This window comes from Amycolatopsis sp. VS8301801F10, from assembly GCF_046195355.1.
Taxonomy (GTDB): Bacteria; Actinomycetota; Actinomycetes; order Mycobacteriales; family Pseudonocardiaceae; genus Amycolatopsis.
This window is the reverse complement of record NZ_CP176065.1, coordinates 6,062,266-6,119,140: the sequence shown is the minus strand read 5'-3', so window position 1 is coordinate 6,119,140 and position 56,875 is coordinate 6,062,266. Positions and strand designations below refer to the sequence as shown.

Here is a 56,875-nt window from a genome sequence, read left to right as displayed (position 1 = left end):
CGAACTGCTGTGGATGTGCGGCCTGCCCGGCTACGGCCCCGGCGACCTCATCGACCTGTCCTTCGAAGGCGACACGATCGTCGTCACCCACGACGCCGGGATGAGCCGCCCGCTGCGCCTCACCGGCGGCGAGGCCACCGCGCTGCTGGTCGCCCTGCGCGCCCTCGCCGAAACCCCGGGAGTGGCCGACGGCGACGCCGTCCGCCGCGCCATCGCCAAAATCGAGGACGCCGCCGGGCAGGCCCGCCCGGCCGGGGTCGTCGTCGGGGGAGGAGTGCGCGAAGGAGCCCGCGCCGCCCGCACCCGCGAAACCGTGGCCGGCGCGCTGCAGGACGGCCGCGCGCTGCGGATGCGCTACTACACCGCCTCCCGCGACCAGATCACCGAGCGCACCGTCGACCCGATGCGGCTCGTCATCGTCCAAGGCGTCGGCTACCTCGAAGCGTGGTGCCGACGCGTCGAAGGCGTCCGGCTCTTCCGCCTCGATCGGGTGGATGCGCTCACCGTATTGGACGAACCCGCCGCCCCGCCCGCCCACGCGCGGCCCACCGACCTGTCCGACGGCGTCTTCTCCGCCCGTCCCGATCAGCGGGTCGCCCATCTCGTGCTCGACCCCGACGCCCGCTGGGTCGCCGAGTACTACCCGTGCGAGGAACTCGACGAACTCGACGGCGGACGGCTGCGCATCGCCATGCGGTACAGCGACGAGCCCTGGATGGTCCGCCTCGTGCTCAGCCTCGGCGGGGAAGCCCAGGTGGAGAGCCCCGCCACACTCGCGCACGCAGTCGGTCGCCGGGCCGCCGACGCCGTGGCGCGTGCCCGTCACCTCACGTCCATCTCCGACCGATAAGGTGGTTTCAGTGCCGTACCTGCCCGTCTACGTGCTGCTCGCGGCCGGCCTGCTCGTCCTGGCCCTGCTGCTGGTACGGACCGCCGGAGTCTTGCGCCGCTTCCGCCGCACCATGAGCATGGTCAGTGCGGACACCCACGACCGGACCGGACTGCTCCGGGCCCGGTCCGCGGCACTCCGTGTGGCCGTGGCCGAACAACGCCCGGCGCCCGGCAACAAGTAACATCGGCACAGACCCCAGACAAGGAGGGCAGGCGACCATGAACGCGCTGCAGCCGTGGCACATCATCGTTCTGGTGCTCGTGGTGGTTCTGCTGTTCGGAGCGAAGCGGCTCCCGGACGCGGCCCGGTCCATCGGCAAGTCCATGAAGATCTTCAAGGCCGAGACCAAGGACCTGACCGGCGAGCAGAAGGCCGAAGCCGAGGCCGAGTCCGCCGACACCCGGCACATCGCCGCGCCCGCGCAGACCGCGCAGGACAAGCAGGTCGCCGACCTCCAGCGCCAGCTCGACGAACTGAAGAAGCAGCAGGCGGCCTCGGCCGACCAGCCGCAGAAGAACGCGAGCTGACCCTCCGCGCGCACCACCCGGTCCCCGGTCCACGGCGGCGCGCCGGAGCGGCGCGCCCCGGCGGGCTCTGACGAGAACGGAACGACCAGTGGCGGAAGCCGCCCACGGCAACGGCAGCCGGTCCAGCAAGCGGAGCCGGCGCAGCCGTCGGAAAAACCCCGACGGCACGATGACGCTCATCGAGCACATCTACGAGTTCCGCCGCCGGCTCGGCTGGGCGGTCGTTTTCGTCGTCATCGGCGCGATCTTCGGGTTCATCTGGTTCGGCCAGCGGTTCGGGCCGATCCCGTCGCTCGGCGACATCATGACCCACCCGTACTGCGCCATCCCGAAGGAACAGCGGTTCGGCGGCGAGAACGGCTGCCGCCTGCTGCAGACCGTGCCGTTCGAAGTCTTCATGCTCCGCCTGAAGGTCGGCGTCGCCGCGGGCGCGGTCCTGCTGTCCCCGGCCTGGCTGTACCAGCTGTGGGCGTTCATCGCGCCCGGCCTCTACGCCAAGGAACGCAAGTACGCGCTGACCTTCGTCGGCTTCGCCTCGGTGCTGTTCGCCGCCGGCGCGGTGCTGGCCTACCTGCTCGTCCCGCACGCGCTCGCGCTGCTCGCCGGATTCGGCCAGGACCAGTTCGTCACCGCGCTCACCGGCGACAAGTACATCTCCTTCATCCTGTCGCTGCTGGTGATCTTCGGCGTCAGCTTCGAGCTCCCGCTGCTCGTCGTGATGCTCAACCGCGTCGGCGTGCTCAAGTACCAGCAGCTCAAGAAGTGGCGCCGCGGCATCGTGTTCGCGCTGTTCGTGTTCGCCGCGTTCGCCACCCCCGGCTCGGACCCGTTCTCGATGCTCGGCCTCGCCGGCGCGCTCACCCTGCTGTTCGAGATCTCCATCCAGATCGCCCGCTTCCACGACCGCAAGCTCGACCGCGTGCGCCAGGACGAGGGCTGGGACCAGCTCGCCGACGACGAGGCCGCGCCGTTCCACTACACGCCGACCACCGCCGACGGCGAGGAACCGGCCGCGCAGAAGCCGCCTGCCGGCCGCTCCGGCCCGACCGACGACATCACCTGACCGTGGGCCTGAACGCGGCACTGGCCGTGCACCCGGCCTCCGGGCGCGGCGCGGCCGCCCGCGCCGCCGAAGCGGTCGCCGCACGGCTGCGGCCCGCCGTCGACCGGCTCGACCTCCTCGTCGCCACCAGCGTCGAGGAATCCCGCGCCCTCATGCGGTCCTCGCACGCCGAAGGCCTCGACGTGCTGATCGTCCTTGGCGGCGACGGCGCGGCCCACCAGGGCGTCCAGTTCTGCGCCGACCACGGCGTCGCGCTCGGCCTCGTCCCCTCCGGCACCGGCAACGACTTCGCCCGCGCCCTCGGCGTCCCGCCCGACCCGCGCGCCGCCGCCGACGCCCTCGCGAGAGCACTGCGGGCCGGCCGCCGCCGCAGCCTTGACCTCGGCCGGCTCGGCGACACCTGGTTCGCGACCGTGCTGTGCGCCGGATTCGACGCCGCCGTCAACGCCCGCGCGAACGCGATGCGCTGGCCCGCCGGACCCCGCCGCTACGACCTCGCGATCCTCGCCGAACTCGCCGCGTTCACCCCCCGTCCGATTGTCCTGCACACCGACGACGGCGTCCTCGAACTCGACGCCACCCTCGTCGCGGCAGGCAACACCCCGTACTACGGCGGCGGAATCCCCGTCTGCCCCGCCGCGACCCCGGACGACGGGCTGTTCGACGTGACCGTCATCGGTGCGCCCGGCCGCGCCCGCCTGCTGCGGATGCTCCCGCACCTGCGCACCGGCGAGCACGTCGGACGGCCCAGCGTCCAGACCTTCCGCACCCGCACGCTGCGGATCGAAGCGCCCGGCTGGCCCGTCTACGCCGACGGCGAGGACCAGGGCGGAGCCCCGGCCGAAGCGGTCTGCGTGCCCTCCGGGCTGACCGTCGTCGCGTGAGCGCGGGCGTTGTGCACGCCGCGTGCGGAATGTCGGTGGCGTATGAAACCCTGACGGGGTGGCCACTAGCCCTTCACCATCGCCGGCCGAGGCCTACGCTGCCTCCCGTCGCCGCGCCAAGCACCCCCAGCTGACCCGGTTTTCCGCCGAATCGGCCTTCGAATTCGACGATTTCCAGATCCGCGGCTGCGAAGCGCTCGAAGAGGGCCACGGCGTCCTGGTCTGCGCCCCCACCGGGGCCGGCAAGACCGTGGTCGGCGAGTTCGCCGTCCACCTCGCCCTCGCCGAGGGCCGCAAATGCTTCTACACCACCCCGATCAAGGCGCTGTCGAACCAGAAGTACGCCGACCTCGTCGAGCGCTACGGCAACGACGCCGTCGGCCTGCTCACCGGCGACACCTCGATCAACGGCAACGCCCAGGTGGTCGTCATGACCACCGAGGTGCTCCGCAACATGCTTTACGCGGGCAGCTCCGCCATCCCCGAACTCGGCTACGTCGTCATGGACGAGGTCCACTACCTCGCCGACCGCTTCCGCGGCGCGGTCTGGGAGGAAGTGATCCTCCACCTGCCCGAACACGTCCGCGTCGTCGGACTGTCCGCCACCGTCAGCAACGCCGAGGAATTCGGCGAATGGCTCGTCGAGATCCGCGGCGACACCGCCGTCGTCGTCGACGAGCACCGGCCGGTCCCGCTGTGGCAGCACATGCTGGTCGGCAACCAGCTGCTCGACCTGTTCGCCGGCCAGAACGAGGCCGACCCGGGGGAGCAGCTGCGGATCAACCCCACGCTGCTGCGCAAAACCGACGACCTCGGCCGGTTCGCGCCGACCTTCCGCGGCCCGCGCGGCGGCCGCCGGGGAGCCCCGCCGCGCGGCCCGAGGTTCCGGCCGCCGTCGCGCGTGGACGTCGTCGAACGGCTCGACCACGCCGGCCTGCTGCCCGCGATCGTGTTCATCTTTTCCCGCGCCGGCTGTGACGCGGCGGTCGCCCAGTGCGTCCGCTCCGGCCTGCGGCTCAACGGACCCGAGCAGGTCGAGGAGATCCGCCGGATCGTCGACGAGCGCACCGCGGAGCTGCCCGAGGGCGACCTCGGCGTCCTCGGCTACTGGGAATGGCGCGAGGCCCTCGAACGCGGCTTCGCCGGCCACCACGCCGGGCTGCTGCCCGCGTTCAAGGAAACCGTCGAGGAACTGTTCGTCCGCGGCCTGGTCAAGGTCGTGTTCGCGACCGAGACCCTCGCCCTCGGCATCAACATGCCTGCCCGCACCGTCGTGCTCGAACGGCTCGTGAAATACAACGGCGAGGCGCACGTCGACCTCACCCCGGGCGAATACACCCAGCTCACCGGCCGCGCCGGGCGCCGGGGCATCGACATCGAGGGCCACGCCGTCGTCGCCTGGCAGCCCGGCGTCGACCCGAAGGCGGTCGCCGGGCTCGCCTCCACCCGCACCTACCCGCTGCGCTCGTCGTTCCGTCCCGGCTACAACATGGCGGTCAACCTGGTCTCCCAGGTCGGCGCGGACGCCGCCCGCGACCTGCTGGAACAGTCGTTCGCGCAGTTCCAGGCCGACCGGTCGGTGGTCGGCACCGCGCGAAGGATCGAACGCAACAAGGAAGCCCTCAAGGGCTACACCGCCGCGATCACCGGCGACTTCGACCAGATGCTGGAGTACGTCGAACTCCGCGCCAAGATCTCCGCCCGCGAGAAGACCCTGTCGCGGCAGAACACCTCCTCCCGCCGCGCCGAGACCGCCCAATCGCTGGAGAAACTGCGCAAGGGCGACGTCATCGCGGTCCCGGCCGGCCGCCGCGCCGGGCTCGCCGTGGTCGTCGACCCCGGCCTCGACCCGATCCGCGAACCCCGCCCGGTCGTGGTCACCGAGGACCGCTGGTCCGGACCGCTGTCGGCGGCCGACTTCCCGGCCCCGGTCGAAACGCTCGGCCGGATCCGGCTGCCCAAGCACCTCGAACTGCGCTCGCCGAAAACCCGCCGCGACATCGCCTCGTCGCTGCGCGACTCCGGGATCGCCCTGCCCGGCCGCCAGCGCCGCCGCACCGCGGCCGCCGACGACGCCGAACTCGCCTCGCTGCGCCGCGCCCTGCGCGCCCACCCCTGCCACGGCCTCGCCGAACGCGAAGCGAACCTCCGCTGGGTCGAGCGCTACCAGCGCCTTTCCGCCGAAACCGAACAGCTCGAACGCAAAGTCGCGGCCACCACGCACTCGCTGGCCCGCGCGTTCGACCGGATCCTGCGGCTGCTCGGCGAACGCGGCTACGTCCGCCCCGGCGACGGCGAGGACCGCGTCACCGAACACGGCCGCCGCCTCACCCGGCTCTACAGCGAATCCGACCTGCTCGCCGCCGAATGCATCCGGCACGGCGTCTGGAACGGCCTCGGCCCGGCCGAGCTCGCCGCCGTCGTCTCCACGCTCGTGTTCGAGGCCCGCCGCGACACCGCGGGCGAACCCCGCCTGCCCGGCGGCGCGGTCCCCGGCGCGTGGCAGGAAACCAGCAGGCTGTGGGTCGAACTCACCGAGGACGAACGCCGCCACCGCCTCGACCGCACCCGCGAGCCCGACGCCGGGTTCGCGTGGCCGGTCTACCGCTGGGCGCGCGGCGAATCCCTGGAAAAGGTCCTCACCGCGGCCGAGACCAACGGGCAGGAACTGTCCGCCGGCGACTTCGTCCGCTGGTGCCGCCAGGTGATCGACCTGCTCGACCAGATCCGCGACGTCCTCGGCAAGGAGGACCCGGTCGGCTCGGCGGCCGCGCAGGCGGTCCGGGCGCTGCGCCGCGGCGTGGTGGCCGCGGGCGCGGCGTGACCGCGAGGGCACACCTTGGCAGCGACTGCGCGCGGACACGTGTGCTAGGTCCAGACCTGTGGTTGGATCGCGCACGACACCCGCAGCCCGGCCTGCGGATGCGGACACACGAAGGCGGAGGCTAACGATGAGCACGCCGTATGGCGGCAACGACCCGCGGCAGCAGCCCCAGTACGGGCAACAGCCCTACGGCCAGGACCCCCACTACGGGCAGCAGCCGGGGGGCGCGTACCCGCAGAGCGGGCCGCAGCAGCAGCCGTACCCGCCCCAGCAGTACGGCCAGCAGCCCTACGGTCAGGACCCGCAGTACGGCCAGCAGCCCGGCGGCTACCCGCAACAGCAGCAGCCGCCGCAGCAGCCCCAGTGGGGCCAGCAGCCGCCGCAGTACGGGCAGCAGCAGCCCTCCTACGGCCAGCAGCAGCAATACGGCGAGCCGCAGCAGCAATACGGCGGCCAGCAGCCCGGCCAGTACGACTACGGGCAGCCCGGCGGGGCCGCGCCGGAATCCTCGGGCGGGTCGAAGAAGGGCCTGTTCATCGGGATCGGCGCGCTCGTCGTCGTGGTGGCCGTCGTGGCGATCCTCGGCTTCGTCGCGCCCGGCTTCTTCAAGACCCAGGTCTTCAACAACAACCAGATGCAGACCGACGTCGCGAAGCTGCTCACCGACACCTACAAGATCCAGGGCGTCAGCGGAGTCACGTGCCCGGCCGAGCAGAAGGTCGAGGACGGCGCGAAATTCGAGTGCACCGCCACCATCAACGGCAAACCGCAGCAGGTGCCGATCACCGTCAAGGGCACCGACGGCAACTACGAGGTCTCGCCGCCCGCGGCCAAGTGACGCCCGGCAATTCGGTGGCGATCCCGCGGCCGCCCCGGGAATGATCGGGGCATGAGCGACCACACCGTCCGGACCCTCCGCCCCGACGAGCACCGCGCGGCCTGGGACCTGTTCCGGGCCGCGCTGCACGTCCAGCCCGGCACCGACGAGGAATGGGAACGCGCCTCCGCGGCGCACCAGGACGGCCGCGTCCTGGGCGTGTTCGGACCCGACCTGATCGGCACCGCCCGCTCGTTCGACTCCGAAATGGTCGTCCCCGGCGGAAAGCGGCTCCCGCTGGCCGCGGTCACCGGCGTCGGCGTCCGCGCCGGACGCACCCGCCGCGGCGTGCTCAGCGCACTGCAGGCCGCGCAGCTGGCGGACTTCGCCGAACGAGGCGTCGCGCTCGCGCTGCTGTACGCGTCGGAAGGCGCGATCTACGGCCGCTACGGCTACGGAATCGCGACGCTCGCCAAGAAGGTCGTGGTGGACCGGCACCGGGCTCAGCTGCGCCCGGACGTGCCGGCCGGGGGAGAGGTCACCGTCCTCGGCGTCGACGAGGCCGCCCCGCAATGGCCGGAACTCTACGCCGCGACCGCGATGGGCCGCGTCGCCGCGATGACCCGCCCCGAGGTCTACTGGCCGGGCTACGAAGCCCAGGTGCGCCGCCGGGCGAAACTGGTCCAGACCGCCGTGCACCGCGGACCGGACGGCGTCGACGGCTACCTGACCTACCACGTCGAGAGCGCCGACGACCGCGCCAAACTGGAAGTGCTGGCGTTCCACTACGCCAGCCCGGACGCGTTCGCCGGGCTCTGGCGGTTCCTGCTGTCGGTCGACCTGGTCGACGAGATCGTGCTCGCGATGCGCCCGCTCGACGAACCGCACGCGCTGCTGTTCACCGACCCGCGGATGGCGAAAACCGAGAGCACCGACGACGAAAGCTGGCTCCGGCTGGTCGACGTGCCTGCCGCGCTCGCCGCCCGCGCTTACGGCCCGGCCGAACCCGTCGTGCTCGAAGTCTCCGACCGGTCGCTGCCGGCCAACGAAGGCCGCTACCTCGTCGGCCCCGACGGCGCTTCCCGCACCGACGCGGAACCCGCGCTGCGGCTCTCGGCGGACACCCTGTCGATGCTCTACTTCGGAACGTGGCGCGCGTCCGCGCTCGCCGCCACCGGCCGCGTCGAAGTGCTCGACCCGGCCGCGCCCGAAGCCGCCGACGTTCTCTTCGGCACGCGCGAATCCGTGTGGTGCGGTACGTTCTTCTGACCGTTGACCAGACGTTTTCGCGCAGAGGAGCGGGTTTGATGCGCGCCGTGCGGGTGCTGCTGTTGTGCGGCCTGGGAATGCTCGCCGCCGCGGGCTGCGACAGCGGGACGCCCCCGGCCCCGGTGCACACGGTCACCGTCACGCCGAACAGTCCCGCGCAGCCGGGCGTCGCGTCGTCGTCCGCGCCCAGTTCGTCCTCGGCGATGCGCGTGTTCGACTCCCGGGTGATGGCCTCGGCCGTCACCCGGCTCCTCGCCGACGACTACAAGCTGGCGAACGTCGGCACGGTGTCCTGCCCGGACCGGCAGCCCGTCGCCGACGGCTCGCGCTTCCAGTGCACTGTGGACATCGCGGGCACGACGAAACACGTCCCCATCACGGTGACCGGCGCGGACGGCAAGTACCGGGTCGATCCGCCGCAGTAAATCCGTTGGCCGCGCGGCCGTCGCGATTGGTTCAATCGGGACATGAGCGACTACGTGGTACGCCAGATCACCGACTCCGAAAGCCGCGCGACTCTCGACCTTCTGGTGCGGTCCCTGCACGGGAACCCGGTCTCGGACGAGCGCTGGGCGAAGATCGGCGGCTCCTGGACGGCGGACGGCCGGACCGGGGCGTTCCACGACGGCGAACCCATCGGCATCGCCAGCTCCTTCGCCACGAAGCTCACCGTCCCCGGCGGCGCCGCCGTGCCGATGGCCGCGGTCGACGGCGTCGGCGTCCGCGCGGACTGGACCCGCCGCGGCGTGCTCACCGCGATGATGGACCGGCAACTGCACGACTTCGCCCAGCGCGGCCACGTCGTCGCCGCGCTCCACGCGAGCGAAGCGCTGATCTACGGCCGCTTCGGCTACGGCGTCGCGACCCGCATGGCCACCCTGCAGGTGAAGAAACCGGCTCCGCTGCGCGAAACCGTCGTCGCCCCCGGCCGCGTCCGGCTGCTCTCCGCCGACGAGGCGGTCGCGACGATTCCTTCGCTGTACCAACGGATCGACACCGGCAGGCCCGGCACGATCGCCCGCCCGGAGCCGTGGTGGCCGATCGCGTTCAACTGGCACCTCTACCCGGACGGCGGCAACCACCGCGTCGCTGTCCACACTGGACCGGACGGCGACGACGGCTACGCGGTCTTCCACGTCGTGCCGCAGAGCAGCTACCTCGACCCGGAACGCGGCGCCGCGCTCGAAGTCCACGACCTGCACGCGGCGAACCCGGAAGCGCTGGCCGGGCTGTGGCGGTTCCTGCTGTCGGTGGACCTGGTCGAGGTCGTGAACGTGCGCGGCCGCCCCGTGGACGAGCCGGTCGGCCTGCTGCTCGTCGACCCGCGCCGGGCGCAGACGGTCGGCGTGGACGACGAACTGTGGCTGCGGCTGATCGACGTGCCGGCGGCGCTCGCAGCCCGCACGTACGGCTCGGCGGAACCGGTGGTGTTCGAAGTGAACGACCGCATGCTGCCGGACAACCGCGGCCGCTACCGGGTCGGCAGCGGCGGCGTCGAGCGCACCGAGGCCGAGGCCGATCTGCGGCTCGACGTCGACACGTTGGCGATGCTGTACCTCGGCGCCTGGGAAGCCGGCCCGCTCGCGCTGTCCGGCCGGATCACCGGCGCGAGCGCGGAAACGCTGTCCCGCGTCGACGCGCTGTTCCGGACCGGCGTCCAGCCCTGGACCGGCACGCACTTCTGACCGGCGGGGAGGGTTCCACCACGCGGGGGAACCCTCCCGAGCGGGTCACGCTCCGGGCAGCGCCGCCAGCAGCCGCTCCACCGAACGGCCCAGGTTCCACCGCTCGGCCAGCTCCGCCACCCGGTCCGGATCGGCGGGCGCGGCCGGCACCGCGTCCGGCCCGGACTGCACGACCGGCGCGTCCACCGCGACCCGCACCACGGTCGGCGCGACGGCCAGATAGTCCGCGGCCTCGGAAAGCCGCAGCCGGGTCTTCAGCGGCACCCGCGCATCCCCGGCCGAGGCCGCGGCGACGAGTTCCTCCAGCGAACCGAACTGGGTGATCAGCTTCGCCGCGGTCTTCTCGCCGATCCCCGCCACGCCGGGCAGCCCGTCCGACGGGTCGCCGCGCAACGCGGCCATGTCCGCGTAAGCGGGCCCGGCGGACTCGGCCGGAACGCCGTACTTCTCGGCGATTTCCCGCTGCCCCAGCACTTCCGCCTTCGCCCAGCCCTTCCCGACGTACACCACCGACGTCGGCGTCGGCTCCTCGCGCACGAGCTGGAACAGGTCGCGGTCGCCGGTGATCACCTCGACCGGCGCGTCCTTCTCCCGCGTCGCGAGCGCGCCGATCACGTCGTCCGCCTCGTAGCCGTCGGCCTCCGCGACGGCGAACCCGAACGCCTCCAGCACTTCCAGGATGATCGGCACCTGCGGGGTCAGCGTGTCGGGCACCTCTTCGACGTCCGCCCCGCCGTCGCCGGGCACCGCGACCCGGTGCGCCTTGTAGCTCGGCAGCAGATCGGTGCGGAACTTAGGCCGCCAGTCCGCGTCGAGACAAGCGACCAGCCGCGACGGACGCCGGTCGGTCAGGATGCGCGCGATCGTGTCGGTGAACCCGCGCACGGCGTTGACCGGCGTCCCGTCGGGCGCGGTCATCGAATCGGGCAGCGCGTAGAACGAGCGGAAGTAGAGGCTCGCGGAATCGAGGAGAGCGAGTGGTCCGGTCACCCGCACAGCCTGCCACGTCCGGCCCGCGCGGGCCCGAAAGTCGCGCCGGGCGCGTCCGGCGCGCCTTCCCGCGCAAACCCGGGCGGCACGCCGGATCGGGGAGCACGGGCGGCTGCGCGGGGACGCCGGTACTAGGCTCGGCGTCATGTCGAGCCGATCCCTCCATTCGCCCGCCCCCGACGCCGCCGCGCTCCGCGCCCGTCTCGACCGCGCCGCGAAAGCCGCTGCCGCCGCCGGCGCCGACGCGCTGCTCGTCGCGCCCGGATCCGACCTGCGGTACCTGCTCGGCCAGGCGGGCGGTTCGTTCGAGCGGCTGACCACTCTCGTCGTTCCCGCCGACGGCACTCCCGCGCTCGTGGTGCCGAAGCTCGAGGCCCCCGGCTACGCCGGCGTGCCCACCGACGAACTCGGCGTCGAGGTGCTCACCTGGGTCGACGGCGACGACCCCTACCGGCTCGTCGCCGACCGGCTCGGCAAGCCCGGCCGGATCGCGGTCAGCGACTTCACCCCGGCGCTGCACGTGCTGTCCCTGCGCGCCGCGTTCGGCGACGCCGAGCAGACGCTCGCCGGGCCGATCGTGCGCGAACTGCGGATGCGCAAGGACGCCGCCGAGATCGACGCCCTGCGCAAGGCGGGCGCGGCGATCGACCGCGTGCACGCGCGGATGGGCGAATGGCTGCGCGCCGGCCGCACCGAGGCCGAGGTCGGCGCGGACATCACCGCCGCCATCGTCGAAGAGGGCCACACGCACGCCGACTTTGTCATCGTCGGCTCCGGCCCCAACGGGGCCAGCCCGCACCACGACGTGTCCGAGCGCGTCATCGAACGCGGCGACGTCGTCGTGATCGACATCGGCGGCCCGGTGCCCGAGGGCTACAACTCCGACTCCACCCGCACCTACTCGATCGGCGAACCCCGCGACGCCGACGTCGCCGAGACCTACGCCGTCCTGCAGCGCGCGCAGCAGGCCGCCGTCGACGCGGTCCGCCCCGGCGCCACCGCCGAGAGCATCGACAAGGCCGCGCGCGACGTCATCGCCGCCGCCGGGTTCGGCGAGTACTTCATCCACCGCACCGGCCACGGCATCGGCCTCGACGTGCACGAGGAGCCCTACATCATCGCGGGCAACGCGCTGCCGCTCGAGGCGGGCATGGCCTTCAGCGTCGAGCCGGGCATCTATCAGCCGGGCCGCTGGGGCGCCCGGATCGAGGACATCGTGCTCGTCACCGACTCGGGCGTCGAGCCGGTGAACACGCGGCCGCACGAACTGGTCGTGCTGGACGCATGAGCGCGGCCGGCAACCGAAGCACCGCCGTCCGCCCCGGCGCCGAGGCGACGGCATGAGCGGGCCGCTGGAGCCGCTCGACCAGGCGATCGTGCAGGAGCTGGCCGCCGACGGCCGGCGCAGCTTCACCGACCTCGCCGAACGGGTCGGGCTGTCGGTGTCGGCGGTGCACCAGCGGGTGCGCCGCCTCGAGCAGCGCGGCGTCATCCTCGGCTACACCGCCCGGCTCGACGGCGAGCAGATCGGCCTCCCGCTCACCGCGCTGATCTCGCTCACCCCGAACGACCCGGCCGCGCCCGACGACTACCCGCAGCGGATCCAGCACATCAAAGAGATCGAGTCCTGCTATTCGGTGGCCGGCGACGAGTCCTACATCCTGCTGGTGCGGGTCGCGTCGCCGCTCGGCCTCGAAGACCTGCTCCGCCGGATCCGCGAGGCGGCGAAGGTCTCCACCCGGACCACCGTCGTGCTGTCCACCCCGTTCGAGGGGCGGTCGCCGACGTTGTGAAGGCCGCTGGAGCGGTGAGAGTGGTACGGTAAAAGGTATGGCGACACGTAAGGTGACACTCTCGCTCGACACCGGTGCGCTCGAGTACGCCGAGCGGGCCGCGAAAGCACACGGGATTTCGGTCTCGTCCTGGCTGTCCAAGGCGGCTCGGCGCGAGGCGGTCCGGACCGGGTATACCCCGCAGCGGGCTCCCGCCACGCCTGCCGCCGAGGCGGACGAGGCGGAGCGGGCGGCTGCGGAGAAGGAGATGCGTGCGCAGGGGTGAGGTCTGGACCTACCACCCGCCTACGGATCCCGCGCGGCAGCGGACTGTGGTGCTGCTGTCTTCGGACGGGGTGAACGAGTCCGAGCGGCCTTGGCTGCTCGGGACGGAACTGCTGGATCGGGATCCGCAGGACATTCTCGGGGTGGCGGTGGATGCTCGGTATTGGGTGTCCACGTTGAATCTGACGCGGCTTTACCGGCCTTGGCTGGCGGAGCGGGTCGCGGAGGTTGATTCGGATGTTCAGGAGCAGATCGATGTGGCTTTGAGGGCTGCGTTGGATTTGTGAGTCTTCCTTGGGGGGCGGCTCGTCGCCCTGGCGGGCGACATTGCGCCTCGGGTGGTTGCGTGGGGCACCCCGAAGCTTGATTGTGCTGACGGTCTGGGGGTGCTTGTCAAGGCGGGAAAGATGCCTTGACAAGCACTCCCAGACCGCAGGGAGGCTTCGTATCGGGGTGCGGGGGAGGGGCTGGGTGCCTCGCTTTTTGGGTGCAGCGGTGGCGGTTTGTTGCGCGGGTTGGGTGCGTTAGGGCTTGGGGTTCGCGGCGTGCGGGTAGTGCCCTGATGCGGTATTGGGGCGCATTCCGGCGGCGGCGGGTGCTGGTGGTGAGGGGAAACGCTGAGGGGCTCCGGGGGCGGTGAAGGTGGCCCTCGCGGAATTGGCCTCGGGGTGCGTTGCGGGCGGCTAGCTGACTGGTTCTGGGACTGCGTGGAGTTTTCCGTCTGGGCCTGCCAGGCAGGATGCGTTGCCTTGCTGGGTCGTGAGGAAGTCGGTGAGGCAGTCGGCGATCGCGGCGTGTCCGGCGGCGTTCGGGTGGAAGGATTCCTGCAGTGCGTGCGTCGCTCGTTCTACCTGCGTTAGGTCGTTCAGGTGCAGGGTCAGGCGCGTGAACCATTCCGTGGCCAGGTTCGGGCCGCCGGAGCAGGCTTCGTGTTTTTCTCCTGCTCGGGCCAGATCCAGGAAACGCGCGCCGGATTGGGCGGCCGCTTGTTTGATTCCCGCGGAAAGGGTGCTGATTCCCGTCGTCGAGATCCACTGCAGGTCGTCTGTGCGGAAGGGGCAGCCGTTGAGGCTTTGCAGATCCGCGGGGATGTCCGGGCCTACTGGGGCGGCGTAGGACTGAAGCACCAGTTGGTAATCGGCGGGGACGTAGCCGGCGTCGGCCAGTACTTTTTTCACGTCGCCTACCGCGTTCGCCACCTTCGGGACCATGGCGTCCACTTTGGACTTCCAGGATTGCTTCAGCGCGACGCTGCAGGACGGGCCGTCGGAGGAGAACCAGGCCTTGAAGCATTCGCTGACCTGTGCGGAGAACTTCGGGTCGTCGTTCGCGCCCACGGCGATCACCACCGCGGCCACCCGGTGGTCCTTGACGACGTCGGCCAGTTGCGCGGCTTGCGAGCGTTCGCCCCACTGTTTGGCGTCGCCTAGGGCGACCTGGGCCGCGGGCGCGCCCGAGCAGGCCAGGTTGACCCGGGCGGTGATGCCGGGGATCCGGACCTTCTGCACGAACGCCGCCGACGAGCGGTGGCACCAGTCGCCGTTCTTGCCGTCGGTGTCGGGGCTGTAGGCGCCGGCGCCTTCGCCGGAAACGGTGCTGTCGCCGATCGAGACGATGGTCAGCGGGCCGCGGCCGGGCGGGCCCTGGCGAGGAAAGGGCTGGCCCGGCCGGCTTTCGGTGCCGAAAAAGACGAAGAAACCCACCAGAACAGCTACGCAGGCGAGGACCAGCGCCCCCCACCACCACCGGAATCGTCGCATCGCTCGCCAAGTCTAGCGAGAACCCCGGCCCCGCCGGCAGGGCTTGAGGGGGCTGGGACGCGGGTCACCGCCCGGCAACTGTCTACTGTGGACTCAAGCTGTCATTCGCCTGCCCAGACCGGCGGGCGGCGGTGGGTCCACGGGGCGGCCTGTTCGAGCTGCCCGGCCAGGCGGAACAGCAGGTCTTCGCGGCCGAAAGCGGCGGTGAACTGCATGCCGACGGGCAGTCCGGCAGCCTCGGCCAGCGGGACGGACATCGACGGAACCCCTGAAACGTTCGCGGCCGCGGTGTAGGGGGAGCGGTCCAGGACGCGGTTCAGCCAGCCCAGGCCGTCCAAGTGCTCGGCGCCCTCGCCGTAGACGCCGAGCGGGACCGGCGGCTCGGGCAGGGTCGGGGAGAGGAACAGGTCGTAGTGCTCGAAGTGCCGGGCGAAGGTCCGGGAAACGCTGTTGCGGATCGTCAGGGCTCGGACGAACTCGTCGGCGGTGACCTGGTGGCCGTAGCGGTAGCTGGCGAGGGTGACCGGTTCCAGCGTGGTCTCGTCGACCGGGCGGCCGGTCGCGGCGGCGACGCTGTCGATCCACGGGGCCAGGTTCGCGGCCCACATCCGGGCGTTGCCGAGGACGAATTCCTCCCAGGAGACGCCCAGCGCCAGTGAGGTTTCCTCGACCTCGTGGCCCAGGGATTCCAGCAGGCGCATCGTTTCGGACAGCGCCGCGGAGACCGGTTCGGTCGGCTGCTGTCCGCCCCACGGCTGCCGCAGCACCGCGATTCGCAGACGGCCGGGATCCGTCTTCGCCTCGGTGGCGTAGGGGCGGTCCGGGCGCGGCGCGAAGTACGGGTCGCCGGGTTCCGGGCCTTCGATCAGGTCCAGCAGGACGGCGCTGTCGCGTACGGTCCGGCTCAAGCTGCCCTGCACGGCCAGGCCGTTGAAGACCTCGTCGGCGCCCGGTCCCTGCGAAACCCGGCCGCGGGAGGGTTTCAGGCCGAACAATCCGTTGCAGGAAGCGGGAACGCGAATGGAACCCGCGGCGTCGGTGGCGTGCGCGAGGGGGACGATCCCGGCCGCGACCGCCGCGCCGGAACCGCCGCTGGAGCCGCCCGCGCTCCGGTCCGGGGACCACGGGTTGCGGGTCGCGCCGTAGAACTCCGGTTCGGTGGTGGTGCTGTAGGCCATTTCCGGCGTGGCGGCGCGGCCGATGGTGACCAGACCGGCCCGGCGGAAGCGGCGCATCAGGAACGAGTCCTCGGCCGCGACGAACCCCGCGGCCAACCGGCTGCCCAGTTCGCTCCGCTTGCCCGCCATCGCGACGCCGAGGTCCTTGATCAGGAACGGCACGCCCGCCAAGGGCGCGGAACCCGGGGCGTTCTCCGGCGGCCAGGTTTCGACGACCGCGTTGATCCGCGGATTCACCGCTTCGACCGCTCGTGCGGCCGCGTCGGCGACCTCCGCCGCCGTCACCTCGCCCCGGGAGATCAGGTCTGCCAGGCCGACCGCGTCGTGGCTTGCGTATTCGGAGAGTTTCACCGACACGTCCTTCGCGATACTTGTGCGTATTGAGTGATACCGAGTGGTATCACGGGGAACGGTTGTGTACCGTAGCTCGTGACGCACCGCACTGCCAGCCCCGAGGACGAACCGATGACGAGCACCTCCGCCCGGCGGCCGACGAGGGTCGCGACCCTGCCGCCTCGCGAGCGCATCCTCGACGCGGCCGAGGAACTGTTCCTCAACGAGGGCGTCGTCCGCGTCGGCGTGCAGGCGATCGCGGACCGCGCCGGGACCACGAAGATGGCGATCTACCGGCACTTCGGCACCAAGGACGCGCTCATCGCGGAATGGCTGCGGATCGTCGTGCACGACTACTCGGCCGCGTTCGACGCGGCCGAACAGACGCATCCGGGCGATTACGCGGAGCAGATCCGCGCAGTGGGACGGTTCATCGTCGACGGCCTGCCCGGCTTCTCCCACCGCGGCTGCCCGTTCACGAACTCCGTCGCGGAACTGCCCGACCCGGACCATCCCGCGCGGCGGCTGATCCGCGAACACAAGACCCGCCAGTTCGGCAGGCTTCGCGCGATGTGCGAGGGGCTCGGCCTGCCGGACCCGGAGCTGGGCGCGGCGGAGCTGACGTTCGCGATGGAGGGGGCGCAGATCGCGGTGCAGAACGGCGGCGTCGAGAACGTCGGCGCGCACCTGACGAGGATTGTCGAGGGCGTGATCAGCCGGGGGAAGTCCGGCTGAGAGCTGACGTGCGCGTCGGGAGTGGTCAGCCGGGCGGAGCGCGGCGTGTTTTCGTTGGAGCAGCACGCGTTCGGCCTCGTTGGCGCGATTCGGTGAGCAGGTGCGGCGCGAGCAAGCCCAGCACCTCGGGTTCGCCGGGCAGCAGGGCGGCCAGGACGCGGGACTCGGCGGAAGTCCTTCCGCACGCCATTTCCCGGTGGCGCTCGCGCACGCTTCCTGGACCGCGTCCTCGGCGAGGTCGAGGTCGCCGAAGAACCCGGGCCAGCATCGCGACCGCACGGCCGTGCTCGGCGCGGAAGACCCGCTCGAGCACGGCCGCCGAGATCGGTCACCGCTTCGAGGCGCGCCGCGATGTCCGCCAGCACCTCGGGGCCAGGGTTCCGCAGGCGGATCCCGAGCAGGTACTGCGGCGCGGCTTCCTCCTTCGCTCAGCGTTGCCGGGCCGGGCGCACGATCATCTCGCTGACGTCCACGTCGGCCGGCTGGTCGAGGGCGTATGCGATGGCGTCGCCGATCGCGTTCGGTTCGATGGCGTCCTTCCGGTAGCTCCGCATGAACTCCTGCGTTGCCGGATCGCTGATCGTGTCCGCGAGTTCGGAGGTGACGACGCCGGGGGAGACCGTGGTGACGCGGATCGACGGGTCGCATTCCAGCCGCAGGCCCTCGGTGATCGCCCACGCCGCGTACTTCGTGCCGCAGTACACCGCAGCGGTCGGCGTGACCTGGTGCGCACCGATCGACGCGACCGTGACGAAGTGGCCGCGACGCTGGCGGGTGAAGTGCGGCAGCGCGGCGGCGATGCCGTGCAGCAGGCCCCGGACGTTGACGTCGATCATCCGGTCCCACTCCTCGACCAGCCCGGCGTCCAAGCGGGACAACGGCATCACGCCGGCGTTCGCGATGAACGCGTCGATCTCGCCGTGGTCGCGCACCGCGCGGTCGACGAACTCGGTGACGTCGGCACGGTCGGTCACGTCGAGGCGGTGGACCTCGATGCCGTCCGCGCCGGCGGCGAGTTCGGCGAGGCGGTCTTCGCGGCGCGCGCCGGCGATCACGTGCCAGCCGTCCGCGGCGAGGCGGCGGGCGGTGGCTTCGCCGATGCCGCTGCTGGCACCGGTGATCAGGGCGGTCTTGCTCATGCGGATTCCTTCGGGAAATCGGCGGACAGGGTGACGTCGCGCCAGTCGTCGAACGTCTTGCGGAGGGCGTCGAGGCGGGCGGTGGCGATGTCGTAGGCGGCTCGGCCGAGCAGCAGGCGCAGCGGCGGTTCGGCGGAGGTGACGGCGTCGATGACCGCAGTCGCGGCGCGGTCCGGGTCGCCCGGCTGCTTGCCGTAGGTGGCGAGCGTGGAGGTGCGGCGCGCGCCCGCGGTGTCGGCGTAGTCGTCGATGCGGATCGCGGATTCCCGCATGGACGGACCCGACCAGTTGGTGCGGAACGCGGCCGGTTCGACGATCGTGACGCCGATCCCGAGCGGCCCGACCTCGGCGGCCAGCGATTCGCTGAAGCCTTCGACGGCGAACTTGGTCGCGTGGTAGTAGCCGGTCGCGCCGAAGGCGGCCAGCCCGCCGAGCGACGAGACCGAAACGACGTGGCCGCTGCGTCGGGCTCGCATTCCCGGCAGGACGGCGCGGGTCATCGCCATCAAGCCGAATACGTTGGCCTCGAACAGCGCGCGGATCTCGGCGTCCTCGCCTTCTTCCGCGGCGGCCAGGTAGCCGTAGCCCGCGTTGTTGACGAGGACGTCGATCTGGCCGAAGACGCGGTGTGCTTCGGCGACCGCGGCGCTGATCTGCTGCTGGTCGGTCACGTCGAGCGCGACGGCAAGCGCGCATCCGGGATGCGCGGCGACGAGATCCGCGACCCGTTCGGGATCGCGGGCCGTCACGACCGCACGCAGGCCGCGTTCGAGAACGGCGGTGGCGAGTGCGCGGCCGAGCCCGGTGGAACATCCGGTGATAAACCAGACGGGTGCGTTGTTTTCAGACATGGAGATACCCCTGAAGGAATTCGGAAATCGCGGAAAAAGCGGAGGTTAGGACGGTTCGCCGGCGGCGAGACTGCCGAGCAGCCCCAGCGCGGCCTCCGACGGACTGCCCGGATCCGCCTGGTACACCACGAGTTGCTGGCCGGGAGCGCTGTTCACGGTCATGGTTTCGTAGTGCAGGGTGAGCATTCCGACGAGCGGGTGCCGGAACCGTTTCGTTTCGTGCGTTTTCTGCCGGAGTTCGTGGCGTGCCCACAAACGGCGGAAATCGGCGCTCTTGAGCGACAATTCGCCGACCGCCTCGATCAGCAGCGGATCGTCCAGATCGGTGCCCGCCGCCGACCGCAGCCCGCCGACGGTGTTGACCGCGACCCGTTCCCAATCCGGGTAGAACTCCCGGGCGTCGGGGTCGAGGAAGACCAGCCGCAGCAGGTCGCCGCTGTGCTCGTGCCCGGCGAACAGCGCTTCGCCGAGCAGATTCGCCGCGAGCACGGTCATGCACCGGCCGAGCACGACCGCGGGCGTCTGCGGCCACGCGTCCATCAGCTGCACCAGCCGCGGACTGACGCGCTCCTTCGCCGGCCGCCGCCTCGGCCGCTTGGGCCGGGCCAGCGAGTGCAGGTGGGCGAGCGCCTCGTCGTCGAGCCGCAGCGCCCGGCCGAGCGCCTCCACGACCTGGGCCGACGGCGTGCGCTCCCGGCCCTGCTCGAGCCGCACGTAGTAGTCGGTGCTCACCCCGGCGAGCCGCGCGACCTCCTCCCGGCGCAGCCCGCTGACCCGGCGCCGGGTGTCGGCGAGGTCAGCGTCCGCCGGGACGGTGGTTCCGCGCCGGGCCCGCAGGAACTCGCCGAGGAGGTTGCTGTCGCTCATGAACCCAGGCTAGATCGCGTCCGGCGGCGGTGGGGTGCGCAGAGGGGGTGTGGTTCTCCCACCCTCGCGGTGCCCCCCTCGGGGCGCGGCGCACGAGTCCGGGGGGATGAGCATCGACTCGTTTTCGGTGAAGGTCAGCGAAAGCTGATCCTCGGCAGCGGGTCGATCCGGACGCGGGGGCGGTGCGGTGCCGACCGTTCGACACGCTCAGCCGCGACGGGATCGGCGAAGACGACGACGTCCTCGACCGGGCCGGTGGGGCCGCCGTCCGGGCAGTGCTCCCGTACCGCCATCTCCCCCCGGCCGCGACTCGATGCGCCTGCCGCGCAGCGAGTCGAAATCCCGCGCCCGCTCGATCGTCCACTCGTCGTCTGCCACCGCGGAAGCATGTCGGAACGTCAGCCCGCGCCGGAAAGATCCGTTGTCTCCGCCAGCCGGGTCACCACGTCCAGCAGGGCGGACGGGCGCGGGCCGTCGGACCGCCACACCACCACCGTGCGTGCGGACTCTCCTTCCAGCGGCACGAAAACCACCCCGGTGCGGCGCAGGCTGTGGGCGGATCGGGCCAGCCGCGTGACGCCGACCCCGGCCGCGACCAAGCCCAGCAAGCCTTGCACCGTCGCGGTGCGCTGGACGACCTCCGGAGTGAATCCGGCCGCGGCGAAATCCGCGTCGTACTTGCGGTGCCAGGGAGCCCACGACGTGCGCGGCGTCAGCACCCACGGCTCGCCCGCGAGGTCGGCCAGGCGAACGGCGGAACAGTCGGCGAGGCGGTGGCCGGACGGCAGGACCGCGCAGACTTCCTCGGTCAGCAGGAGGTGCGTCGCCAGGCCGTCGACCAGCGGCGGGCGGGTGAAGCCAGCGTCGAAGCGGCCGTGCAGGACGCCGTCGACGAGTTCCGCGATCGAGACCTCCGCAGTGGTCACGGTCAGTTCCGGGAGCTGCTCCCGCACCGCGCGCACGACTGGCGGGAGCAGGTAATTCGCAGTGCTGGCAAGGAAAGCCAGCCGCAGGGCGCCGATCTCGCCGCGGACTGCGCGGGCGAGCGTCGCGACCGCGGCGTCGGCGCGGGCGAGTACGGCGCGAGCTTCCGGAAGGAAGAGTTCGCCGATCGCGGTCAGCCGGGTGCCGAGAGGGTCGCGGGTGAAGAGTTTCGCGCCGAGTTGGCGTTCCAGCACGGTGATCTGCTGCGACAGCGACTGCTGCGCGATGTGCAGGGCCGCGGCGGCGCGCGTGAAGCTCGTCGTTTCGGCGACGGCGACGAAGTAGCGCAGCTGCCGCAGCTCAGGGGTCACAGGCGGAGACTGTAGCCCGCCAGCGAACCGGTGTTGGCGGACCCCGGGCGGGGCGCGCCACGATCGGAGGCGGAAGAAACCACGGGAGGGACTGCTCAATGACCGAGGAAACCGACGGCCGCGTCTGGCTGATCACCGGGTGCTCGAGCGGCTTCGGCCGCGAACTCGCCCAGGCCGCGCTGGCCGCGGGGGACCGGGTCCTCGCGACCGCCCGCAAACCGGAGGCGCTCGCCGGCCTTGTCGCGGAAGGCGGGGACCGGGTGCGCGCGGTCGCGCTGGACGTCACCGATCCGGCGCAGATCGACGCCGCCGTCCGGACCGCGCTGGAGGAGTTCGGCCGGATCGACGTGCTCGTCAACAACGCCGGCCACGGCTCGGTCGGCGCGGTCGAGGAACTGGCGATGGCCGACCTGCGCGCGGTGCTGGAGGTGATGTTCTTCGGCGCGGTCGCGATGACCAAGGCCGTCGTGCCGCTGCTGCGGGAACAGGGGAGCGGCACGATCGTGCAGATGAGTTCGATGGGCGGGCTCCTCGCGCCGCCCGCCTTCGGGGCCTACTGCGCGGCGAAATTCGCCCTCGAAGGCATTTCCGAGGCGCTCGCGGCCGAGGTCGCGCCGTTCGGGGTGAAGGTGCTGATCGTGGAGCCGGGCGCGTTCCGGACGTCGTTCGGCGGCGCGGCGATGCACCGCTCCCGGACCATCGACGCCTACGCCCAATCCACCGCGGCCACGCGGGCCGCGGTGGATGGCATGGACGGGACCCAGCCCGGCGATCCGGCGAAAGCGGCGGCGGCGATCCTGCGCGCGGTCGACGCGCCGGACGCGCCGCTGCGGCTCGCGCTCGGCGGCGACGCGGTGGACGCGATCCGCGGCAAGATCGCCGCGCTGGCCAAGGACCTCGACTCCTGGGAGACGGTCAGCCGGGCGACCGCGCTGGACTGAACCGCTGGTGGCCGCCCGCGCGGGCGGCCACCAGACGGGATCACGGGTAATTCGGGACGTTGACCGGCTTGGTGCCGTCCGGCGTCACGTCGCCGGTGTCGTTCACGACATGGGTGATCGTGCCGCGGTGGTTCAGCGAAACCGTGAGCAGGCTGTGCAGCTTCACCCCGCCGTTCTGCGGCACCTCGAACGCGTGATAGCTCGAAACCGCCGGGTTGGTGTCGAAGAAGCAATAGCTGCCCAGCCCCCACGCCTCGTGGGCCGTCACGTCCGGGCCGACCTTGTACGCGGCGTATCCCGCGGTGCCGGGCGCGGAATTCCACGAAGCCTGATCCGGGACGTCGTAAGGCATTTCGTTCTGGAAGAAGATCGTCTTCCCGTTCTGCCCGTTCCACACCACCTGGAACTTCTGGTAATGCTCCACGAACAGCCCGGTCGCGATCACGTTGTCGCCGTTGACGAGCACCCCGGTGTCCGCGGTGTTCGTCGTCCAGCCGACCGTGCCGCTCTTGCCGTGGTCGGCACGCCACGCCCAGACGTGGTCGACGATCGTGTCGTCGCTGTTCACCACCAGGCTGGTGGTCGCCTTCCCGGCCAGGTCGCCGCCGACCCGGAAGAACACGTCCTGCAGCGACGTCGGGTTCGCCGCGTGGCTCGTGTGCTTGCCGCTTTCGCCGACGGTCAGCAGGGCCGCCGAGTTCTGGGCGCCCGCGTCGAACAGCAGGCCCTTCACCCGCACACCGTCCACATCGGACACGTGCATCGCGTCGACGCCGTTGTCCGGGATCAGCGTCGGATAGCCGATGCCGAGCACGGTCGTGCCCGGGCGGGTCACGTTCAGCGTCTGGTCGAGGTGGTAGGTGCCGGGGGTGAAGAACAGGTTGCAGCCGGAGTCGAGGGAGCTGTTGATGCTCGCGGCGGTGTCGCCGGGCTTCACGACGCGGAACTGGCTCATCGGGACGGATTCGCCGGGCGTGCCGCCGTTCGCCCAGCTCGGTCCGGACGCGTTCGTGCGCAGCGACGGCAGGAAGACGCGGTAGTCGCCGCCCTCGTCCACATACAGGTACGGCACGTCGCGCGAAACCGGCGTGGTCGCGAGCGTGGTTTCCGGCGGGTTCGGGAACGAGGTGGCCGGCGCGCCGGTGGTCCCGGAGAAGACCATGTTCCACACGCCGCCGTCCCAGCTGCCCAGCGCCGAATCCCGCGTGTACCACTGCTGTTGCGAAACCGACGCGGCCTGACCGGACACGCGGGTGTCGGCGACGTACCCGCCGCTCGCGTAGCCGTAGCTGGCCGGGAACAGCTGCAGCCCGCCCTTGATGTCCATCCGGCGGAACGGCGCGGCCTGCGACACCGCCCACCGGTCGCTGCCGCTGGACGGCGTGACGGCCAGGTTCTCCGCCGACCGCCAGAAGTTCTGCAGTGCCGAACCCTGGTCGGACTCGTTGAAGGCGTCCACGGTGATGTCGCCGTTGATCTGCACGTCGTCCGGATTGCGGCCGAGGCCGGCGACCGAGGTGTAGAAGCCGACGTTGTCGTGCACCGCGTAGGCGCCCGGTTTGAACAGGTGCGCGACGCGGCCCGGGCCGAACTGCGCGGTCTGCGTGTCCTTCTGCGCCTCGAAGTCCTTGTCCAGCTGGGCCTGGATCGTCGCGGAAGGCATTCCCGGGTCGAAAACGTGCACGTTCGGCCCGAAATCCGGCTGGTCGGGCTGGCCGGTGCAGTCCGCCTGCGCGGACGCTGGGGCCGCCGCGGCGGGGACGGCGAGCCCGGCCGCGGCGAGCAGCGCCAGCGCGAGCAACGCGGGTCCGCGGGGTCGATGAGTCCTGTTCACGGGGGGACACCTCCGCCGGTAGGGAATTTGCCAACCAGTTTGTGGTAGGCCACAACAAATTAAACGCCCCGCTCGGCGCCGCCGGTCACAACTCGGTCACAGTTGTCTGGACCACTGGCGCGAATTCCGGCTATCGGAATCTCGTTCACGTCCGGGTGACGCAGCCAGCCCCGCGCCGCGTCGTGCCCCAAGATGACCTTGGACCTGCTGCCGTGAAGATCGGAGTCTCGGTGACCCGGACAGCGACGGACAAGACCTGGCGGCTGGCCTTCGCCGCCGCCGCGTCGGCCCTGGCGATGGCGTGCGGCGTCGCGACCGCCGCACCGGCCGAGGCCGCGGACTACTCGAAGGCCGGCGAAAACGTTGCCGGTTCACAAATTCTGCGCCACGAGGGCGTGCGGAGCGGGAGCCCGCGGCTCGACCCGGCGGCCGGGCAGACCCTCGGCCACGACGTCAGCGGCCATCAGGGGGCGGTCGACTGGGGCCAGGCCGCCGGAGCGGGCGCCCGGTTCGCCTACGTCAAGGCGACCGAGGGCACCGGATTCGTGAGCCCGCAGTTCGACCAGCAGTACAACGGCGCGCACAACGCGGGCCTGATCCGCGGCGCGTACCACTTCGCCCGCCCGGACGTCTCCAGCGGCGCCCAGCAAGCCGACTACTTCATCGCCCACGGCGGCGCGTGGCGCGGCGACGGCACGACGCTGCCGGGCGCGCTGGACATCGAATACAACCCCTACGGCGACGCCTGCTACGGCAAAAGCCAGGCCGACATGACCGCGTGGATCGCCGACTTCACCCGCCGGCACCTGGCGAAACAGCGGCGCAGCGCGATCATCTACACCTCGACGTCGTGGTGGAAGCTCTGCACCGGCAACGCGGGCGGATTCGGCGACACCAACCCGCTGTGGCTGGCCCGGTACGCCCCGGAGATCGGCGAACTCCCGGCGGGCTGGGACAAGCAGAGCATCTGGCAGTTCTCCCGCACCGGCAGCCTCCCCGGCGACCAGAACTACTACAACGGCCCGATGAACCGCGTGCAGGCGCTCGCCAGGGGAGGCGGTTCGTCGGCCTGATCGCCGGAAAGCCGTGCCGGGAGGGGCCCGGTCGTAGTTGGATCGCCGGGTGACTTTCGCGATCGGACTCTTCGACATCTTCACCTACGCGATCCCGGGCGCCCTGCATCTGGCGGTCCTGGCCTACGTCGCCGGACGGCTGCACTGGGTCGACCTGGCCGCTGTCGCCCGAGGACCGGGCGTGGTCGTGGTGATCGGGATCGTGGTGGCCAGCTACCTGCTCGGGTACCTGGCGTACCCGCTGGGCGCGCGGGTGTCGAGGTGGCTGCCCCGGCGGCGGAAGCGGAACGCGCGGGAGGAGTTCCTGCGCCGCAATCCCGCCGCGCGCGGATGCGCGTTCGTCGAGGCGGATTCGTTTCTGCTGCTCTCGGCGCTGCAACTGCACGACGCCGACGCGGCGATGGAGGCGACGCGCGTGCGCACCACCGGCCTGATGCTGCGCAATTCCAGCCCGGCGATGGCGTTCGGGTTCGTGGCGTCGGCGGTGGAGCTGATCGCCGGGCCGCATCGGGTGTTCGCGGCGTGCGCGGCGGCGCTGTTCGCGGTGGCGTGCCCGGTGCTGGTCGCGCAGAGCCGGATGCTGACGCACTGGGCGAACGTGAAGACGCTGGAGCTGAGCTTCTGGGTGCCCGAGGTGGAGGAGACTCTGGCGGCTCGGCGGAAAACGGAGTGATCGGATCTCTTGCCCGGTCAAGGAAAATCGCTCGGCAGGGCGCCGGTCAGCTGCTGGCGGCTTCGGGCCAGGCGAGGGCGGCGGGTCGGCGGGCCACGCGGTGGACCTGGCTGGCGGCGAGGGCGGGGTCTAGGTCGCGAGCGCGACGCTCGGGCCGAGGAGGAGATCGCCGGATTGCCCGACAATCCGGCAACGCACGCATCGGCCGCGACGCGCGAAGCCCCGGCCGCGACGGGAATCGCGGCCGGGGCTTCGAAAACAGAACTCGCTCAGCGGCCCCGGAACCGGGCAGCCAGCGCCGCGATCGGCGAGCGCCGTCCCCGCAGCGGAACCGCGCCGGAGGTGATGTCCGCCAGCAGCGTCGCCACCGTTTCCCGTGCGCACGTCCGGTTCGCGCCGATGCCGCCCGACGGGCCGCGCTTGATCCAGCCCACCACGTACGCGCCGGTCCGGCCTTCGACCCGGCCCGCGGTGTTCGGGATGGTTCCGGCCGCGTCGTCGAACGGGAGCCCGGGCACCGGGCGGCCGCGGTAGCCGACGGCGCGCACGACCTGGCCGGCCGCGATCTCGACCGGACCGGAAGGCCCGTCGGCCCGCAGGCCGCGCACGTGGCGGTCGCCGGTGATCTCCAGCGGAGCCGAGTGGAAGCGCAGCACGATCCGGCGCGGGCCGTCCGCGGGAGGGGCGGTCCAGTCGATCGGCTCGCGGTCCAAGTCCTTCAGCAGCGCGGCTTTTCCGGCGCCCGCGTCGATCGCCGCGGCGGTGCGCGGGTCTTCGGCGTCGACCACCAGCGGCACGTTCGCCCGCTGGGCCAGCGCGATCAGCTCCGGCGAGGTGTAGGCGGCGTCCTCCGGGCCGCGGCGGGCGAGCAGCACCACCTCGCGGACCTTGCTGGAGCGCAAGCGTTCCAGGGCGTGCGGGGCGATGGTGGTGCCGTCGAGCTCGTCCGGGTCGGCGGTGAGGATCCGGGCGACGTCCAGCGCGACGTTGCCGGTGCCGATCAGCACCACTCGCTCCGCGGACAGGTCGACCGCGTCGGCGGGGACGTCCGGATGGCCGTTGTACCAGGCCACGACCGTCGTCGCGGCGAGGCTGCCGGGCAGGTCCTCGCCGGCGAGGCCGAGCGTGCGCGCGGACGACGCACCGACCGCGTAGATCACCGCGTCGTGCCGTTCGGCCAGCTCGTCCACCGTCACGTGGCGGCCGACCTCGACGCCGAGCTTCAGCTTCAGCCGCGGGTGCTGGTGGAACCGCGAGAAAGCCTCGCCGATCCGCTTGGTGTCCGGGTGGTCCGGGGCGACGCCGAAGCGCACCAGCCCGCCCGCGACCGGCAGCCGGTCGATCAGCGTGACCCGCGCGTTGGTGTGCAGCAACAGGTCTTCCACCGCGTACATCCCGGCCGGGCCGGTGCCGACGACGGCCACGTCCGCGGGCTCCAGGTCGCTCGGGATCTCGCGGTCGAACGTCGGCGGGCCCCACCGGTGGAAGTTCGGCGCCGGGTTCGCGGCGGCCGCCGGGCGGTCGGCGAAGAAGTCCGCATTGATGCCCGCGTATACCTTCAGCGAGTCGGTCAGCAGATCCACCGGGAAGATCGCGTCGACCGGGCACGCGTCGGCGCACGCGCCGCAGTCGATGCAGGACGCCGGGTCGACGTAGAGCATCTCGGTGGTGCCGAAGTCCGGCTCGTCCGGCGTCGGGTGGATGCAGTTGACCGGGCACACCGACACGCACGTCGCGTCGTTGCAGCAGGTCTGGGTGATCGCGAAGGCCATGTCAGATCAGATTCGCCCGCTTGTAGAACACCAGCGCCGGCTTGGTGAGCAGCCCGCACGAGCCGAGGAACTCCATCAGCCCGGCACAGCTCGAGCGCATCATCGACTTGTGGTGCTCGTTGGCCTTCGCCTCGCGCACCGCGCGCTCGGTGTCCAGCCCGGCGTTCTTGTACACGTCGCGGTTGACCATGCTGCTGACGATGAAGTACGACGCGATCGCGATGACCAGCGCGTTGACCTGGCGGCGCACGGCTCCCGCGCCCTCCAGCTGCTGGCGGGTCTCCTCGCGGGCGAACTTCATGTGCCGCGACTCTTCGACGACGTGGATGTTGTTGATGGTGCGCACGAACGGGACCACGCGCTCGTCGCGCATCCAGTCGCGCTGCATCACGTCGAGGACCTCTTCGGCGACCAGGATCGCCGCGTACGCCGCTTCGCCGCTGGCGACCGCCTTGAAGACGCGGCCCAGTTCGACGGCGAGCCGGCGCGGCCGGTACGGGGGAGCGCCGAGCTTCTGCGCGCCGCGGGCGAACATGATCGAGTGGCGGCATTCGTCGGCGATCTCGGTGAGCGCCCACTGGAACGCCGGGTCGGTCGGGTCCTTGGCGTAGAAATCGCGCAGCACCATCTGCTGCAGGATCATCTCGAACCAGATCCCGGTGCTCGCGACCGACGCCGCCTCCTGGCGGGTCAGCTCCTTCTGCTGCTCCGGGGTCATCTCGGCCCAGTAGCTCGTGCCGTAGAGGGTGCTCCACTCCGGGCTGGCCCCGTGGAAGTCCTTGTCCAGCGGGGTTTCCCAGTCGACCTCGGTGGCCGGGTCGTACGACAGGGTCGCGGAGGAGTCGAGCAGCCGCTGCGCGGTCTCGTGCCGGCCGGACAAGGCTGCCTCCGGTGCTCGCTGCACGTCTGCGCTGGTCATACGGTCCTCCCTGAGCGACATTGATTAGGCGTTACCGCGATTCACTGTTACCTAAGGTAACACCTATCTGGCCGCATCGCGAGAGGCGCCGGCGAACCGCGTGTCGCCCGTTCGGGCAATCGGCCCGGAAAGGAGCGGCTGACCTGGCAGGATGAGCCGCGAATGTCTTCCTGACCCCCGGAGGAACCGCCGTCGTGACGCAACCGCCGCAGCCCTACCCCGGCGCGGAGCCGCCGCAGTACTCGCCGTTGCCGCCTGCCTACGGCGGGCAGCCCCCGCACAGCGGCCAGTTCCCGGCGCAGCCGCCGCCGACCGCGTACTTCGGGGCGACCGCCGTCGCCGCCGCGACGCTTTCCTCGGTGATCGGCTTGGTGGGCACGATCGGCTTCATCGTGGCGGTGATCCGGATGATCGACAATCCGTCCTCGTCCAGGCTGCTTTCCACCGGCATCGTCGGTGCGCTGTACCTGGCGATCGCGGCACTGGCGGTCGCCGGCGCGATCGGCCTGTTCAAGCGTTCGCAGGCAGGCCGGATCTGCGTGCTCGTCGGCGCCAGCCTGGCGGTGCTGGACATCGTGGTGCTGATGATCGTCGGCTTGGGTTCCAGCTTCGTCCGCAAGAGCGCGCCGCCGACGCTGCAGATGACCTTCCCGAGCGGCTTCCTGTGGCTGATCGTCCCGGTCGCCGCGATCGTGCTGGCCGCGCACCGGGCGACGGGTGCGTGGCTGCTGCCGAAAACCCCGCCGACGCCGTACCACCCGGGGTGGTGACCGCCCGGGAAGAAATCCTCCGCACCCCGCGGCTGCGCCTGACCACCTGGCTGCCCGAAGACCTGGACGAGCTCGCCGAACTGCACGCCGACGACGCGGTCATGCAACACCTGACGACCGGCCCGCAGACCCGGGAGGCGACCCGCGAACGGTTGGAGACGTTCATCGCCGAACACTGGACGCGCGGCTGGTCGAAATGGCGCGTCGAGGGCGCCGCGGGATTTCTCGGCCGGGCGGGGTTCGGGATCGCCCATCGCAGCGGGCACCGGGAAGTCGGCTATGTGCTGACGCGCGCGGCGTGGGGCGCGGGGCTGGCCACGGAGCTGACGCAGGCGTTGCGGCGGTGGCATTACGACCATCCGGAGCCCGCACTCGCGGCGGAGCTGCGGGCGTATGTGCTGCCGGGGAACGCGGCGAGCTGCCGGGTGCTGGAGAAGGCGGGGTTCCGGGAGGTCGGCGAGGAGGACGGTCAGCTCGTGTTCGAGTCAAGCGGTCCGGGTCAGGGATGACCGGCGGATGCTCGAAAGAGAGAAATGCTGGTCTTTTTCAGAAGCTGACGGCATGAAATCGGCTGATTTCCCCGTTGTTCTTCGCCTGTCATCCCCGCTTTGTGCGGTGTGCGCCGTCCGGCGGCGCACACCGCGGCGACAATTAAAAGTACTTAAACCAGCCGGCGCCCGCGAAGACGAAAGCGGTGGCCACCATGGCTGCTTCAAGAATACGAGGATTGCGGAACAACGTGCATACCCTTCTGGCGGTGCGGGAGATGATGCCCGGAGTGTGCGCAACCGCTACTCCTTCGGGCAGCGCAACCATGCCAGTGGAGATCCACGTTGTCTAGGGCGATCTACTGACGGCAGCCCTGGAGGCGTGCGGAAAGGGCTGTGAGCAGCAAAGTTTCAGCAGATTGCCCTATTAATTAACACGTTAGGGTGAGCATCTCGCAGAGCGTATCAGGTGAGATCCCCGGTCTGAGTGACGCAATTTTCGTGAGTTACCTTCGGGTAAAGTCGAGGCGGAGCGGGAGCCGCCGCGGTCGCGTCAGTGCCGCGGGCGGCGGGAACGAACGTCGCCCCTCCGTCGATATCGGCTAGGCAGCGGGCGATCCGATGCGTCGCGACATGCTCTGCCCTGCCTTCGAGGAGGCCGGCCGCGATTGTCCACGCGTCGTAAGCCTTACCGGATTCGCCTTCGGCGTGGTAAATCTTTCCGAGTATTTCCAGGGCCAATGCGTGTTTGACCGGGTTATGCGCCTGATAAGCCAGCGAAATCGCCTCGCGGGCGTGCTGGATCGCCTCGTCCGGGCGTCCCTGGCTGTGCCGCAAGCGGGCGATCAGGAGCAGGACGCGCAGGCGCGCGTCGGTATCGTGCGAGCGGGCGAGGAGCGTTCGGGCGTCGTCTGCGTGCCGCTCGGCGGCGGGGTGGTCGTCGCGGAGGCAGGCCAGATCGGCCAACTCGACGTGCGCGGCGATCTGCCCCGGAAGGTCGCCCACCTGTTCTCGCAGGCGGAGGGCGCGTTCGAAATGCCTCTGTGCGGCCGCGCGGTCGTGCAAGGCGCGCAGTGTTTCGCCGAACTGGTGGGCGATGCCTGCCTCCAAGCCGCGATCGCCGAGTTGGGAGCCGAGCTGAGCGCAGTGGGCGAGGAGGTCGATCGCGGTGCTGAGCCGCTGGGTTTCGTGTTCCAGGTGGGCGATGTTGAGCTGGACCACGATGCGGAAGGCGGCGTTGTCGCATTCGCTGACGATGTCGAGCGCGCGGTACAGGTGGTCGCGGGCGCGGTCGTGCTCTCCCATCAACATGAGGGTCTGTCCAAGGTCGTTCAAAGTAGCCGCCTCCGCCTCGCGTTCGCCGCAGCGGGCGGCCGCGGCCGCGGCGAGTTCGAGCCCGGCGACGATCGCCGGGTAGCGCGCGTGCCGGTCGAGGATGAAAAGTGTGGTGTGGGGAAGCCGCCAAGCGTGGTCCTCGAGCCCGTGGGCAGTCGCGTAGCGGGCCGCTGAAGCCAGGTTCTCGGCCTCTTTCAAACACCACTGCTCGGCCTCCTCGGCCGTGGCGTGGGTGAGAGGCTCGCACCCAGGGGCGACCGGCGGGAGGGGAGGGCCCGGGCGATGCGGGAAGACCAGCGCATGCGCGCGGGCTGCCGAATGCAGGTAAAAGCTGACAATCCGGTGCCGGGCGGCGCGGTGGTCCTGATCGGCGCACAGGTGTGCGGCATAGGCGTGCAAAAGGTCGTGCACGTGGAATCTGTTGATCTGCTCGCGTTGATCGAGCAGGTGAGCGCTGTGGAGCGCGTCGAGATTGCGTCTGGTGGCGGTGACCGTGTCGCCGGTGAGCGCCGCCGCGGCGTGCACGCCGATGTCGGTGCCCGGGTGCAGCCCGAGCGCGCGAAAGGTGCGCTGAGCGCTGGGGGAGAGTGCTTCGTAGGAGCAGGCGAACGCGGCGGCCAGACCGCTGGGAGGGGTGTCGGCGTCGTTTTCCAGGAACAAAAGTTCATCGTGGTCGCGCAGCTGAGTGGCTAATCCTCGCAAGGGCACGCCGCTGCGGCTCGCCGCGCGTTCCGCGACCAGGGAGAGCGCGAGCGGAAGCCCGGCGCAGCGGCGGGCCAGGTCGCGGACCGGGCCGGGCTCGTACTTGGCGCGGTCTCCGATGCGGTCTGCCAGCAGCGCGGTGGCGGCGGGCAGCGACAGCGGCTCGACGGCCAGTGCGGTGAAGTGATACCGAGCGCTGGCCTTTCGCAGGCTGTTGCGGCTGGTGATCAGGACGACGCAGTGGGCGAACAGGTTCAGCAGCGGCTCGATCTGATCGGAATTGGCCGCGTTGTCCAGAATGACGAGGGCCGGTCGCTCGGCGAGCAGAGCGCGCAGTTGCTCGGCCCGGTTGCCGGTGCCGGGATACTGGTCGGCGGAGGGGTCGAGCGCGGCGAGGAAGCGGTCGACGACCTCTGCGTGCGTTTGCGGGATGCCTGGTGCGAACCCGCGAAGATCGGTGAACAGAGTCCCGCAGGGGAAACGCTGTGCCGAGCGGTGAGCCCAGCGGACGGCGGCGGTCGTTTTTCCGACCCCGGGCGGTCCGGTCAGCAGGATGACCGCGGGAGCCGGATCGGCTGCCGCGGCGCCGGTGATGGCGTCCAGGCGATCGAGCAGTGCGTCGCGGCCGACGAGGTTGGGTACGTCGCGGGGCAGCTGGCGCGGGGCACGGGAGTAGCTGCTCGCCGGCGCGGCGGTGGACTTGGCGGCCGAGCGGGGCGCTGTCGCGATGAGCGTGTCGTAGTGGCATTTGAGCGCGTCCGCCGACTCGTCGTCGCCTTCCCGGCGGAGGCGCTGCCGCGTCGACACATAGTGCAGGTATGCGTCATCGCGGCGGCCTAGCCGGGTCATCAAGGTCAGTCGTCGCTGAGTGCCGCTCAGCGTGAAGCCGTGCTCGCGGTGAAGATCGTTGAGCCGGCGCAATGCCATGTCGAACTGGCCGAGTTCGAGATAGCTGTCGACGAGGAGGTCATTGGCGGGAAGCCATTCGTCGGCGAGCACGGCACGCCTCCAGTTGTCGGCCCAGGGGGAGTGCACGTCGGCGAGCGGAAGATCATTCCACAGCGGGATCGCTTGTTCGAGGCAGGCGCAGACGTTCTCATGATCGTTATTTCGAGAGTGGCGGTAGGAATCGCTGATCAATTCCCTCAGCCGGTAGTAATCGATCGAGTTTTTGTCGGCATGCAACTGGTAGCCGCCATCGGCGGTTTCCAGTCGGGCGGGGATGTCGTTGGCCTGCAGGGCGCTGCGGATTCGAGTGGTGTAGGTGTGCAGCGTGGACGCGGGATTGCGCGGTCTTCTCTCTTCCGGCCAGGCGCGTTCGGTCAGGGCCGAAGCGGGAACTCGCTGGCCCGCGTGCGCGAGGAGGACGGCGAGGACCGCACGTGCTTGTGGCCGCTCCCAATGCACGCTCATCTGGCCGTGCATTCGCAGCGCGGTTCGCCCGAGAAATCCCATGACGACGGGTCGTTTCATCGCGCACCCCTCCCCAGGCGCCGCGTTCACCGCGGCCGCGCTCCCGTGCCCGCAGTTTTCCACCTCAATACCGGTTTCGCCAATCGGTGCCGGTTCTGGCAAATATCTGTCACCTTCTCGCTGCGGGTGAAAGGGGTTTTCCGCATGCGCTGAAAGTGCCGTGAATGGAGCGCTGTCGACGATTTCCGTATCGGCCTCGGCCAGTCGAGGCGAACCGGAGGGGATCGAGCGATGGAGATGCGGATTCCGATGGAGCGGGAGGTGACCCGGTGAGCGGGAGCGCGTGGACGCGGGCGCCGGGGAACGCGGCGGCGGAGCGATGGGTGACCCGGGCGGGGTGCCGCACCGTGCTGGTGGTGGTGCCGCACATGACCGCGGGGACGCGGCTGGCGGAGGTGCTTCCCCTCCTGCGCGCCGACCACCGGGTACAGGTCCTGTTCACCGTCCCCGCGTTGGAGGACCGCTGGGACGGAGTGGAGGAGTACGTCCGTGCCTGGGGCGGACTGCTGCTTCCGTGGCACCAGGTGCTGCGGACGCGCTTCGACCTGGCGATCGCGGCCAGTTACCTCGGAATCGACAAGATCTCGGCTCCGGTCATCGTCATGCCGCACGGCGTGAGCGGCCCGAGGTTCCGCCGGAGCCCGCTGCCGCCGGAGCTTGCGGCCCGGCAGTCTCTGGCCCATCCGCGGTACCGGCTGGTCCGGGACGGGCGAGTCGTTCCCGCCGCGGTGCTGACGGCGCACGAGCAGGACGCCCGCTGGCTGCGGCACGAGTGCCCGGAGGCCGCTGACCGCGTTGTCGTGGCGGGCGATCTGTGCTTCGACCGATTGCGGGCGAGTCTTCCGCTGCGCGACCGATATCGCGGCGCGCTCGACGTAGGGAGCGGACGGAAACTGGTCCTGGTCAGCTCGACCTGGTCGAGGCATTCGCTGTTCGGGAGCAATCCGCACCTCCTCGACCGGCTGACGGTCCAACTGCCTTCGACGGACTACCAGGTTGTCGCCGCGCTGCACCCGCTGACGTGGTCGATGCACGGTTCGTGGCAGATCCACGCGTGGCTGGCCAGGGCGCTCGACGCCGGGCTGCGGTTGCTGCCGCCGGACGACGGCTGGCGGGCCGCGCTGGTGGCCGCGGATTACGTGATCGGCGATCACGGGTCGGTCACCCAGTACGCCGCGGCCCTGGGCACGCCGGTGCTGCTGAATCCCGGCTCCGCTGAGGACGTGCGCGCGGGCAGCCTTGCCGCGTCGCTGTGGCAGCTCGCGCCGAAGCTGCGGCCGGATCTGCCGGCAGACGAGCAGCTGCGCGCTCTCGCGGCCAGTCGGCCGGAAGACTGGTACGCCGGCATCGCGGCACGGATCACCTCGTTGCCCGGCCGGGCGAGCGCGCTGTTGCGGCGGGAGATGTATCGGGTGCTCCGCATTCCCGAACCACCGCACGAGATCGAGGTGACGCCCGTACCGCTGCCTCGCCGCGCCGTCGTTGAGGGATCAGCCGGGGAACGGCCATGACACAGTGGCGAACCACCAATCCGGCACCCGGTGTGTGGGACGTGTCGTGGGCTGAGCCGGTCGGCGTGCGTGATCATGTGCTGATCGCAAGCGAGGACTCCGCGCCGACGTCGTGGCTGATCCGCGCGGACGTCGTGGTCGCGCCGGAACGCACGTCGAAGGCGTCGGCTTGGGCTGCGGTGGGCGAGATTCTGGCGCTGCTGCCGGGCTGCGCCGCTGCGGTGGCGGCCGCGCGAGAGGGAGAACACGTACTGGAAACTCGCAGCGGCACAAAAGCGGTGCTGGCCGGCTCTCGCGGATTTTCCTTCGGTGGACCTCTTGATCGGCCTTACTCGTGGCCGTCGCCTGGGTTCTGGTCGCCGGCGGCTTTCTGTGCCGCGGTGATCTCGGTGATTCGGGTGGACACGCGCCTGGCCTTCGGGTCCTCCGCGACGGCGTAGATCTCCAGGGCTTGCTCGAGGTGCCGGCATGCGCTCTCGACGCGGTCCGCAGCCAGGTCTGCTTCGGCGAGCGCTTCCAGCGCTTCAGCTTGGTAGGCCGCTGCCCCATGCTGGCCGAGGAGGTCCACCGCTTCGCGCAAGAGGGAGTCCGCCGCGGTGGAGTCCCCGAGGCGCAGCCGCAGATCGCCGAGCCGGGCCATCGCTCGCCCTCTCAGCACCTCGTCGCCGATATCGCGGGCGATCTCGGCCGACCGCTCGAAGTGTTCCACCGCTTCGGCTGGGCGGTCGAGGTCGCGGCACGCTTCCCCGAGGCGGCGGCGGTGGAGAACGATGCTGCGCGGTTGCCGCAATTCTTCCGCGATCGCTAGTGCCCGGGCGTAGTGCTCGTATGCTTCTCGAGGGGATCCGGTGCTGTGCGCGAGGAGTCCCAGGTGTTCCCAAGCACGTGCTTGGGCCACTTTGTCCTCGATGGCGAGAGCCACGTTGAGCGACGCGGTGAAATGGTCTCTGGCGTCGTCGTAATCTCCAGTGTTCAGATGGGCGTAGCCGAGCTGAACCTCCAGCCGCGCCTCGGCGCGGCGGTTGCCGCAGCGCCGGGCGGCGGCGATGCCCCATCTGTGCGTGCGTTGCCACTGGCGATAGTGCTTGCGGTGGAGAAAGAGTCCCCACAGCCCTTCGCAGAACTGCCACACCAGCTCAGGCTCGGATTGGTCGGCGGCGGCTCGCATCGCGGCCACGATGTTCGCCAGCTCCCGCTCCAGCCAGTCCAGTGCGGCGGTCGCGTCCGGCACCGGTGCGGGAAGGACGCGGACCCGCTCGTAGCCTGGGCTGATTCTGGGACGCAGCGGGGTGATCACCAGATCGGCGGCCAGTACCCGGTCGAGATACCACCTGATCATGCGGTGCACCGCGGCGGTTCTGGACGATTCGCTCTCGTGCGCTTCCGCCTGTTGCCGCGCGTGCACCCGCGCGAGGTCGTGGAACCGGTACCGGTCCGGGCCGGCGTCAGCGAGCAGGCTCGCGTCGACCAACGCGTCGAGGGCGTCCTCGACCTCGACGGTCGGACGGTCTACGGCGGCCGCCGCCACTTCGGCTCCGAAGTCCGCGCCGGGATGCAGCCCGGACAACCGGTAGACGAGCGCGATGTCTGGCGCCAGTCCGGCCACGGAGAGGTCGAAGCTGGCCTGCACGACAGCCTCGTCGGCCACCGCTAGCGCGGACAATCGGCGTCGTTCGTCGGCGAGCGCGCCCACCAGCCGGGAGATCGGCCATCGCGGCCGGGTGGAAAGCCGGGCGGCCGCCACGCACACCGCGATCGGCAGTCCGCCGCACAGCTCGACCAGCTGCTGTGCAGGCTCGGGTTCGGTCGTGACTCGATCGATGCCGATCGCCCGGCGGAGCAGTTCCAACGCCGAAACGGAGCTGAGCGGCTCCACGAGCAGCACCCGCGCCCCGTCCATCGCGAGCGCACCCAGCCGCCAGCGGCTGGTCACCACCACCACACTGTGCGGGGACGCCGGGACCAACGGCCGGACCTGGGCGGCCGAGTCGGCATTGTCCGCGAGCACAGCCAGTTTCAGCTCGGCCGTCACCGATCGGTAGAGCGCGGTCTGCGCGGGCAGCTCAGCCGGGATCTGCGCGGTGGGCACGCCGAGCGCCCGGAGGAACTGGCCCAGTACTTCTTCGGGAGAGGCGGGATCCGTGGAACCGAACGCACCGAGATCGACGTAGAGCTGCCCGTCGGGGAAGCGGTCGGCGCGGTCGGCTATCCATCGCGACGCCAGTGCCGTCTTCCCCACCCCGCCCGATCCGGCGAGCACGGCGACGCGAGGTCCTTGTTGCTGCTGATCGCCGATCATCCGGTCGAGTTCGGCCAATTCCCGCTCCCGATCGGTGAACGAGGCCGAGACTGGCAGCAGTTGCCGCGGGACGGTGCGTCTCTCCCGCCGGGAATGCACATGGACGTCGCCGTGGACCACTCCTGCTTGCACCACCGGACCGGACACTTCGGCGGCGATCAGATTGTCGTGTCTTTCACCATTCCTCATCAATCGCTCCCCCCGACTTCATTTTCCCTTGTGAGCGGAGGTTGGGGATAGCGCTTGGACGGGTTCATCTGTGATCCTGGTCAATTCGCGCGCCCGTCGGCACAGGCGAGCCGCAACTGGATAGTCCTTTCGGCTCAATTTCGGAGTGCTTGTCCGAGCGGGCACCAGGCCGTCAGGCGGTCCCTGATCGGCGCAGCCGGGGCAATACCGCCAACCACAGCAGCATCGTCGCGGTTCCGTACGCCACCGTCATGGTCAGGCTCATCGACAACGGCGTCGTCCCGCTCAGCGATACCAGCGGTGCGACAATCGGGCCGATCGCGAACGACGACGTTCCGAGCAGCGCGGCTGCGGTTCCGGCTCGCTGGCCGTGGTTGGCCAGGGCTAGTGCGTTGCCGTTCGCCTGCGTGGTGCCGCCCGCGAACATCAGCAGTGCCAACGGAATCAGCAACGCTGCCAGCCCCGCTCCGAACAACACCGCTCCCAGCATCGTCAGCGCGGCTGCGGCGGTGAAGGTCGTGCCCAGCACGTACATCCGGACCGGACCTGCTCGGCGCACTGCTGCTCGGTTCACTTGTGCGCCGAGTACGGACATCACCGCGTTCGCCGCGAAGCAGGCGCTGAACAGTTGCGGTGACAACGAGAATCCGTCCTGCAGCACGAAGCTGATCGACGCCAGGTAAGTGAAGAACGCCGCTCCGCCGCAGGTGCTTACGAGCAGGAAGCCCAGGAACAGCGGGTCTTTCAGCAGGAGCCGGAACTCGCCGCTGCCCCGCCGCGGATGTCGTGCCTCGGGTGGCAGGCTCTCCGGCAACGCGGTCGCGGCGACGATCAGCAGGGCCGCGCCGATTCCGGCCAGGACGCCGAAGATGCCGCGCCAGCCGATGATTGCCGCCAGTTGGCCGCCGATCACCGGGGCGACGATCGGCGCCAGCGCGCCGACGGTGGTCAGCAAGGCCAGCAGCCGCACCAGTTCGACGCCTTCGGCTAGGTCTCGGGCAACGGCTAGCGACAGCACGATCCCAGCCGAACCGCACAATCCTTGGAGGAATCTCGCGGCGAGCAGCACCTCGACCGACGGGGCGAACGCGCACACCACAGACAGCACGGTGAACAGCCCGATCCCGGTCAGCAGCGGCCGTCGCCGGCCGAAGCGGTCGCTCAGCGGGCCTACGACGAGCTGGCCGAACGCCAAGCCGAGCATGCACACCGACATGGTCGCCTGCGCGAGGCTCTGCCCGGCCCGGAGGTCGTCGGCCAGCTGGGGGAGCGCCGGCAGGTAGAGGTCCATGGAGATCGGGCCGAACACCTCCAGCAGTCCCAGCACGACCGCCATCCGGAGCGCGCCCGGGCGGTTGTTGGGCAAGACTGGACCCGGCTCGGTCTGGACTCGCTTCATCCGGCACGCAGGATCCGGCGCAGCCACGACAGCCGGGCCGCGACCGCGGAACGCGAGACCTCCGCTTCGGGGGAGAAACCGGCGAAACCGTGGTAGCCGCCCGCCCACACGTGCAGTTCCGCCTGGCCGCCGGTGGCCCAGATCCGCAGCGCGTACTCGGTGGTCTCGTCGCGGAAGATCTCCGCGGCGCCGACGTCCAGGTACGCCGGAGGCAGACCGGACAGATCGGTCATCCGAGCCGGGACCGCGTACGGCGAGACGGCGTCGGTGCCTCGCGCCGGTCCGAGAAGGGCGTTCCAGCCGGTGTCGTTGTTGTTGCGGTCCCAGGCGCCGATTCGGTCGTACTGCCGGGTGGAGACCGATTCGTTGCGGTCGTCGAGCATCGGGCACGCGAGCAGTTGCCCGGCGATGGCCGGGCCGTTGCGGTCTCGGGCCAGCAGGGCGACGCCCGCGGCCAGGCCGCCGCCCGCGCTGGCCCCGGTGACGACGACGCGGGACGGGTCGATACCGAGTTCTTCGGCGTGTTCGACTGTCCACAACAGACCGGCGTAGCAGTCTTCGACGGCGGCTGGGGCCGGGTTTTCCGGGGCCAGCCGGTATTCCACGGAGATGCCGACCGCGCCGAACCGCAGGACGTCGTCGACCAGGCCGTCGAGGCCGAAGAACCGGTTGCCCAGCACCATTCCGCCGCCGTGGATGCTGTACAGCGCGGGCGCGCCGGCGGCTCCCGAGGCGGGACGCACGACGGTGAGCACGATGTCCGGCGCGCCTTCGGGGCCGGGCACGGTGTGCTCGGTCAGCTCGACCGGGCGGTCCCCGACGATCTGCTCGGCGGGCGGGATGATCGTGGCGAAATGCGCGCGGTTGGCCAGAATCGTGTCGGCGCGCAGCGGGATCCGCTCGACCAGGTCGAGGAACGCGGCCAGGCCGGGCTCCAGCTCCGGGTCGTAGGGCACCGGAGGGATGCTCATTTGCCTGCCTTTCCGAGGATCCGGCGCAGCCACGAGTTCCGGGTTTCGAGGGCGGCCTTGCTGATCGGCCAGTCCGGCACGTACATGTCGAACCCGTGGAAGGCGCCCGCCCACACGTGCAGTTCGGCCTGTCCGCCGGTGGCCCAGATCCGCAGCGCGTACTCGGTGTCCTCGTCGCGGAACGGTTCCGCGCTGCCGACCTCGATGAACGCCGGAGGCAGATTGGATAGATCGGTCGCGCGCGCCGGGGCGGCATAGGGGGAGACGTCGTCGGTGCCGGCCGCGTCGCCCAGCAGCGACTTCCATCCGGCGAGGTTCGATTCTCGCGTCCAAGTGCCGATCCCGGAGTACTGCTGGCTCGCCACGGTCGTGTTGCGGTCGTCGATCATCGGGCACAGCAGCAGCTGGCCCGCGATGGCCGGGCCGTTGCGGTCGCGGGCCAGCAGCGACACCGCGGCGGCGAGGCCGCCTCCTGCGCTGCCGCCCATCACCACGACGCGCGACGGGTCCACGCCGAGCTCGTCGGCGTGCTCGACTGTCCACACCAGACCGGCGTAGCAGTCCTCGACCGGCGCGGGGTGCGGGTGCTCGGGCGCGAGCCGGTATTCGACATTCACCGCCACCACGTTCAGCTCCAGCACCAACGCCAGCAACCGGCCGACGTCCATGTTGCGGTGGCCGACCATCATGCCGCCGCCGTGGATGTTGTAGAGCACCGGCAGCGCGCCGTCGTTCTCGTGCGGGGACAGGATGGTGATTTCCAGGTCCGGCGCGCCTTCCGGACCGGGGATGGTCTGCTCGACGACGGTCACCGGTGCGTCGCCGACGACTTCCGCGGCGGGCGGGAACATGTCGGCCATCGCGCGGCGGAGGCCGGGGATCGTCTCTCGCGTGAACGGCGGGGCGTCGGCCGGGACGATCTCGGCGAGCGCGGGCTCGATCTCCGGGTCGAACGGGACGGGGGGATAGGTCAAGGCAGCCTCCTGGGCCGGGCGGGCGGGTGCGGTCCGTGAGGGGAACCGCCTCACGGACGCGAGGACGGGGACGGCGGGTCAGGGGCCTTCGGGATCGACGGCGTCGCGGTCGGCCCAGAACGGTTCCACCAGCGCGCGGATCTGCTCGGCCCCGACCTTCTCGACCAGGTCGACCGCGGCGAGGTTGTCCTCCAGTTGCTCCATCCGGGTCGCGCCGAAGAGGGTCGTGACGTTCGCCGGATGCGTCAGCGTGAACGCGACCGCGAGGCGGGCGGCGCTGGTGCCGAGTTCCTCCGCGACCTTGACGACCTTGGGGGCGTCGCGGGTGATCCGCTTTCGGACGTCGCCGGGGTCGCGGCCGATCTCGCGAGTCAGCTTGGTCCGCCCGGCGAGGATGCCGCCTTCGAGGACGTCCGAGGCCTGCATGACGAAACCGTCGGCGAACAGCCGGGCGAACGGTTCGCCGTCCGGAATGGACCGGCGGCCGATGCTGTACTTCAGCTGCGCGATCTGCGGGCCCGGCACCTGCAGCGCCTCGGCGATTTCGCGCAGCCGCGCGATGTTCCCGGCCGACCAGTTGTTCACGCCCCAGGCCCGGATCAGCCCGGAGCGGGCCAGCCCGGCGAGGTCTTCGACCAGGTCCTCCAGCGCGACGTCGTCGCGGCGCAGGTCGCCGAGGATCACCAGGTCGGCGACGTCGAAACCGCCGCGCAGGAACGCGTTTTCCAGCTGCGGCCGGAATCCCTGGTCGCCGAAGCCTTCGATCCAGAGCTTCGCCGAGACCAGGTAGTCCTCGCGCGGGATGCGCGCGGCGCGGACGATCGCGCTCCAGAGCACGTCGGTGAACACCGGCGGGTGGCCGGGCATGCCGTAGACGCCGACGTCGAAGAGGTTCACGCCGGCTTCGACCGCGGCGCGGATCATCGCGACCGCGTCGGCGAAATCCATCCGGTCGTAGGTGTGCCAGGAACCGAGCGAGAGCAGCGAAACGTCCAACCCGGACGTGCCGACCTTGCGGCGGGGAAGGGGCGACGATGCGGACACGAGACCTCCTTGGCTCGTAAGGGAAACGGTCGATCAGGGAAGCCGGGGGTCGACGACGGCTTTCGTCTCGTCGAGGCGGTGCATGGCCTCGATCCGCTCGCTCGCGCCGGACAGGCCGACCGGGCTGCCGAACAGCCGGTCCCACGGCATCCGGGCGGCGAACGTGCCGAAGAACTCGATCGCGTGGTGGTAGTCGGCGATGTCGCCGTTGAGCGAACCGACGACGGTCAGTTCCTTGCCCATCACCGTGCCGAGCGGGACCGGCGTCGGCTCCGGCCCGGTGCTGCCGACGACCACGACACGCCCGCGCTGCGCCGCCATCGCGACCGCCTCGCGGCCGACCGACGGCGCGCCGGCGAAGTCCAGCACGAGGTCGCCGCCGTGTCCGCCGGTGAGTTCGGCGACGCGCTCGACGATCGCGTCCGACCCGCCCGCGACGTCGACCACCTCGTCCGCGCCGAATTCCTTCGCCAGCTCCAGCCGCGAAGCGGGAGCGCCGACGGTGATGACGCGACCCGCCCCGCTCAGATGCGCGACCGCGGTCGCGAACAGGCCCAGCGCACCCGATCCCTGCACCACGACGCGGGATCCGGGCCGAACCCCGCCGACGCGGTCGAACGCGCGCAGCACGGTTTTCGCCGCGCACCCGGCCATCGCGGCCCAGGTGTCCGGCACTTCGGCGGGCAGGAGGAGCTTTGCCGCGCCGGGGACGACGTAGGCGTACTCGCAGAGCCCGGCGGTGGCGAACGGCGCGACGTCGGATCGCTGCAGGAATCCGTAGCCGCGACGCGAGCACGCGACCGGTTCGCGCAGCACCGTGCAGCCGTAGCACTCGCCGCAGGTGGATTCCGACCAGCCGATCCGGGACCCGACGGCGATCGCGCGGCCGAGCGCGTCGCGCGTGTCCGGCCCGGCCGCCACGACTTCGCCGACCATTTCGTGGCCGAGCACCATCGGCAGCATGCCCGGGAAACTCATCTTCCCGGACCAGATCTCCACGTCCGTGCCGCACAGCGTCGCGCACGAGACGCGGACCAGCGCCGCGCCGGCCTCGAGGTCGGCGGGCAGCGGGAGTTCGGTCAGCTCCAGCGGCGCGCCGTGCTCGGTCAGCACCGCGGCGCGGGTGGAAGTCGGGACGGTCATGGGGAACCTTTCCGGGGACTGGCGGGCCCTGCGGGACCGGACGATGGGTTAGTCTACGGACGTCGACAAAAATGTCGAGTCCCCGAATCCCCTCCAGGAGCGCCTGTGCCGACCTCAGTTGCGGATCTCGTCTTGCGGGCAGCGGCGGTGCACACCATGGCCGGCGCCGCGCCCGCGACCGCGCTGGCCGTGCGGGACGGACGCGTGCTGCGCGCCGGAACCGACGCGGAGACGCGGGAGCTGATCGGACCCGGCACGAAAGTGCTCGACCTCGGCGACCGCGCAGTGCTGCCGGGCATCAACGACGCGCACCTGCACGCCACGTGGCTCGGCGCGCTGTGGCCGGACACGCTGTTCGCCGACGAAGGCGCGCCCGGACCCGGCCCGGAAAAGCCGCTGCGCACCGCCGCCGAACGCCGGGCGGCCATCCTCCGCGCGGGCGAAATCCTTGCCGCGCTGGGCATTACGAGCTACACCGAACCCGGCCTGGGCCCGGGGGAGGACGACGGGCACCTCGGCGCGTTCGGCATGTCCGTCGTCGAGCAGTACCGGGAACTGGCCGCCGAAGGGCTGCTGCGGGCGCGGGTGACCGCGCTCTGGCTGTACGGCGAACTCGACGGTCCGAGCACGTTCGACAACTTCCGCGCCGGACTGGCCACAGTGGACGGACCGGGCCCGGACCCGCGCCGGCTGAACTTCCGCGGGGTGAAGATCTTCGCCGACGGCATCCCGCCGATGCGCTCGGCCTACACCCACCACTGCTACGCCGACGGCAGCCACGCGCACCTGCTCGTCGGCGGCGCGGACGACCCGGAGCGCGAGGAGAACTTCACCCGGATGGTCCGCACCGCGCACGAGGCCGGACTGCAGGTCGGCGTGCACGCGACCGGCGACCGGGCGATCGAGCTGATGCTGGACGCCGTCGAACGGGCCCGCGAGGAGCGCGACGTCGACCTCGGGCACTACGTCATCCACGGCGACCTGGTCAACGCGGACCAGCTCAAGCGGATGGCCCGGCTGGGGGTCGGGCTGTCCGCACAGGCCGGGATCGCGGTGCGGACCGCCTCGGTGGTCGACGCGGCGCTCGGGCCGGGCAGTTCGGACACCGCGTGGCCGCTGCGGGACGCGCTGGACGCCGGGATCCCGCTGTGCCTGACGTCGGACGCGCCGGTGCTCCCGCCGGACTGGCGCAAGGAAATCGCCGCCGCGGACCAGTGGATGGGCCCGGCCGAGGATGTGCGGCAGCGGATGGAAACGCTGCTTCGCTGCTACACCGTGCACCCGGCTCAGCAGGACGGTGCGGCGGCGTGGAAGGGCACGCTCGAGCCGGGGATGGCGGCCGATCTGTGCGTGTTGTCCGCGGATCCGTTCTCGGTGACGCCCGCTGAGCTGCCCGGGGTTGAAGTCGACCTGACTGTCCTGGATGGACAGATCGTGTACGACCGCTCGGGCCTTGCGTGACGTCCGTGCGGGGAACCCCGAGGCGTTCCCCGCACGGACAGCGCACGGACAGCCAGGTCAGGTGAGCAGCTGGCCGCCGTCCACCGGGAGGCTCGTGCCGGTGATGTGCGCGGCGGCCGGGCTCGCCAGGAATACCACCGCCGCGGCGACGTCCTCGACTGAGGCCATCCGGCCGTCGGGGATCCGCGCGACCCACGCGTCGTGCGCGGGCGAGCCGGGCGGCATCGCGGCGGCTAGCATCGGCGTCGCGACCGGGCCGGGAGCAACCGCGTTCACCCGGATCCTGTGCTCCGCCAACTCGATTGCCGCCCAGCGGGTCAGCGCGTCCACCGCCGCCTTGCTGCTTTCGTAACCGCCCATTCCCGGCGTCGGCTGCCGTCCGCCGATCGAGGACAGGTTCACCACGACGCCCGGTTCGCCGCGCTCGACCATCCGGCGGGCGACCAGCTGCGTCATCAGGAACGTGCCGTGCACGTTGGTCGAGAGAATGCGCAGCAGGTCCGCGCCGGGCAGGTCCAGCAACCGGCCGTGGACGCTGAGCAGACCGGCGTTGTTGACCAGGACGTCGACCGGACCGGCCTCGTCGAGCGCCGCGGAGATCGCCGCCTCGTCGGTGATGTCGAGCCGGATTCCGCGCCCGCCAAGCGGTTTGGCGGCTTCTTCGGCGCCGTCGAGGTCGGCGAGCACGACGGAATCGCCGGCCTGGGCGAAGGCGGCGCCGATCGCGCGGCCGATGCCGCCGGCGCCTCCGGTGATCAGCACGGTACGGGCAGCGGGCATCGTCGTTTCCTTTCGCCGGGAGCGGGGTTCGCGGGCTTATAGTATACAAGCGTAGAAAATAAATCCCTGGAATCGCAGGAGGAATCGTGGCGACGGATCGACCTGGACTGGGCCCGGCGTTCCCGCGCGTGCCGGCGTTGTCGCTCGGCTCGTGGAACACCTGGGACCGGATGGAGTTCGGCGACGCGGTCGCGCTGATCGCCCGCGCGGCCGAACTCGGGCTCGCCTTCTTCGACGTCGCGCACTACGACATGGGCCCGCACGCCGAGGGCTCCACGACCGACCAGATCTTCGGCCGCGCGGTGCGCGAGGCCGGTCTCGCTCGCGAAGATTGGCTCTACTGCGGGAAACTCTGGCTCTGGGACTACCCGAACGTCGGCTTCGCGCAGCAGATGAACACCTCGCTGGAACGCGTCGGCGTCGAATCGGCGGATTTGGTCGTGGTCGGCGACTACTTCGGCGAAATCGACCTCGAGCGGGTCGTCGCGGACGTCGCCGAACAGATGGAAGCTGGCCGGTTCCGCGCGTGGGGCGTGAACAATTGGCGCATTGACGATCTCCGCACGGCTATTGCCATTGCGCGCAAACAAGGCGTTGCGCCGCCGTCCTTCGCGCAGCTGAAGTACGGGCTCGCGCGGCGGTCGATGGCCGAGGGCGAATTCTATGCGTCGCTGTTCTCTTCCGGAGAGCTGACGCTGCAGGCGTCGGACATTTTCGAAGGCGGGCTGCTCGTCGGGAATGTGAAGCCGAATCGCAAGATCGGCGCGGACGTCGGCGGCATCCGGGAGAAAATCGCCGCCGCCTGGCCGGCCGTGCAACGGATCGCCGCCGAACTCGACGCGTCGCCCGCGCAGCTGGGAATTGCCTTCTGCCTGGCCAATCCCGCGACCGCCAACGTTCTCGTGGGCGTATCGCGGCAGTCGCAGCTGGAGGACAACGCGGGCGGGATCGCCTTGCTGAGGCGCGTCGGCGCGGACCGGATTCGCGAACTGACCAAGGAGTTGTGGCTCGACCGCGAAGTCGCCGCCGACGGAACCTGGTGAAGGGGCTGGTGTTTTTTGTCGACGTGCGTAGACTAAAGCTCCCCGGGGTGCCCGGAGAGGCACCCCCGACGCCGTGAGGAGCCGCCACATGACGAAACCAGCGCCGGACCGCATCGTCGACATCGCCATCGGGTACATGGGCGCGAAACAGTTGTTCGCCGCCTCGCGGATCGGCTTGTTCCGCGCGCTCGCCGACGGTCCGCGCACCGCGGCGGAACTCGCCGCCGCCACCGGCAAGGGCGAGCAGCTGACCCGGATCCTCGCCGACGCGATGAACGCGCGCGGCCTGCTGGAGCGCACCGACGGCCGTTACGCGCTGGCCGAGGACGCGCGGGAGTACCTGGGCGGGGACGGCGCTACGGATCTGGCACCGTTCCTGACCTTCCTCAACGAAATCAGCTACGGCCACTGGCTCCAGTTCGACACCACTGTGGACAGTGGCAAACCCGGCGACCTCCAGATGGACGAGGGCCGCTGGGCGACCTTCATGGCCGGCGTGATGCGCTACAACGCGCTGCACGCGTCGATGCTCGCGCGCGCATTCGATTTCTCGCCCTACCGCAGCCTGCTCGATCTGGGCGGATTGTCGCCGGAATTCGCGATCGGCGCGTTGCGGGCGAATCCCGCACTGACCGCCCGTTTCGTTTTCGGACCCGAGTCCACGCAAGGGATCGCCGACGCGATGAATGCGGCCGGATGCGCGGACCGCGCGAGCATCGACCCCGCGCCGACCGAATCCGCGGAACCGGGCGGCCAGCACGATCTGGTGATGGTGAACCACGTGGTGCACCGGTTCACCGCGGAGCAGAACCGGAAAATCCTGGCGAACGCGCGCGCGGCCGCCGGGGACGGCGCTACGTTGCTGCTGCTGGACTTCTTCCTCGACGACGACGAACGGCAGCGCCCGATCGACGCGCTGCACGCGGGGGAGTACTTCGTGATCGACGGAACCGTCGTCTATCCGGAGGCGGAAGTCCGCGAATGGCTGGACGGTGCAGGATGGCGCGTATGCGATGTTCTCGCACTGCCCGGAAGCCCGCGCGTTCTGGTTGCCGACGCCGTCTGAAAACGGCGCCGGGGCCGGGACATAACGAACGCATCCGGCCCGTTGATTTTTTATCCGACAATCGTAGACTATCCCGCACCACGGCGAGCCGGGCCGCACTCGAAGGCCCGCCGTTCCCGGCGGGGCGCGCAGCGTTCCCGCCGGCGGTCCAGCACCCTGAGAGAGGGACTCAATGACGAGGAGAAGGACAGCGGCGTTGTTCGCGGCGGCCGCCGCGGCGCTGCTCGCGATCGCCGGATGCACCGGCTCGGGCGCCGCCGGGGCGGGCGCGGGCACCGACGAGCTGAAGGCGGGCGTGTTCCTCGACGTGACGTCGTGGGACCCGGCCAACGCCGACATCGGCTTCGACGGCCCGTACCTGTCCGCGGTCTACGACCCGCTGGTCGCCCTGGACAAGGACGCCAAGCCGGTCCCCGCGCTCGCGAAGTCGTGGGACTGGTCGGCCGACCGGCTGACCCTGACCATGCACCTGCGCGACGACGTGGCGTTCGACGACGGCCAGAAGTTCGACGCCGCCGCGGCGGTCGAGAACCTCAACCACCTCAAGTCCGGCACCCGGTCCGGCCAGGCCTACATCGACGTGAAGAGCGTCGAGGCGAAGGACGCCTCCACCGTCGTGCTCCATCTGTCCGAACGCGACGACGCGCTGCTGTACTTCATGGGCCTCGGCCGCAGCTGGATGGCCTCGCCCAAGGCGATCAAGGCCAACTCGCTCGCCAACGGCCCGGACGGCTCCGGCCCCTACACCTTCGACAAGGCGTCCTCGCAGCCGCAGTCGCAGTACGTCTTCAAAAAGCGCGCGAAGCACTGGGACAGCGCCACCTACCCGTTCCCGACCGTGCGGCTGTTCCCGATCACCGACCAGGCGGCCAGCTTCAACGCGATGCTGTCCGGACAGCTGAACGTCCAGTTCGCCAACGCGGCCAACCTGCCGAAGGCGCAGCAGAACGGCTGGAACGTCGCGAAGAAACCGGCGTCGTGGGTGGGCGTGCAGTTCGCCGACCGCACCGGCAGCCAGGTGAAGGCGCTCGGCGACCAGCGCGTGCGGCAGGCCATCTCCTACGCCTTCGACGCGGCCGGAATCCTCAAGGCAGTCGGCAACGACGCCGGCACGGTCACCGACCAGCTGTGGCCGAGCGGCAGCGCGGTCTACGACCCGGCGGGCAACGGCAAGTACAAGACCGACCTCGGCAAGGCCAAGCAGCTGCTCGCCGAAGCCGGATATCCGAACGGGTTCGGCCTGAAGATGCCGATGTCCACGATCTTCCAGGCGTGGCAGCCCGCCGCCGAGCAGACGTTCGGCCAGCTGGGCATCAAGGTCGACTGGCAGAACATGTCGATGCCGGACTACCAGAAGAACGCGCCGACGTACCCGATGTTCCTCGCGGTGATCGCGATGGACGGCAACGACATGGCGACGCTGACCGACCAGGTCACGTCCTCGCAGTGGTACAACCCGAAGCCGTCGGTGGACGCCTTCCCGGAGGTGAAGGCGCTCGTGCAGAAGGCGGAACAGGCCCCGCCCGGCCCGGAGCAGACCGCGGCGCTCAAGCAGCTCAACACGAAGCTCGTGGACCTCGCCTGGTGGAACGTCTGGTACCAGGCCGACAACCTCTACTTCAGCGTCAAGGGCATCACCGTCACGCCGATCACCGGCATGATGTTCCCGACGCTGCGGTTCATCCAGCGCGGCTGACGCGCCCGTCGTCCCGGGCCGGGTCCGCCCGAAGACTCCACAGTGGACGGACCCGCCCCGGGGAGGAGCCGGAACATGCTCACATTCATCGTCAAACGCCTGGTGTCCGGGATCCTGCTGCTCGTGCTCGTCACGAGCGGCACGTTCTTCCTGGCGCACACGGCGGTGGGGGACCCGACCGCCGGGCTGCTCGGCAACAGCGCGACCCCCGCGCAGCAGGCGGCGCTGCGCGCCCAGATCGGGTACGACCGGCCGCTGCTCGTCCAGTTCTGGGACTGGCTGTCGCACGCGGCGACCGGCGATTTCGGGACTTCCTGGCGGAATTTCCAGCCGGTCGGCGAACAGATCGCGCTGCGGGTGCCGGTGACGCTGTCGGTGGTGATCGCCGCGACGCTGCTCGCCGCGGTGCTCGGCGTCCTCGTCGGGGTCGTCTGCGGCCTGCGCCCCGGCGGCGTGGTCGACCGGGTGCTCAAGCTGGCTTCGGTGGTGCTGTTCGCGCTGCCCGGGTTCTGGGTCAGCCTCGTGCTGGTCACCTGGTTCGCGATCCAGCTGCAGTGGTTCCCCGCGGTCGGCTACGTGTCGCCGGACCAGTCCGTGTCCGGCTGGCTGCGCTCGATCGCGCTGCCGTCGATCTCGCTGTCGCTCGGCGCGATCGTGATGATAGCCGAACAGCTGCGCAACGGCTTCCTCCAGGTCGCCAACCAGGACTTCGTGCGCACGCTGCGGGCACGCGGCCTGTCGTCGCGCCGGGTCACCACGCACGTGCTGCGCAACGCGTCGCCGTCCGCGCTGACCGTGCTGGCGCTGATGTTCGTCGGCCTGCTCGGCGGCGCGGTGGTCGTGGAGATCGTGTTCAACCTGCCCGGGATCGGCAGCCTGACGCAATCGGCGTCGCAGATCGGGGACATCCCGGTGCTGCTCGGCCTGACCGCGGTGACCGTCGTGTTCGTCGTGATCGTCAACTTCCTGCTCGACCTCGTGCTCGGGTGGGTCAACCCGAAGGTGCGCGACCGATGACCGCTGCCCCGTTCCCCGCCACGCTCGCCCCGGTGAAGCGGATTTCCCTGCTGCGCCGGTACTTCCGCCGTCCGGTCGGCGTCGTCGCGCTGGCCGTGTTCGCGCTGGTCGTGCTGGCCGCGGTGTTCGCGCCGTGGCTGGCCCCCTACGACCCGAACCACGTCGACTTCGCGCTCACCCACGCCGAACCCGGCAACGGGCACCTGCTCGGCGGCGACTCCGCCGGGCGCGACATCCTGAGCCGGCTGCTCTACGGCGCGCGGACCACGCTGTACGGCGGCGTGATCACCTGCGTCACCGGGATCGTGCTCGGCGTCCCGGCCGGCGTCGTCGCCGGGTACTTCGGCGGCGCGACCGACCGGATCTGCTCGTGGATCAGCGACGCGCTGCAGTCGGTGCCCGGGATGATCGTGCTGCTGGTCGTCGCGGCCGGCACCGGCCAGGACTTCACCGTGCTGATGATCGCGCTCGGCGTGTTCCTCTCGCCCGGCTACTACCGGATCACCCGCGCCCGCGCGCTGACCGTGCGCCGGGAGCCCTACATCGACGCCGCGCGCGTGGCCGGGGTCGGCACGCTGCGGATCCTGCGCACGCACCTGCTGCGCGCGGTGTACGCGCCGATCATCGTGCAGACCGCGCTCACCGCCGGGCTCGCCATCGGCATGCAGGCCGGTCTGCAGTTCCTCGGCATCGGCTCGGCCTCGACGCCCAGCTGGGGCCAGACGATGAACGACGGCTTCGTGAACATGCTGACGTATCCGCTGATCCTGCTGTGGCCGTCGATCGCGCTGGGCGTCACCATCGCCGCGCTCGCGTTCATCGGCTCGACGCTCGCCGACCTGGTCAGCATCCGCGCGGAACAGCCGACGCGCCGGGGCCGGGCCCGGGTGCGGGAGGCGCTGGCGGCTCCTTCGCCGGACGCCTTGGGCAGTGGCGGCGCTTCGGGCGCGCACGAGCACGCGGCGGCGGATTGCGCGCTGCGGATCGAGAACCTGCGGGTCGGCTACGCGACCGACAAGGGCGTCAAGGAGGTCGTGCGCGGGGTGTCGCTGGACGCGGCGCCCGGGGAGGTGCTCGGAATCGTCGGCGAATCCGGCTCCGGCAAGACGCAGACGGTGTTCTCGGTGCTCGATTTGCTGCCGCCGGGCGGGACCGCGGTCGCGGACGGCATCTGGGTCGGCGGGCGCGAGGCCGGGAACGCGGCGGCGCGGGCGAAACTGCTCGGCCGCGAGATCGGGTACGTGCCGCAGGAACCGATGACGAACCTCGACCCGTGCTACCCGATCGGGCACCAGCTGGTCGAGCCGCTGCGGCGCGTGCACGGGCTGGACAAGGCCGCGGCGAAGAAGCGGGCGCGCGAGGTGCTGGAGCGGGTCGGCCTGACCGATCCGGACCGGGTGATGGCGAGCTATCCGCACCAGATCTCCGGCGGCATGGCGCAGCGCGTGCTGATCGCCGGCGCGGTGGCCGGGCGGCCGTCGCTGCTGGTGGCCGACGAGCCGACGACCGCGCTGGACGTGACCGTGCAGGCCGAGGTGCTGGAGCTGCTGCGCGAACTGCAGGCCGAGTACGGGATGGCGCTGGTGATCGTCACGCACAACTTCGGCGTCGTCGCGGACATCTGCGACCGCGTCGTGGTGATGAAGGACGGCCGGATCGTGGAAACCGGGCCGGTGGAACGGATCTTCCGCGCGCCGGAGGACCCCTACACCGCCGAGCTGATCAGCGCGTCGCTGGACGACACCGAAGGACGGGACGAGTTGGACGAAGCCTGGGAACGGCGCGGCCTCGCCCACGCGGCCGGAGAGGAGGCCGGGCGATGACGGCTCCGCTGCTCGCGATCGAGGACCTGGTCGTCGACTACCGGCTCAGCCGCCGGGTGCGCTTCCGGGCGCTGAAAGGGATTTCGCTCGACGTCAAGCCCGGCGAATGCGTCGGGCTGGTCGGCGAAAGCGGGTCGGGGAAGTCCACTTTGGGCAAAGCCGTGCTGGGGCTGGCCGCGCCGGAGTCCGGCCGGATCACCTTCGACGGCGAGGACATCACCCACGCCCGGGGCGCGACGCGGCGGCGGCTGGCCAGCGACATCCAGGTGGTGTTCCAGGACCCGTACGGTTCGCTGGACCCGACCATGACCGTCGGCGAGGTCCTCGCCGAACCGCTCCTGGTGGCGGGAACGTCGCGCGCGGACGCCCGCACGGTGGTCGCGGACATGCTGGACCGGGTGCGGCTGCCCGCGGACGCGGTGCACCGGTATCCGGGCGAGTTCTCCGGCGGGCAGCGGCAGCGGATCGCGATCGCGCGGGCGCTGGTCCGGCGGCCGCGGCTGATCGTGTGCGACGAGCCGGTGAGCGCGCTCGACCTGACCACGCAGGCGACGATCCTCGACCTGTTCCTCGAACTGCAGCGCGAGACCGGGGTGTCGTACCTGTTCGTCTCGCACGACCTGGGCGTGGTGCACCGGATCTGCCACCGGGTCTCGGTGCTGTACCAGGGGGAGATCGTGGAATCCGGGCCGACGGCTTCGGTCACCCGCACCCCGGAGCATCCGTACACGCGGCGGCTGCTGCTGGCCGCCCCGGTGGCCGATCCCGCGCGGCAGGCGGAGAGACGGGCGGCTCGGCTGGGGCTGGGGTAAGCGCTCCGTTCGTTCGCCCGGGTCGCGGCTTGCCGCCGTGCCCGGATTCCGGGCTCGCCGCTCCCGCGGGCGGTCGAGCAGGGCCACCTCCGTCGCGGGAGAATACGGGTTAGAGTCTGTAACCATGCCGAAGGTCATCGATCACGACCAGCGCCGACGGGAGATCGTCGAGGTCGCCAAAAAGCTGATCATCGAGGGCGGGTTCGAGGCTGCCACGATGCGCAGCATCGTGACGGCGGCCGGGTTCGCGAACGGTGCCCTCAAGCATTACTTTCCCAGCAAGGACAGCATCATCGCGGCCACGTTCGAGAGCGTGCTGCAGGAGACCTCGCAGCGGATGTCGGAATTGGATCCTTCATTGGGTCCGAAGGAGTCGTTGCGGGGATTTGTCGAGGCGGCTATTCCGTTCGACGAGCATCAGATCGCGTCGGCTCGGGTGCTGCTGGTGTTGTGGGAGCATTCCGTCGCCAATCCGGATCTCGCCCGGCAGTATCGGGATTTGCTCGATAGCTGGCGGGCGGAGTTGACGGTGCGGATCGCTGCTGCCCGGGGGAAGGGGGAGGCGGCTGATGAGCCGGTTATCGGGGTGTTGGCGGATGAGATTATCGCGGTTTCTATTGGGGCTAATGTCACGTCTTTGATGCATCCGGTGGGGAAGGTTGCTGGGCGTTATCGGGCTTATATTGACGGGTTGATGGCTCGGATTGGGGATTGAGGTTCTCGTTCGGCTCGTCGCCTGGCGGCGACATTGCTCTTGATGGGTTGCGTGGGGCACCCCGATTTTTCATTGTGCTGACGGTTCGGGGGTGCTTGTCAAGGCGGGAAAGATGCCTTGACAAGCACCCCCGAACCGCAGGGCGGCTTTGTATCGGGGGCGGGGGAGGGGCTGGGTGCCTCGCTTTTTGGGTGCAGTGGTGCGGTGTTTTAGGGCTGTGAGGGGAGTCAGGGGTCGTGAGGTGGCCCTTGCGGGCCTCGGCTGGTGGTGGGGGGAATCGGATTCGGTGAAGGTGGCCTTGCGGAACTCTGGACCGGGTGGCTGGTTTTGTCTACGCTCGGAGAATGACTTCCGCGTTTCCGGTTACTCGCACGCTTTCCCGTCGTCCTGTCGCCGGGCCTCCGGTTGTGCTGATTCATGGGTTCGCGTCTTCGGCTACGTCTGATTGGCCCGCCGAGTACTGGGCCGATCCGTTGGCGGCTGCCGGGCGGGAGACGGTCGTGGTGCATTTGCCGGGGCATCCTGGCGGGCCCAAGGTCGCGAAGGCCGAGGAGGTGAGCACGACGCGGGTGGTTGACGCGCTGGCCGAATGCGCCGGCTCGGAAGAGGTCGACGTCGTGGGCTACTCGCTCGGGGCGCGGCTCGCGTGGGATCTCGCGGTTCATCCCAAGGCGTCCGTGCGGCGGTTGGTGCTGGGCGGGTTGAGTCCGCGGGAACCGTTCGCGGCGGTCGATCTCGTGGCTGCCCGGGCGGCTGTTCGCGGCGGGCCGTCGCCGGAGGATCCGTTGACCGGGGCGATCGCGGCGATGGCGGCGGCGGGGGACGCGGAGTCGCTGCTCAATCTCGTGGAGGGGCTGGCTCGCGAGCCGTTCGATCCGGGGGCGGGCGTGCCGCGGGTGCCGACGTTGTTCCTCTCCGGGCGGCAGGACTTCATGGCGCACGGGATCGAGCAGCTCGTGGCTCAGGTGCCGGGCGCGCGGTGGCGGCAGGTCGCGGGGGATCACCGCGGGGCGCTGGTCGGGGTTGAACTCCGGGAGGCGGTGTTCGACTTCCTCGGGGCCGCTCAGGGGTGAGCCCCGAAATGGCTTCCGCGGTGCGGTCGTGCCAGCCTGGAGCGCATGACGACACCGGCGCAGCTCCGCAGAACCGCCCTGTCCTATCCGGAAACGGCCGAGCTTGCCGTCGACGGTACGGTCGCGTTCACGGTGCAGGGCAAGGAGTTCGCCGCCCTGCGGCCGGATCGCCAGGTCGTGCTCCGGATGACCGCGTCCGATGTGGACGAAATGCGCGCGCAACATCCGACGGCGCGGCGCGTGGCGAGGGCTGGCGTGCGGTTTCCGATCGAGGACCTCAACGGGCAGCAGCTCAACTACTGGGTGCGCCGGGCCTGGCTGGCTCGCGCGCCGAAGAGGCTGGCTGCTCCGGTGGCTGCCGCCGGGGCCGCGGTGGCCGGGGAGGTCGGCGACCTGCCCAAGGCGATCGGCAGTCCGGCGACTCGCGCACTGCACGGTGCCGGGATCACCACGTTGGCGCAGACCGCTGAGTGGACCGACGCCGAGTTGCTGGCATTGCACGGCGTCGGTCCGAAGGCGGTCCGGCTGCTGCGCGAGGCGCAGAGCTGAACCGCCGTCAGCGGCGCAGGCGGGCGGCTGCGGCCAGAATCGGGGTGCCGACCGCGGTGGCGGCGGCTCCGAGTGCGGTGTCGGTGGCGAGGATCCAGCGGACGGTCTTCATCGCCAACGTCAGGACCTCGCTTCCGCGTTGCCGCATCTCGGCTTCGAACCGTCCGACGGCGGTGGCGGGGTCGCACTCGCCGAGGTGCCGGACCAGGCTGGCGGCGTCGCGGATGGCCGCTCCCGCACCCATTCCGGCGGTCGGCGGGGTGGCGTGGACGGCGTCGCCGAGGGCGGTGATCCGGCCGGCCGGCCAGGGGGCGAGATCGGCCGCGCGAGTGGAGGCGGCGTTGAAGCGGAACGCGGCGACGCTTTGCGGGTCGGCTTGGGCGATCACCTCCAGGGTGTGCTCGGACCAGCGTCGCTCGCGGAAGATGTCCAGGATCGCGGTCTGCAGTTCGCCGCCGCGGAGGGTGCGCAGGGTGTCGGTCGCGGCGGATTCGGGGAGCATCGCGCCCCAGATGTAGGTGGGGCCGGTGGTGACGGACATTCGCAGTTCGGGAGCGTCGAGGGCGGCGTTGCCTACCGGGTCGAGGAAACCGACGTACAGCGCGGCTCCGCGGGGTGCGATGGCGGTGCCGGATCGGGAGCGCAGGCGTTGCTGTTCGGCCGGGCTCAGGTCTTGGCGGCGGGTACGGCCAGAGAAGCCGACGATGCCCGCCGGGCGGTTCGTCGGGCCGCCTGCCAGGTGCCGGGCGACGACCGAGTGTGCGCCGTCCGCGCCTACCACCAGGTCGGCCGAGACAGCGGTGTCGGCGAAGAGCACCTGCGGTGTGTCGCCGTCGTAGCCGACGCCGGAAACGGTCTGCCCTAGGTGCAAGTCATCGCCGACCGCTTCGGCCAGCAGGGTGCGCAGGGTGATCCGGTCGACGTCCACGCTGGCGCTGGCGCTCAGATCCGGGCCGTGGCCGAGAAGCCGGCCGCGGCGGTCCCAGAACGCGTCTCGTTCGCGGAGCCGCAGCGCCGAGCCCGAGGCGAGCAGCCGCTGCATGATCTTCGGCTCCACCAGTTCCGCCAGCGCGGACTGCGCCCGGTCGTCCAAGGTGAGGTGGTAGCCGCCGGTGGCGGTCACGTCAGTGTCGCGGTCGAACACCGTCACCTCGAATCCCCGGCTGCGCAACCCCGCGCCGAGCGCCAGCCCGCCGATTCCGCCGCCGACCACAACCACTCGCATGCCTGACTGTCCTTCCGCTCTTTCTGGGAACGGAACTCAGCCTGCCCTGAGTAGTGGACACCGAGTGGCCAGTACAGGATGGGTCCATGGCGAACACGTCGCACCGGGCGCTCCGGCTGCTGTCTCTGCTGGGGTCGGGGCGGGTGTGGCCGCTGCGCGAACTCGCCGCGCGGCTCGAGGCCAGCGAGCGCACCGTCCGCCGAGACATCGAAACCTTGCGCGGGCTCGACTATTCGATCGCGACGGTGCACGGTCCCGACGGCGGCTACCGGCTCGGTGCCGGAAACACGTTGCCGCCGTTGCTGTTCGACCACGACCAGGCCCTCGCGGTGGCGGTGGCGCTGCAAACCGCGCCCAGCACGATGTTCGGGCTCGGCGACGACGCGTCGCGGGCCTTGGCGACCCTGCATCAGGTGATGCCGCCTGCGCTGCGGGCGTCGATGGAATCCCTGCGCTTGACCCGGCTGCGCAATTACTGGGAATTCCCCGGACCACCGATCGACCCGGCGGCCCTGACCGCGGTCGGAACCGCGGTGCGGGAGCGTCGGGTGCTGATCGCCGAGGTCCTGCGCCCGGACGGCACCCGCGCTGACCCCGGCGACGCCGACTTTCGGCCTGCGCACCGGATCGAACCGCACCATCTGGTCGTCTGGGCCGCGCGGTGGTATCTGGTCGGCTACGACCGCACCGACCGTCGATGGCGGGTGCACCGCGTCGACCGGTTGCGCCCGCGGCCGACCACCGCGCAGTTCACCGCCCGCGAGCTACCGGCCGAAGACCTGGCCCAGTTCGTGATGCGCACGCACGACCGCGGCGACACCCCGGCGGAGTGGCCGTGCACCGGCTCCGCCCGGCTCTCGCTCCCGGCGGACGTCGTCGCTCGCTGGGCGCCGGGCGGGTCCGTCGTCGAACACCTCGACGCGGAGCACTCCCGGCTCA

52 protein-coding genes (2 of these 52 running past the window's edge) are annotated in these 56,875 nt (G+C 70.7%); 32 read left to right on the top strand and 20 right to left on the bottom strand.

Translation table 11 applies throughout. The features are described from left to right. The 10 genes from F9C11_RS28900 to F9C11_RS28855 form a co-directional block, all read left to right on the top strand. On the top strand, positions 1-850 hold the 3' portion of the coding sequence (locus F9C11_RS28900; protein ID WP_409180511.1) for a helix-turn-helix transcriptional regulator. Its footprint begins 131 nt before the window's first position; only the last 850 of its 981 coding nucleotides appear in the window; its start codon lies off the left edge, out of view; its stop codon occupies positions 848-850. A gap of 10 nt (positions 851-860) precedes the next feature. After that, positions 861-1,073, top strand: coding sequence for a bacteriophage holin (locus F9C11_RS28895; RefSeq protein WP_409180510.1), 213 nt, complete (start codon positions 861-863; stop codon positions 1,071-1,073). Between the two features lie 37 nt (positions 1,074-1,110). Further along, the gene (gene tatA, locus F9C11_RS28890; RefSeq protein ID WP_409180509.1) at positions 1,111-1,419 is read left to right on the top strand and encodes a Sec-independent protein translocase subunit TatA; all 309 of its coding nucleotides are present in this window, start codon (positions 1,111-1,113) and stop codon (positions 1,417-1,419) included. A gap of 88 nt (positions 1,420-1,507) precedes the next feature. Then, positions 1,508-2,482: a twin-arginine translocase subunit TatC gene (tatC, locus tag F9C11_RS28885; RefSeq protein WP_409180508.1), complete on the top strand. Its 975-nt coding sequence runs from the start codon at positions 1,508-1,510 to the stop codon at positions 2,480-2,482. 2 nt (positions 2,483-2,484) lie between these two features. Beyond that, a complete protein-coding gene (locus tag F9C11_RS28880; RefSeq protein WP_409180507.1) occupies positions 2,485-3,366 on the top strand; it encodes a diacylglycerol/lipid kinase family protein in 882 nt (293 codons plus the stop codon). Between the two features lie 58 nt (positions 3,367-3,424). Next, positions 3,425-6,190 carry a DEAD/DEAH box helicase gene (locus F9C11_RS28875; RefSeq protein ID WP_409180506.1) on the top strand — a complete coding sequence of 922 codons (2,766 nt, stop codon included), beginning with the start codon at positions 3,425-3,427 and terminating at the stop codon, positions 6,188-6,190. A 127-nt stretch (positions 6,191-6,317) separates the two neighbouring features. Then, a complete protein-coding gene (locus tag F9C11_RS28870; protein WP_409180505.1) occupies positions 6,318-7,028 on the top strand; it encodes a DUF4333 domain-containing protein in 711 nt (236 codons plus the stop codon). 51 nt (positions 7,029-7,079) lie between these two features. Further along, positions 7,080-8,276 carry a GNAT family N-acetyltransferase gene (locus tag F9C11_RS28865; protein WP_409180504.1) on the top strand — a complete coding sequence of 399 codons (1,197 nt, stop codon included), beginning with the start codon at positions 7,080-7,082 and terminating at the stop codon, positions 8,274-8,276. A 38-nt stretch (positions 8,277-8,314) separates the two neighbouring features. Beyond that, positions 8,315-8,701 carry a DUF4333 domain-containing protein gene (locus F9C11_RS28860; RefSeq protein WP_409180503.1) on the top strand — a complete coding sequence of 129 codons (387 nt, stop codon included), beginning with the start codon at positions 8,315-8,317 and terminating at the stop codon, positions 8,699-8,701. Positions 8,702-8,743: 42 nt separating this feature from the next. After that, on the top strand, positions 8,744-9,961 hold the full coding sequence (locus F9C11_RS28855) for a GNAT family N-acetyltransferase (protein WP_409180502.1): 1,218 nt from the start codon (positions 8,744-8,746) through the stop codon (positions 9,959-9,961). 45 nt (positions 9,962-10,006) lie between these two features. Here F9C11_RS28855 and F9C11_RS28850 read toward each other — a convergent pair whose 3' ends face one another. Continuing rightward, the gene (locus tag F9C11_RS28850; protein ID WP_409180501.1) at positions 10,007-10,951 is read right to left on the bottom strand and encodes a 5'-3' exonuclease H3TH domain-containing protein; all 945 of its coding nucleotides are present in this window, start codon (positions 10,949-10,951) and stop codon (positions 10,007-10,009) included. 145 nt (positions 10,952-11,096) lie between these two features. On the opposite strand from F9C11_RS28850, the gene F9C11_RS28845 reads away from it, so the two are divergent. Genes F9C11_RS28845 through F9C11_RS28830 form a run of 4 tightly spaced genes read left to right on the top strand, consistent with a single transcriptional unit; the run spans position 11,097 to position 13,295 of the window. Next, on the top strand, positions 11,097-12,239 hold the full coding sequence (locus F9C11_RS28845) for a M24 family metallopeptidase (protein WP_409180500.1): 1,143 nt from the start codon (positions 11,097-11,099) through the stop codon (positions 12,237-12,239). 52 nt (positions 12,240-12,291) lie between these two features. Further along, complete coding sequence (locus F9C11_RS28840; RefSeq protein WP_409180499.1) at positions 12,292-12,744, top strand: Lrp/AsnC family transcriptional regulator; 453 nt, start codon at positions 12,292-12,294, stop codon at positions 12,742-12,744. Between the two features lie 37 nt (positions 12,745-12,781). Beyond that, positions 12,782-13,009, top strand: a complete 228-nt coding sequence (locus tag F9C11_RS28835; RefSeq protein WP_009078209.1) for a hypothetical protein — start codon at positions 12,782-12,784, stop codon at positions 13,007-13,009. Next, positions 12,996-13,295, top strand: a complete 300-nt coding sequence (locus F9C11_RS28830) for a hypothetical protein (protein WP_409180498.1) — start codon at positions 12,996-12,998, stop codon at positions 13,293-13,295. The genes F9C11_RS28835 and F9C11_RS28830 overlap by 14 nt, the downstream gene beginning before the upstream one ends. A 396-nt stretch (positions 13,296-13,691) precedes the next feature. Here F9C11_RS28830 and F9C11_RS28825 read toward each other — a convergent pair whose 3' ends face one another. Both F9C11_RS28825 and F9C11_RS28820 read right to left on the bottom strand, forming a co-directional pair. Next, positions 13,692-14,768, bottom strand: coding sequence for a GDSL-type esterase/lipase family protein (locus F9C11_RS28825; protein ID WP_409180497.1), 1,077 nt, complete (start codon positions 14,766-14,768; stop codon positions 13,692-13,694). A gap of 101 nt (positions 14,769-14,869) precedes the next feature. Beyond that, positions 14,870-16,297: an amidase gene (locus F9C11_RS28820; protein WP_409180496.1), complete on the bottom strand. Its 1,428-nt coding sequence runs from the start codon at positions 16,295-16,297 to the stop codon at positions 14,870-14,872. A gap of 114 nt (positions 16,298-16,411) precedes the next feature. On the opposite strand from F9C11_RS28820, the gene F9C11_RS28815 reads away from it, so the two are divergent. Next, the gene (locus F9C11_RS28815) at positions 16,412-17,014 is read left to right on the top strand and encodes a TetR/AcrR family transcriptional regulator (RefSeq protein WP_409180495.1); all 603 of its coding nucleotides are present in this window, start codon (positions 16,412-16,414) and stop codon (positions 17,012-17,014) included. Between the two features lie 428 nt (positions 17,015-17,442). Here F9C11_RS28815 and F9C11_RS28810 read toward each other — a convergent pair whose 3' ends face one another. From F9C11_RS28810 to F9C11_RS28790, 5 genes are all read right to left on the bottom strand, one after another. Next, positions 17,443-18,153 (bottom strand): SDR family oxidoreductase, encoded by a 711-nt coding sequence (locus F9C11_RS28810; RefSeq protein ID WP_409180494.1) that lies wholly within the window; start codon positions 18,151-18,153, stop codon positions 17,443-17,445. Then, entirely contained in the window at positions 18,150-19,004 is an 855-nt protein-coding gene (locus F9C11_RS28805; RefSeq protein ID WP_409180493.1) for an oxidoreductase, read from the bottom strand. The genes F9C11_RS28810 and F9C11_RS28805 overlap by 4 nt, the downstream gene beginning before the upstream one ends. Positions 19,005-19,049: 45 nt before the next feature. After that, positions 19,050-19,871 carry a helix-turn-helix transcriptional regulator gene (locus F9C11_RS28800; RefSeq protein WP_409180492.1) on the bottom strand — a complete coding sequence of 274 codons (822 nt, stop codon included), beginning with the start codon at positions 19,869-19,871 and terminating at the stop codon, positions 19,050-19,052. Between the two features lie 134 nt (positions 19,872-20,005). After that, positions 20,006-20,164 (bottom strand): hypothetical protein, encoded by a 159-nt coding sequence (locus tag F9C11_RS28795; protein WP_409180491.1) that lies wholly within the window; start codon positions 20,162-20,164, stop codon positions 20,006-20,008. 105 nt (positions 20,165-20,269) lie between these two features. After that, positions 20,270-21,166, bottom strand: coding sequence for a LysR family transcriptional regulator (locus F9C11_RS28790; RefSeq protein ID WP_409180490.1), 897 nt, complete (start codon positions 21,164-21,166; stop codon positions 20,270-20,272). Positions 21,167-21,264: 98 nt separating this feature from the next. Here F9C11_RS28790 and F9C11_RS28785 point away from each other — a divergent pair, with 98 nt between their 5' ends. Beyond that, positions 21,265-22,107: an oxidoreductase gene (locus tag F9C11_RS28785; RefSeq protein WP_409180489.1), complete on the top strand. Its 843-nt coding sequence runs from the start codon at positions 21,265-21,267 to the stop codon at positions 22,105-22,107. Positions 22,108-22,147: 40 nt separating this feature from the next. Here the strand turns inward: F9C11_RS28785 and F9C11_RS28780 are convergent, their stop codons facing one another. Next, the gene (locus F9C11_RS28780) at positions 22,148-23,941 is read right to left on the bottom strand and encodes a hypothetical protein (protein ID WP_409180488.1); all 1,794 of its coding nucleotides are present in this window, start codon (positions 23,939-23,941) and stop codon (positions 22,148-22,150) included. A 296-nt stretch (positions 23,942-24,237) separates the two neighbouring features. Here F9C11_RS28780 and F9C11_RS28775 point away from each other — a divergent pair, with 296 nt between their 5' ends. Both F9C11_RS28775 and F9C11_RS28770 read left to right on the top strand, forming a co-directional pair. Then, positions 24,238-25,014 (top strand): lysozyme, encoded by a 777-nt coding sequence (locus F9C11_RS28775; protein ID WP_409186991.1) that lies wholly within the window; start codon positions 24,238-24,240, stop codon positions 25,012-25,014. A 49-nt stretch (positions 25,015-25,063) separates the two neighbouring features. Beyond that, positions 25,064-25,687 (top strand): hypothetical protein, encoded by a 624-nt coding sequence (locus tag F9C11_RS28770; protein WP_409180487.1) that lies wholly within the window; start codon positions 25,064-25,066, stop codon positions 25,685-25,687. A gap of 269 nt (positions 25,688-25,956) precedes the next feature. Here the strand turns inward: F9C11_RS28770 and F9C11_RS28765 are convergent, their stop codons facing one another. Both F9C11_RS28765 and F9C11_RS28760 read right to left on the bottom strand, forming a co-directional pair. Beyond that, positions 25,957-27,459, bottom strand: a complete 1,503-nt coding sequence (locus tag F9C11_RS28765; RefSeq protein ID WP_409180486.1) for an FAD-dependent oxidoreductase — start codon at positions 27,457-27,459, stop codon at positions 25,957-25,959. Between the two features lies 1 nt (position 27,460). Continuing rightward, the gene (locus tag F9C11_RS28760; protein WP_409180485.1) at positions 27,461-28,378 is read right to left on the bottom strand and encodes an AurF N-oxygenase family protein; all 918 of its coding nucleotides are present in this window, start codon (positions 28,376-28,378) and stop codon (positions 27,461-27,463) included. A gap of 194 nt (positions 28,379-28,572) precedes the next feature. Between F9C11_RS28760 and F9C11_RS28755 the strand changes: the two genes are divergently transcribed. Together F9C11_RS28755 and F9C11_RS28750 are read left to right on the top strand one after the other, a co-directional pair. After that, the gene (locus F9C11_RS28755) at positions 28,573-29,148 is read left to right on the top strand and encodes a hypothetical protein (protein WP_409180484.1); all 576 of its coding nucleotides are present in this window, start codon (positions 28,573-28,575) and stop codon (positions 29,146-29,148) included. Further along, positions 29,145-29,657: a GNAT family N-acetyltransferase gene (locus F9C11_RS28750; RefSeq protein WP_409180483.1), complete on the top strand. Its 513-nt coding sequence runs from the start codon at positions 29,145-29,147 to the stop codon at positions 29,655-29,657. The genes F9C11_RS28755 and F9C11_RS28750 overlap by 4 nt, the downstream gene beginning before the upstream one ends. Before the next feature lie 444 nt (positions 29,658-30,101). Here F9C11_RS28750 and F9C11_RS28745 read toward each other — a convergent pair whose 3' ends face one another. Further along, the gene (locus F9C11_RS28745; protein WP_409180482.1) at positions 30,102-33,146 is read right to left on the bottom strand and encodes an AfsR/SARP family transcriptional regulator; all 3,045 of its coding nucleotides are present in this window, start codon (positions 33,144-33,146) and stop codon (positions 30,102-30,104) included. 269 nt (positions 33,147-33,415) lie between these two features. On the opposite strand from F9C11_RS28745, the gene F9C11_RS28740 reads away from it, so the two are divergent. Then, positions 33,416-34,657 (top strand): hypothetical protein, encoded by a 1,242-nt coding sequence (locus F9C11_RS28740; RefSeq protein WP_409180481.1) that lies wholly within the window; start codon positions 33,416-33,418, stop codon positions 34,655-34,657. Positions 34,658-34,985: 328 nt separating this feature from the next. On the opposite strand, the gene F9C11_RS28735 is transcribed toward F9C11_RS28740, so the two are convergent. From F9C11_RS28735 to F9C11_RS28710, 6 genes are all read right to left on the bottom strand, one after another. Continuing rightward, complete coding sequence (locus tag F9C11_RS28735) at positions 34,986-37,145, bottom strand: ATP-binding protein (protein WP_409180480.1); 2,160 nt, start codon at positions 37,143-37,145, stop codon at positions 34,986-34,988. A 172-nt stretch (positions 37,146-37,317) separates the two neighbouring features. Further along, on the bottom strand, positions 37,318-38,544 hold the full coding sequence (locus F9C11_RS28730; RefSeq protein WP_409180479.1) for a multidrug effflux MFS transporter: 1,227 nt from the start codon (positions 38,542-38,544) through the stop codon (positions 37,318-37,320). Further along, positions 38,541-39,515: an alpha/beta hydrolase fold domain-containing protein gene (locus tag F9C11_RS28725; protein WP_409180478.1), complete on the bottom strand. Its 975-nt coding sequence runs from the start codon at positions 39,513-39,515 to the stop codon at positions 38,541-38,543. The genes F9C11_RS28730 and F9C11_RS28725 overlap by 4 nt, the downstream gene beginning before the upstream one ends. Continuing rightward, positions 39,512-40,489, bottom strand: a complete 978-nt coding sequence (locus tag F9C11_RS28720) for an alpha/beta hydrolase (RefSeq protein ID WP_409180477.1) — start codon at positions 40,487-40,489, stop codon at positions 39,512-39,514. Before F9C11_RS28720 ends, F9C11_RS28725 begins: the two co-directional genes overlap by 4 nt. Positions 40,490-40,567: 78 nt before the next feature. Beyond that, positions 40,568-41,533, bottom strand: coding sequence for an aldo/keto reductase (locus F9C11_RS28715; RefSeq protein ID WP_409180476.1), 966 nt, complete (start codon positions 41,531-41,533; stop codon positions 40,568-40,570). Between the two features lie 33 nt (positions 41,534-41,566). Continuing rightward, positions 41,567-42,676 (bottom strand): zinc-binding dehydrogenase, encoded by a 1,110-nt coding sequence (locus F9C11_RS28710; protein WP_409180475.1) that lies wholly within the window; start codon positions 42,674-42,676, stop codon positions 41,567-41,569. A gap of 105 nt (positions 42,677-42,781) precedes the next feature. Here F9C11_RS28710 and F9C11_RS28705 point away from each other — a divergent pair, with 105 nt between their 5' ends. Further along, complete coding sequence (locus F9C11_RS28705; RefSeq protein WP_409180474.1) at positions 42,782-44,137, top strand: amidohydrolase; 1,356 nt, start codon at positions 42,782-42,784, stop codon at positions 44,135-44,137. 57 nt (positions 44,138-44,194) lie between these two features. Here F9C11_RS28705 and F9C11_RS28700 read toward each other — a convergent pair whose 3' ends face one another. After that, the gene (locus F9C11_RS28700; RefSeq protein ID WP_409180473.1) at positions 44,195-44,917 is read right to left on the bottom strand and encodes an SDR family NAD(P)-dependent oxidoreductase; all 723 of its coding nucleotides are present in this window, start codon (positions 44,915-44,917) and stop codon (positions 44,195-44,197) included. A gap of 86 nt (positions 44,918-45,003) precedes the next feature. Here F9C11_RS28700 and F9C11_RS28695 point away from each other — a divergent pair, with 86 nt between their 5' ends. The 9 genes from F9C11_RS28695 (at position 45,004) to F9C11_RS28655 (ending at position 54,711) form a co-directional block, all read left to right on the top strand. Further along, the gene (locus tag F9C11_RS28695) at positions 45,004-45,960 is read left to right on the top strand and encodes an aldo/keto reductase (RefSeq protein WP_409180472.1); all 957 of its coding nucleotides are present in this window, start codon (positions 45,004-45,006) and stop codon (positions 45,958-45,960) included. A gap of 88 nt (positions 45,961-46,048) precedes the next feature. Beyond that, the gene (locus F9C11_RS28690; protein WP_409180471.1) at positions 46,049-47,026 is read left to right on the top strand and encodes a methyltransferase dimerization domain-containing protein; all 978 of its coding nucleotides are present in this window, start codon (positions 46,049-46,051) and stop codon (positions 47,024-47,026) included. Between the two features lie 172 nt (positions 47,027-47,198). Then, complete coding sequence (locus F9C11_RS28685) at positions 47,199-48,722, top strand: ABC transporter substrate-binding protein (RefSeq protein ID WP_409180470.1); 1,524 nt, start codon at positions 47,199-47,201, stop codon at positions 48,720-48,722. 75 nt (positions 48,723-48,797) lie between these two features. Next, positions 48,798-49,739, top strand: a complete 942-nt coding sequence (locus F9C11_RS28680; RefSeq protein WP_409180469.1) for an ABC transporter permease — start codon at positions 48,798-48,800, stop codon at positions 49,737-49,739. Next, on the top strand, positions 49,736-51,562 hold the full coding sequence (locus tag F9C11_RS28675) for a dipeptide/oligopeptide/nickel ABC transporter permease/ATP-binding protein (RefSeq protein WP_409180468.1): 1,827 nt from the start codon (positions 49,736-49,738) through the stop codon (positions 51,560-51,562). Before F9C11_RS28680 ends, F9C11_RS28675 begins: the two co-directional genes overlap by 4 nt. Continuing rightward, complete coding sequence (locus F9C11_RS28670) at positions 51,559-52,374, top strand: ABC transporter ATP-binding protein (protein ID WP_409180467.1); 816 nt, start codon at positions 51,559-51,561, stop codon at positions 52,372-52,374. Before F9C11_RS28675 ends, F9C11_RS28670 begins: the two co-directional genes overlap by 4 nt. 124 nt (positions 52,375-52,498) lie before the next feature. Beyond that, positions 52,499-53,089, top strand: coding sequence for a TetR/AcrR family transcriptional regulator (locus tag F9C11_RS28665; RefSeq protein WP_409180466.1), 591 nt, complete (start codon positions 52,499-52,501; stop codon positions 53,087-53,089). A 344-nt stretch (positions 53,090-53,433) separates the two neighbouring features. Next, positions 53,434-54,162 carry an alpha/beta fold hydrolase gene (locus F9C11_RS28660; RefSeq protein ID WP_409180465.1) on the top strand — a complete coding sequence of 243 codons (729 nt, stop codon included), beginning with the start codon at positions 53,434-53,436 and terminating at the stop codon, positions 54,160-54,162. Positions 54,163-54,207: 45 nt separating this feature from the next. Beyond that, complete coding sequence (locus F9C11_RS28655; RefSeq protein WP_409180464.1) at positions 54,208-54,711, top strand: hypothetical protein; 504 nt, start codon at positions 54,208-54,210, stop codon at positions 54,709-54,711. Positions 54,712-54,718: 7 nt separating this feature from the next. Here the strand turns inward: F9C11_RS28655 and F9C11_RS28650 are convergent, their stop codons facing one another. Continuing rightward, positions 54,719-55,936 carry an FAD-dependent oxidoreductase gene (locus F9C11_RS28650; protein ID WP_409180463.1) on the bottom strand — a complete coding sequence of 406 codons (1,218 nt, stop codon included), beginning with the start codon at positions 55,934-55,936 and terminating at the stop codon, positions 54,719-54,721. 86 nt (positions 55,937-56,022) lie between these two features. Here F9C11_RS28650 and F9C11_RS28645 point away from each other — a divergent pair, with 86 nt between their 5' ends. Beyond that, a protein-coding gene (locus F9C11_RS28645) for a helix-turn-helix transcriptional regulator (RefSeq protein ID WP_409180462.1) crosses the window boundary here: on the top strand, positions 56,023-56,875 show its 5' portion. Its footprint extends 140 nt past the window's final position; the window shows 853 of its 993 coding nt (coding positions 1-853); the start codon lies at positions 56,023-56,025; the stop codon falls past the right edge of the window.

Bases quoted from the DNA above. Each gene is read 5' to 3' on its own strand.
- tatA (WP_409180509.1), top strand. From the start codon at position 1,111: ATGAACGCGCTGCAGCCGTGGCACATCATCGTTCTGGTGCTCGTGGTG.
- F9C11_RS28870 (WP_409180505.1), top strand. From the start codon at position 6,318: ATGAGCACGCCGTATGGCGGCAACGACCCGCGGCAGCAGCCCCAGTAC.
- F9C11_RS28865 (WP_409180504.1), top strand. From the start codon at position 7,080: ATGAGCGACCACACCGTCCGGACCCTCCGCCCCGACGAGCACCGCGCG.
- F9C11_RS28860 (WP_409180503.1), top strand. From the start codon at position 8,315: ATGCGCGCCGTGCGGGTGCTGCTGTTGTGCGGCCTGGGAATGCTCGCC.
- F9C11_RS28855 (WP_409180502.1), top strand. From the start codon at position 8,744: ATGAGCGACTACGTGGTACGCCAGATCACCGACTCCGAAAGCCGCGCG.
- F9C11_RS28845 (WP_409180500.1), top strand. From the start codon at position 11,097: ATGTCGAGCCGATCCCTCCATTCGCCCGCCCCCGACGCCGCCGCGCTC.
- F9C11_RS28840 (WP_409180499.1), top strand. From the start codon at position 12,292: ATGAGCGGGCCGCTGGAGCCGCTCGACCAGGCGATCGTGCAGGAGCTG.
- F9C11_RS28835 (WP_009078209.1), top strand. From the start codon at position 12,782: ATGGCGACACGTAAGGTGACACTCTCGCTCGACACCGGTGCGCTCGAG.
- F9C11_RS28825 (WP_409180497.1), bottom strand. From the start codon at position 14,768: ATGCGACGATTCCGGTGGTGGTGGGGGGCGCTGGTCCTCGCCTGCGTA.
- F9C11_RS28815 (WP_409180495.1), top strand. From the start codon at position 16,412: ATGACGAGCACCTCCGCCCGGCGGCCGACGAGGGTCGCGACCCTGCCG.
- F9C11_RS28810 (WP_409180494.1), bottom strand. From the start codon at position 18,153: ATGAGCAAGACCGCCCTGATCACCGGTGCCAGCAGCGGCATCGGCGAA.
- F9C11_RS28805 (WP_409180493.1), bottom strand. From the start codon at position 19,004: ATGTCTGAAAACAACGCACCCGTCTGGTTTATCACCGGATGTTCCACC.
- F9C11_RS28800 (WP_409180492.1), bottom strand. From the start codon at position 19,871: ATGAGCGACAGCAACCTCCTCGGCGAGTTCCTGCGGGCCCGGCGCGGA.
- F9C11_RS28795 (WP_409180491.1), bottom strand. From the start codon at position 20,164: ATGGCGGTACGGGAGCACTGCCCGGACGGCGGCCCCACCGGCCCGGTC.
- F9C11_RS28785 (WP_409180489.1), top strand. From the start codon at position 21,265: ATGACCGAGGAAACCGACGGCCGCGTCTGGCTGATCACCGGGTGCTCG.
- F9C11_RS28775 (WP_409186991.1), top strand. From the start codon at position 24,238: ATGGCGTGCGGCGTCGCGACCGCCGCACCGGCCGAGGCCGCGGACTAC.
- F9C11_RS28765 (WP_409180486.1), bottom strand. From the start codon at position 27,459: ATGGCCTTCGCGATCACCCAGACCTGCTGCAACGACGCGACGTGCGTG.
- F9C11_RS28760 (WP_409180485.1), bottom strand. From the start codon at position 28,378: ATGACCAGCGCAGACGTGCAGCGAGCACCGGAGGCAGCCTTGTCCGGC.
- F9C11_RS28745 (WP_409180482.1), bottom strand. From the start codon at position 33,146: ATGAAACGACCCGTCGTCATGGGATTTCTCGGGCGAACCGCGCTGCGA.
- F9C11_RS28735 (WP_409180480.1), bottom strand. From the start codon at position 37,145: ATGAGGAATGGTGAAAGACACGACAATCTGATCGCCGCCGAAGTGTCC.
- F9C11_RS28730 (WP_409180479.1), bottom strand. From the start codon at position 38,544: ATGAAGCGAGTCCAGACCGAGCCGGGTCCAGTCTTGCCCAACAACCGC.
- F9C11_RS28725 (WP_409180478.1), bottom strand. From the start codon at position 39,515: ATGAGCATCCCTCCGGTGCCCTACGACCCGGAGCTGGAGCCCGGCCTG.
- F9C11_RS28710 (WP_409180475.1), bottom strand. From the start codon at position 42,676: ATGACCGTCCCGACTTCCACCCGCGCCGCGGTGCTGACCGAGCACGGC.
- F9C11_RS28700 (WP_409180473.1), bottom strand. From the start codon at position 44,917: ATGCCCGCTGCCCGTACCGTGCTGATCACCGGAGGCGCCGGCGGCATC.
- F9C11_RS28690 (WP_409180471.1), top strand. From the start codon at position 46,049: ATGACGAAACCAGCGCCGGACCGCATCGTCGACATCGCCATCGGGTAC.
- F9C11_RS28685 (WP_409180470.1), top strand. From the start codon at position 47,199: ATGACGAGGAGAAGGACAGCGGCGTTGTTCGCGGCGGCCGCCGCGGCG.
- F9C11_RS28680 (WP_409180469.1), top strand. From the start codon at position 48,798: ATGCTCACATTCATCGTCAAACGCCTGGTGTCCGGGATCCTGCTGCTC.
- F9C11_RS28675 (WP_409180468.1), top strand. From the start codon at position 49,736: ATGACCGCTGCCCCGTTCCCCGCCACGCTCGCCCCGGTGAAGCGGATT.
- F9C11_RS28670 (WP_409180467.1), top strand. From the start codon at position 51,559: ATGACGGCTCCGCTGCTCGCGATCGAGGACCTGGTCGTCGACTACCGG.
- F9C11_RS28665 (WP_409180466.1), top strand. From the start codon at position 52,499: ATGCCGAAGGTCATCGATCACGACCAGCGCCGACGGGAGATCGTCGAG.
- F9C11_RS28660 (WP_409180465.1), top strand. From the start codon at position 53,434: ATGACTTCCGCGTTTCCGGTTACTCGCACGCTTTCCCGTCGTCCTGTC.
- F9C11_RS28655 (WP_409180464.1), top strand. From the start codon at position 54,208: ATGACGACACCGGCGCAGCTCCGCAGAACCGCCCTGTCCTATCCGGAA.
- F9C11_RS28650 (WP_409180463.1), bottom strand. From the start codon at position 55,936: ATGCGAGTGGTTGTGGTCGGCGGCGGAATCGGCGGGCTGGCGCTCGGC.